Source organism: Roseateles sp. P5_E8 (assembly GCF_054177665.1).
In genome coordinates this window covers 1-54,832 of the sequence record NZ_JBGCUM010000032.1, presented here as the reverse complement: position 1 = coordinate 54,832, position 54,832 = coordinate 1, and the positions used below count along the sequence as shown (strand labels likewise).

Sequence of the window (54,832 nt, the reverse complement as noted above, 5' to 3'; positions counted from 1 at the left end):
CGTGCGGCCGGCCAGCGAGGTTTCCTCCGCCGTGGCCGTCAGCAGGTCGCCGAGCTTGGCGCTCTTGAGGATGTCGATGCCAAAGCCTGACGCCACCGTCAGCGCGTTGCGGGCGTTGCAGGCAAAGGCGAAGGCTGAGTCCGCCAGCGTCGCGATCAGCCCGCCGTGGCAGATGGCGAAGCCGTTCAGCATGTCGGCCCGCACCGCCATCGTGACGACGGCGCGGCCGGGCCCGACCTCGGCGATCTGCATGCCCAGCATCTTGGTTGCGGCATCGTCCGCGAGCATGACGTCGCGGACCTTTTCGGCAATGGCCTGTGCGTCCATCACCGGTCCTTGAACTCGGGCTTGCGCTTGTCCATGAAGGCCGCGACGCCTTCGAGATAGTCGTGCGCAAAGCCCAGTTGGCTTTGCAGCGCCGCCTCGCGCTTGAGTGCCGGCTCGTACTCCAGCTTCATCGCGTCATCCAGCGCGCGGCGCGTCTCGACGAGGGCGCGGGTCGGCATGCCGGCCAGCCTCTGCGCCAGCGCCATGGCGGCGTCCTGCAGCTCGGCATCGGGCACCAGGCGCGAGATCAGGCCCAGGCGCTCTGCCTCTGCGGCCTTGAGCTTGTCGCCCAACAGCGCCAGCTCCAGCGCCTTGGCGCGGCCCACCAGCCGCGGCAGCAGCCAGGTGCCGCCGCAGTCGGGAATGAGCCCGATGCGGGCGAACGCCTGGATGAAACTCGCGCTCTCCGCCGCCACCACCAGGTCACAGCTCAGCGCCAGGTTGGCGCCGGCGCCGGCCGCCACGCCGTTGACGGCAGCCACCACCGGCACCGGCAGGCTGCGCAGCCGCAGCGCCAGCGGGATGTAGTAGTGCTCCAGCATGTGGCCGATGTCCTTGGGCGCGGCATCCAGCTCGCGGCTGGGCGCCACATGCGGATCGGCCAGGTCCTGGCCGGCACTGAAGGCGCGGCCCGCGCCGGTGATCAGCACGCAGCGCGTCGCCGCGTCCTCGGCGGCAGCCTCCAGCGCCTGGCGCAACTGGACCAGCATGGTGGCCGTGAAGGCATTCAACGCCTCGGGGCGGTTCAAGCGCAGCAGGCGCACGGCGCCGTGCTGCTCGTTCTGGATCAAGACTTCGGACATTGGCGTTTCCCTACCGACCGGTCGGTTAATCGTAGAGGCCGATCCAATCCGGTTCAAGGGAACCAAGGGAATACCCTAGTTTTTGTCGATCTCGACAGCTTCGGCCAGCGCCGCCACCAGCCCCGCCCGAGGCGGCGCAAAGCCCGGCGCCGTGCAGGCCGCCGAGCCCGCAGCCAGCGCCCAGCGCAGGTGCTGTTCCACCGGCGCGCCGGCGTCGCGCATCAGGCTGTCCAGCAGACCGGCCATGGCCGCGTCGCCCGCACCCACGCTGTCCACCACGTCCACGTGCGGCGGCAGGCCGCTGCATTCCTCCACGCCGTGGTACAGCGTCGTGCCAGCTGGCATGCCCCCTTCAGCGCGCGTCAGCAGCAGCCAACTGCCGGGGTTCCAGGCCGCGATCTGGGCGAGTCCGGAGCGGTAGTCCGGCACCCGGAAAAGGCCGCGCAGGTCTTCGTCCGACACCTTGATCACATCGGCCAGCCGGCACATCTGCTCCAGCGTGTCGTCATAGCTCGCGTCCATCGGCGGCGAGCAGAAGTTGGGGGCATAGCTGATGAGCCGGCCCTCGCCCTTCAGCGCCTCGGCCAGCGCCAGCAGCCGCCCCGCCAGCGGCTCGCGCACCAGGCTCAGGCTGCCGAAATGCGCCCAGCGCAGCGAGCGCGACCAGCCGGCGGGCAGGCCCTCGGGGCGGAAATGCAGGTCGGCGCTGTCCTGGCCAATGAGGAAGTGGCGCGGCGGGTCCAGTTCATGCTGCACGGCCAGCAGCGGCGGGCGCGGCAACTGCTGGATGAAGCGCATGTCGAGGTGGGCCTCCTGGCTGGCCTGCCAGATCTCGGCGCCGAAGGGGTCGCGGCTGATGGCGCCGGCAAAGGCGCTCAACTGGCCCAGCGTCGACATCGCCACCGCCACGTTCCACGGCGAGCCGCCGCTGGCGCTGCGCCATCGGTCCGGCCCCGTGCGGACAAGATCCGTCAATGCCTCACCGAAGGAAATGAAATGCGGCAGGTCGGGGTGCAGGATCTGAGTCATTGCCGCCCATTCAAACCCGCCCGCGATGCCACCGCAAGCCCCTCGGGGTTCCGCCGGCTGACACAATTAGCCCCTATGCCCGCCCGCGTGATTCCCCTGCATGACGCCCGCTCGATGCGCGCGCCGCCGCCGCATGTCGCGCGGCCCGGCCAGCTGCTGGCCGATTCATTGGGCCGGCCGCTGCGCGACCTGCGCATCTCGGTGACGGACCGCTGCAATTTCCGCTGCAGCTACTGCATGCCCAAGCAGGTGTTCGACAAGCACCACGAATTCCTGCCCCATGCCGACCTCCTCAGTTTTGAGGAGATCACGCGGCTGGCGCGCACCTTCACGGGCCTGGGCGTCGAAAAGCTTCGCATCACCGGCGGCGAGCCAACGCTGCGCCGCGGGCTGGAATCGCTGATCGCCATGCTGGCCGAACTGCGCACGCCCGATGGCCGAGAGCTGGACCTGACGCTGACGACCAACGGCTCCACGCTGGTCAAGAAGGCCGCCTCGTTGAAGGCGGCGGGGCTCAAGCGCCTGACGGTCAGTCTGGACGGACTGGACGACGCTGTCTTCCAGCGCATGAACGACGTCGGCTTCCCCGTCGCCGACGTGCTGGCCGGTATCCGCGCCGCGCAAGACGCGGGCCTGGGGCCGATCAAGGTCAACATGGTCGTGCAGCGCGGCGTCAACGACGACCAGATCCTGCCGATGGCGCGCCACTTCAGGGAGAACTACGGTGGGGGCGTCGTGCTGCGCTTCATCGAATTCATGGACGTGGGCGCCACCAATGGCTGGCGCATGGACCAGGTCTTGCCTTCGGCCGAAGTGCAGCGCCGCATCGCCGCCGAGTGGGCGCTGGCGCCGCTGTCGCACAGCGCGCCGGGCGAGACGGCCGAGCGCTGGGCCTATGCCGACGGCAGCGGCGAGGTGGGCTTCATCTCCAGCGTGACCCAGGCCTTCTGCAGCGACTGCAACCGCGCCCGGCTGTCGACCGAGGGGCGGCTCTACACCTGCCTGTTCGCAACGCGCGGGCATGACTTGCGCGGGCTGCTGCGCGGGGTGGAGCCGGTCAGCGATGGCCAGCTGGCAAGCGCCATCGCCGGCGTGTGGACCGGGCGCGACGACCGCTACTCGCAGTTGCGTGGCACGGCTGCCGCCATCGCCGAACCGCGCGTCGAGATGCATTACATCGGTGGCTGAGTTTTACGCGCTCGTCCTCGCCGGCGGTCGCGGCACGCGCATGGGCGGCGTGGACAAGGGCTTGCAGCTGCTGGACGGCCGGCCGCTGGTGTCGCACGTCATAGCCCGCCTGGCACCGCAGGCCGGCAAGCTGCTCATTAGCGCCAACCGCAACCTCGATGCCTATGCCGCCTTCGGCCATCCCGCCCTCACCGACCCGCCCGGCCTCGAATTCGCCGGCCCGCTCGCCGGCATGCTGGCCGGCCTGGCCGCCATTCCCGACGACGCCTGGCTGCTGACCGCGCCGTGCGACTGCCCTCGCCTGCCGCCGGACCTGGCCGAACGACTGCTGGCACAGGCCGAGACGCACGGCCTGGCCTTCGCCCAGGCGGACCGCGAGCACCCGACGCATGCGCTGCTGCACGCGCGCCTGCGCGCACCGCTCGCCGCCCACCTGCAAGGCGGCGGCCGCGCGGTGCTGCGCTGGATGCTGGCCCAGCCCCACGGCGTCGCGCACTTCGACGACGAGGCCGCCTTTGCCAACCTCAACCACCTGTCGGACCTGGCCTGATGCACATCGCCATCCGCCCCATGCTGGAGCCCGACCTGCTCGCCTACAAGGCGCTGCGCGACGCCATGCTGACCGGCCACCCCGAGGCCTTCACGTCGGACGCCGAGACCGAGTGCCATCGCGACCTGGCCAGCTACCGCAGCCGCCTGGCCGGTGGCATGGGCGGCGCCACGCTGTTCACGCTGCTGGCCCTGGACGGCACGCGTGTCATTGGCGGGCTGACCTGCGAACGTGAGCCCCGCCGCAAGGTGAATCACATCGCCCATCTCGTCGGCATGATGGTGGCCGACACCCACCGCGGCCGGGGCACGGGCCGGGCGCTGCTGGGTGCCACCATCGCCCGCCTGCAGGCCACGGCCGGGCTGGCTCAGGTCACGCTCAGCGTCACCAGCAGCAACCGCGCCGCTGTGGGCCTGTACGAGAGCGTCGGCTTCACGCGCTACGGTCGCCTGCCGGACGCGATACGCCTGCCGGATGGCCGCAGGCTGGACAAGGACCTGATGCTGCTAAGGCTGTAGCAACTGGAACTGCACGATCAGCGCGTCCTGCACCGCCAGCAGCCCGCCCAGCACCGTGAAGGGCTGGATGCCGAAGTCGCTTTGCCGGATGACGAGCTCGCCGCGCGCGCGCCGCCCCGCCACCTCGGCCACGAACCACTGCCGCCGCGTGACGCCATGCAGCGTGATGTCGGCCTCCACCGCGCGCCGCCCGCCCTCACCCAACTGCTGCAGCGTGCGCACGACCACCTCGGGGTGGGCCGCAGCATCCAGCGCCTTCAGCAGGTTGGCGCGCGTGCCGGCGCGGGCCTCGTCGTCCACCGCGCTGGCAAAGGCCTCGCCCAGGCGGGCACGCAAGCCCGGCGGGTCAACGGCCAGCGAGTCCAGGCGAAAGCGCAATACCGGCCCGGCGGCGGGCCAGTCCACGCGCAGGTCGGCGGCGCGCAAGACATGGTTGTGGCCCAGCCTCGCGGCCGTGCCGCCGCGGTAGACGAGCACGCGCAACTCGTTGTCGCCATCGACCGACGGCGGTGTCACCGGGGCGACGTCGGCGCAGCCGGCCAGCGTGGCCAGGGCGATCAACAGCGGTCGGCGGCCTGTCGTTTGTGGGCTCAACTGGGGAATCTGCGGAGGTTTTGGGCACCAAAGCGCGACGTTCTCGCACCGGGCTGGACTAGCATAGCCACCATCTCCTCGTCGGAGCCCCAACATGGCCAGTCTGTTTCGCCCCGCCCTTGAACTGATGACGCAGTACGCGGCCTATCACCGCGACCGCCGCAACATCACGACCCACTTCATCGGCATCCCGCTCATCGTCTTCGCGATCAGCGCCCTGCTCGCCCGCGCCGAGTTCGATGTCGGCAACACGCCGATGAACGCTGCCATCGTGCTGTGGGCGCTGTCGGCACTTTGGTATCTGACGCGCGGCAACCTCGTGCTGGGTGCCGCCACGGCCGCCGTCAACGGTGTGCTGACCGCCCTGGCCATGATCGCGGCCCAAGGTTCATTCACGAGCTGGCTGGCCATCGGCGTGGGCAGCTTCGTCGTCGGCTGGGTGTTCCAGTTCGTCGGCCATTACTACGAAGGCAAGAAGCCCGCGTTTGTGGACGACCTCGTCGGCCTGCTCGTCGGCCCGATGTTCGTCGTCGGCGAGGCCATGTTCATGCTCGGCTGGGGCCGTCCGCTGCTTGCGGAAATCGAACGCCGCGTCGGCCCGACGCACCTGCGCGACCTGGCTCACCCGTAAGCGCGCAGCGCATGACCGGCGTTCTCGTCATGGGCGCCGGCTCCGTAGGCTGCTTCATCGGCGGCCTGACGCAACTGGCCGGCGTGCCCGTCCACTTTGTCGGCCGCCCGCGTGTGCTGGCCGGCCTGCGCAAGAACGGCCTGCGCCTGACGGACCAGGACGGCCTGGACCGCCGCATCCCGCCGCTGCAGCTGCGCCTGCATGAGGAAGCGCCCGCCGGCCTCAAGCCCGACCTGGTGCTGCTGTGCGTGAAGTCCGGCGCCACCGCCGAAGCGGCCACCGCTCTTGCCCTGACCTTGCCCGAGGGCAGCACGGTCATCAGCCTGCAGAACGGCATCGCCAACGCGGCCCAGGCCCGTGCCGTCGCGCCGCAGCTGCGCTGGCACGCGGGCATGGTCCCCTTCAACATTGCCGAGCTCAGCGCCGGCCACTACCACCGCGGCACCGCCGGCGCCCTGGCGGCCGAGGGTGGCGCGGCCGACGTCGCGCTGGCCGCCTGGCAGACCGCGCTGGCCCGCGTCGGCATGCCGCTGAAGCTGCACGCCGACCTGGCACCCGTGCAATGGGGCAAGCTGCTGCTGAACCTGAACAACCCCGTCAACGCCCTCTCCGGCCGGCCGCTGCGCGAAGAGTTGCTCGAGCGCGGCTACCGGCGCGTGCTGGCCGCGCTGCAGCAGGAGGCGCTGGATCTGCTGGACGCCGCGCAGCGCCCCGTCGCCCAGCTCACGCCGTTGCCACCACGCCGTCTGCTGATGATGCTGCGCCTGCCCACGCCGCTGTTCCGCCTTGCCGCCGCGCGCATGCTGCGCATCGACGCCCAGGCGCGCTCCAGCATGGCCGACGACCTGAGCGCAGGCCGCACGACGGAGATTGACGCGCTCTGCGGAGAGGTCGTACGCCTGGCTCAGAGCCTGCACCGCAGCGCGCCGCGGAATGCGCGCATGCAGGCCCTCGTCGAAGCCAGCCCCAAGCGCCGCCGGCCTTACTCGCCGGCCGAATTGCTGAGTGCGCTGGGCTTGTCCTGAATTGATCCATCTCCGTCTGCCAGCGCGTGGCGGGCGTTGCATGGTGGCGGAACACTGAGGGCCTCTTCAACGCACCAGAGGCCTCACCATGACCACCGCCCTCATCGTCATCGACGCTCAGCAGTCCTTCGCTCACCGGCCCTATTTCGAACCCGCCGAGGTGCCGGCCTACCTCGCCGCGCAGAACCGGCTCATCGAGGGCTTCGAGGCCGCCGGCCTGCCCATCGTGCGCGTCTTCCATGTGCAGCCCGACGCGACCGGCGCCGACCCCTTCAGCCTGGAGAGCGGCCTCGTCCGCCCGCTGGAAGGCCTGCGCGACTTCCAGGCCGCCGTCACCGTGAACAAGACCCGCCACAGCGCCCTCATCGGCAGCGGCCTGGACGTGTGGCTGACCCAGCAGGGCGTGCGCCGCCTCGTCATCAGCGGCATCCGCACCGAGCAATGCTGCGAGACGACGACGCGGCATGCGTCGGACCTGGGTTGGGACGTCATCTACGTGCCCGAGGCGACACTCACGTTCACGATGTTCCAACCCGACGGTTCGCCGCTGACGCCCGCCCAACTGCGTGCCCGCACGGCCACCGTGCTGGACGGGCGCTTCGCCCGCGTGCTGGATGCCGAAGCGGCGCTCGAGGCCGTGATGCAAGAGGAAACAGCCCTTGCCTAAACAGGTGGTCTTCGTCCTGCAGGACGACAGCCTCGTCCTCGACTGGGCTGGACCGGCCGAGGCGCTGCGGCTGGCCAGCCTGCAGATCGCCGAGCTGAAGCTGGCCGTCGCGCCCTTTGCACTGCGCTTTGCCGGTGTGCAGGCTGCGTCCACCGGCTCGGTCGGCATCCAGCTGCAGGCACTGGAGCCGCTGCCGGTGGCGCTGCCCGAAGGAAGCTGGATCGTCCTCATCGGCCGCACCTCGGCGGCGGAGGCCCGGCGGGCGCCGCAGCGGGAGCTGCTCGCCTGGCTGGCGCGCCTGGCCCCGGGGCGGCCGGGGCTGCGCCTCGTCACGGTGTGCTCGGGCGCACTGCTCGCGGCCCGCGCCGGCCTGCTCGACGGCCGCCGCGCCACGACCCACCATCAGCACTTGGACGACCTCGCCCGCCTGGCCCCAGGGGCGACGGTGATGCAGGACCGCGTCTTCGTGCAGGATGGCGAAGTCTTCACCAGCGCCGGCGTGACGGCCGGCATCGACCTGGCCCTGCACCTCGTCGCCGAGCATGCGGGCGAACTGGTTGCCGCTCGTGTGGCGGAGCAGATGGCCGTGGCGCTGAGGCGTGGCCCTGCCGACCCCGAGCTCTCGCCGCTGCTGGCGCACCGCCAGCACCTGAACACGAGGCTGCACCGCGTGCAGGACGCGCTGAGCCTGGCGCCCGCCGAGGACTGGCCGCTGGAGCGCATGGCCGCGCTCGCCGCCACGACGCCGAGAACCCTGAGCCGGCTGTTCGCCCAGCATGCCGGCACCAGCCCGCAGGCCTATCTGCGCGGCGTGCGCCTGGCCGTGGCGCGCAACACGCTGCAGGCCGGCGCCAGCGTGGCTGCGGCCAGCGACGCGGCCGGCTTCAACTCGGAGCTGCAATTGCGCCGCGCCTGGGCGGCGGCCGGCTGGCCGGGCACGCCCTCGGGCGCGCGGCAGCAGCAGGCCTAGGCTCCCGTCACGATACCCACCGGAAAACCGAAGCGACGTTCAGGTTGTGAATGTCGACGCTGCGGCGGGCGCTGGCGACAATCTGGGGCTCACCACGGACCGCCCGCCATGCTTGAACTGCTGACCGACCCGCAGACCTGGATCGCCCTCGCCACGCTGACCGCGCTGGAGCTGGTGCTGGGCATAGACAACATCATCTTCATCAGCATCCTGGTCGACAAGCTGCCCAAGGAACGGCAGGAGACCGCGCGGCGCCTGGGCCTGTTCATGGCCATGTTCATGCGCATCGGCCTGCTGATGATGCTGGCCTGGATCGTCGGCATGGTGGAGCCGCTGTTCACGCTGCCCGTCTTCGACAAGCCCATCTCGGGGCGCGACCTCATCCTCATCGGCGGTGGCCTGTTCCTGATCTGGAAGAGCACCGGCGAGATCCACGGCTCGCTGGAAGGCGAGGACGAGAGCCACGGCGCCGGCGGTGCGGCCAAGGCCGCCTTCGCGTCGGTCATCCTGCAGATCATGGTCATCGACCTGGTCTTCTCGCTGGACTCCATCATCACCGCCGTCGGCATGGTCGACGACGTGCGCATCATGATCGGCGCCGTCATCTGCTCGGTCGCGCTGATGATGCTGTTCGCCGGGCCCATCGGCCGCTTCGTGTCCAACCACCCCACCATCAAGATGCTGGCGCTGAGCTTCTTGGTCGTCGTCGGCGTGGTGCTCGTGGCCGAGGGCTTCGGCCACCATGTGCCCAAGGGCTACATCTACTTCGCCATGGCCTTCTCGCTGGGCGTCGAGATGATGAACATCAAGATGCGCAAGAAGGCCACCACCAAGGTCAAGCTGCGCCAGCGGATGCCAGGCGGCGACGACGAGTAATCAGGCTCGCCGCCTCGCATGAGCGCGGCGGCGAAGCGTGGGAACTGCCTCAGCGCTTGCCCGCGCCCACCAGCACCAGCACGCCGCCGACGATGCCGGCGATGCCCAGCCAGATGGGGATGTTGACGGACTTCGTCTCCTTGACGTTGATCTCCAGCGGGCCGATCTTGGCTGCGGTCTTTTCATCCGTGTACGAGAACCCGCCGTAAGCCAGCGCGAGCACGCCACCGACGATCAGGGCCAAGGCGATTGCACGCAAACCGTTCATACGAACCTCCAGACATTGTTGGGACCGGCGGTCATGCCGCCGTGGCTGGAGTACACCGCTGGCGCCCTACATCGCCTGTAGGACGCCACGAGGCGGGCACGTCGGTTGCCGGCGCTTGCGCGCGGCGGCATCAGGTCGCCCAGATGCGCGGATCGCTGCCCGGCAACGCCCACAGCCGCTCGCGCCACAGCGACCGCACCCGCCGCAGCGCCAGCGTGACGTCCTCGACCTCGTCGCCGATGACGCGCATCAGCAGCACGGCGCCACGCAGGCTGGCCAGATGGGTGATGCCACTGAGCGGCACGTCGGGCACCTCGGCCAGCAGCGCACGGCTGTCGGCCAGCAGTGCCTCGGCATCTGCCAACGGAACGGTCTGCGCATAGGCCAGCGTGCCCAGCACGCGGTGGCCCGCCAGGCCGCATGGCCCATCCAGCAAGGCCTTGTCGGCTGCATCCAGCCACCCGCGGTCCAGCCACTGGCCGGTGATCTCCAGGTGCTGCAGCAGCTTGCCGGCATCAAAGGGCTGGCTCGCCGCCGGCAGGCCCAGGCCCAGCACCTCGGTCGCGAACAGGCTGGCGCCGGGCGCCAGGCTGAGCCTGACCTCGTTGCGCGCAATGCAGCTGGGGTAGGCCAGCGTCTCCTGCGGCAACCATTCCAGCCGCGCGCCTTCACCCACGCGGGCATGCACGACCTGCGCCGCCTCGCCCGCGTTGGAGCGGTAGAAGCGCGTTGCGGCCGGCGTGGTAACAAGCAGATGCGCGCCGGCTTCGACATCGATCTGGATGTCGAGCCGATCGCCGCCCACCAGGCCGCCGGGCGGGTGCACGAGCACCGCGTGGGCGATGCGCGTGGATTCCGGGTAGAGCGTCTTCAGCAGCCGCAGCGGGCCGTCGTGGCGGGCATGCACTCGGGTCGCGCCCGAGCCGTCACGCGCGGCGTTCAGCGTCAGCCGCGCGGGCCAGCGGACGGGGTCAGTCAACCAGCAGACCCTTCTTCTCGATGAAGGCGACCACCTCGGCCAGGCCGTCACGGGTCTTGAGGTTGGTCATGACCCAGGGCTTCACCGGCCGCATGCGCGCGGTGTCGCTGCGCATCACGTCCAGGTCGGCGCCCACATGCGGCGCGAGGTCGGTCTTGTTGATGACGAAGAGGTCGCTCTTGGTGATGCCGGGGCCGCCCTTGCGCGGAATCTTCTCGCCGGCCGCCACGTCGATGACGTAGATGGTCAGGTCGCTCAGCTCGGGGCTGAAGGTGGCCGCGAGGTTGTCGCCGCCGCTCTCGACGAAGACGATGTCCGCGTCGGGGAACTTGTCCAGCATGCGGTCCACCGCTTCGAGGTTGATGGAGCAGTCCTCGCGGATGGCGGTGTGCGGGCAGCCGCCGGTCTCCACGCCCATGATGCGTTCGGGCGCCAGCGCGCCGGCCACGGTCAGCAGGCGCTGGTCTTCCTTGGTGTAGATGTCGTTGGTGACGACGACCAGGTCCCAGCGGTCACGCATGGTCTTGCAGAGCATCTCCACCAGCGTGGTCTTGCCCGAACCCACCGGGCCACCCACGCCCACGCGCAGCGGCGGCAGTTTCTTGGTGCGGTTGGGGATGGCGTGCAAAGGTGCTGAAGTCATGAGCGGAACAGTCTCGAATATTGGGTTTCGTGGCGGGCGCCGTGGATGCCGAGCAAGGGCGCAAAGGCCAAGGGTTCGGATTCGGCCAGCGCGGTCTCAACGGCTGGCGGAATGGCGTGCACGAGGCGTGCCAGCAGGCGCTGCCCGGCCGTCTGCCCCAGCGGCACGCTGCGCACGGCGGCCTGCATCAGGTTCTCGGCCCAGCCGAAGGCGATGGCCTGCAGCGCCGGCTGTAGCGCCGCGCCACGCGACGCGGCCACGGCGCCCATGACGACCGGCCAGGTCGGCGCGGGCTTGAGCGCTTGCAGCAGCGGCAGCACGGCGGCATCCGGGATCAGGCCCTGCATCCACACGACCAGGCTGCGACCCATCTGCTGGGCCTGCTGCAGGCTCTCGCTGGTCTCGCGCGTCTGCAGCGTCCAGGCGTTGAGTTCGGCCAGGCGCTCACCGTCGAGCGCCAGCGTGGCGGCATGCGCGGCGGCGGCCACTGGCAGCTCGGCGCGCGCCTGCACGAGTTCAAGCTGGTTCAGCAGCCAGTCGCCGGCGCTGGTCTCGTCGTGCACGATGCCGGCGTCGACGGCCGCCTCCAGGCCCTCTGAGTAGCTGAAGCCGCCGACCGGCAGCGCCGGCGAGGCCAACCAGAGCAGGTGCAGCAGCGAGGCCTCAGTGCTTGTGGTCATGGCCGTGGTCGTGACCGCAGCCCGGGCCGTGCACATGGCCTTCGTCGTGTGCCTTGACGGGAATGGTCAGCGGCTTGCGCACGGGCGCCGGCGCGGCGGCGTGCTCGTGATGGTCATGCCCGTGGTCATGATGGTGATGGCCGTGGCCGGCACCCTCGCCATAGGCCCCGCCCTCGGGCTCGAAGGCCGCCTGCGCCTCGGTGACGATCAGGTGCTGGCGGCGCAGCATGTCAGCCAGCACCGGGTCGGGCTCGAACTGCAGCAGGTCTGGCTGCAGCTCCAGCGGCACATGGCGGTTGCCGAGGTGGTAGGCGGCGCGCAGCAGATCGAAGGGCGAGCCGTGCTCGGCGCAGTGGCGCACCTGCAGCACGGGCTGGGGCGAGGCGATGACGCGCAGCAGCGAGCCGTCCTCGCCTACCAGCACGTCGCCGCCGCGCAGCGCCGTCCCGCGCGGCAACACGATGGCCACCTCGCGCCCCGTGCTGTCCGTGGCGCCGAAGCGGCTCTTGCTGCGGGTATCCCAGTCGAGTTCGAGCGCAGGCGCGCGCTTGAGCAGTACGGCGGCAAGGCCGCCGCCTTGGGGAAGACGTTTGGAATAGGTGTGCATGGTTCGATGAAAAATCAGGCCGGTCTGCATCGATTGTCGATGCAGCCGCCAAAAGGAGCAGCACACATGGGCATCGTTCAACTCGTTGAAGTTCCTGGGTCACCAGAAGGCTCGCTGGGGCTCGCGCTGCCAGAGGACGTGTTGGCGCGCCTTCGGCTGGCGGAGGGAGACACCGTCCTGCTCACCGAAACCCCGCACGGCATACGGCTCACACCCGCGCAGCCGAGCCCGGATGACACCCCGCTCCACAACACTCCTCAATGCTGACTCGCCCATGACCTCGCCCACGCTCGACACCCTCACCCTCTCCATCCAGGACCACATCGCCACCGTCCGCCTGAACCGGCCGGACAAGGCCAACGCGATGAACGCGACGATGTGGCAGGACATCCGCCGTGCGTTCGACTGGATCGACGGCCAGGCCGAGGTGCGCGTGGCGGTGCTGGAGGGCGAAGGCCGTCACTTCACCGCCGGCATCGACCTGGCCATGATGATGGGCATCGCTCCGCAGATCGCCGACCCCTGCGACGGCCGCACGCGCGAGAGCCTGCGCCTCGTCATCCTGGACATGCAGGACACCCTCACCAGCCTGGAGCGCTGCCGCAAGCCCGTGCTCGCGGCCATCCACGGCGCCTGCGTGGGCGGCGGCATCGACCTGATCTGCGCGGCCGACATGCGCTACTGCTCGGCCGACGCCTACTTCTCCATCAAGGAGATCGACATCGGCATGGTGGCCGACGTGGGCACGCTGCAGCGCCTGCCCAAGCTCATCGGCTCCCAAGGCCTGGTGCGCGAGCTGGCCTACACGGGCCGGCGCGTGGAGGCAGCCGAGGCGCGCGAGATCGGTCTGGTCAACCGCGTGTTCGACAGCCGCGAGGCGCTGGGCGCTGGTGTGCGCGAGATCGCCGCGAGCATTGCCGCCAAGTCGCCGCTGTCCATCCGCGGCACCAAGGAACAGCTGAACTACGCGCGCGACCACTCGGTGGCCGACGGCCTCAACTACATCGCGACCTGGAACGCAGCCATGCTGATGAGCGAGGACCTGACGAAGGCCATGATGGCCGGCAAAGGCACGCCAAGCTTCCGGGACTGAACGGCACCCCTGGCCTGACGTCGAAGGCCCTAGTCGATCAGATCAATCGCCCAGTCGAACGACGGATCACCCACATCGTTGTGCGCGATGTTGAAGTCCTTGCGCTGAATCAGCAGGTCCGCATAGGCCCGGCTCCTGTAGCGCGCCTCGAAGGCGAGCACGTCGTTGACGTTGCCGGGCGCGTTCGCGCTGGTCAGGATCAGGCGCACGGGCAGGCGGGGGCTGGCCGCAAAGCGGGCCTGCTCGTCCAGGATGTTCTTGGTTGTCAGCGCCCAGAAGGAGCCGTCGAACAGCAGGTAGTTCCTGAAGAAGGGCGTGCCCACGTCCTCGTTGCTCAGCAGGATGGAACCCAGCAGCCCGCCATAGGACGTGCCCGAGAAGCTGCGCACGCCCGTCGTGCGGTAGCCGGCCTCGATCAGCGGCGCCAGCTCCTCCTTCAGGAAGCGGCCATAGGCCGGCGCACCATTCACCGTGTAGTCGATGGCCCTGCGGTCGGGCGGCCCCTGCTCGATGTTCACCAGGATCATGGCCTTGCGGCGCTTGTCCAGCATCTGCGAGAACGCCGGAAAACTCCACTGCCCGTCCGTCGCATACATGACGGGGTAGCTCTTGCCCGAGGTCGCGTAGTTCTCCGGCAGGTAGACGTGATACGGGTAGGTGATGCCCGTGATCTTTGACGTGATGGACTTGTCGCGCTCGACCGTGCCGGCATAGACATACGCAGGCGCCGACGCGGCAGGCTGGGCGAGCTGCGGCGTCGTCTCGGTCGAGCCGCCGCCACCGCAGGCGCAAAGCAGGCAGGCAAGACTCAGCAGCGGCAGACGGCGCAACAGGCCTGACAGGCTTTGGGGCACGAGGTTCACGCGGGTTGTCTCCGGTCGAGGACTGCTCCCTGCTCAGGCGGCAAGGTCATCAGGCGCGAAGCATACGCAGAGCGTGGCCTAGTCAATCAGGTCGATCGCCCAATCGAAGGACGGATCGGCGATGCCGAAATGCGTCACGTCGAAGTTCTTGTGATGCACCTGCAAGCCCACATAGGGCCGGGCCTGGTAGCGGGCCGCCAATGTGGCCACGTCGCGCTCGTTGCCTTGCCTCATCGCGCCCGTCACGAACAGACGCACTGGCAGGCGGTGGCTGGCCGCAAAGCGGGCGTCCTCGTCCTTGAGGTTGCTGTCGGTCAGCATGAAGAACGAGCCGTCGAACAGCAGGTAGTTCCTGAACAACGGCGTCGTCGCGTCCTCAGTGCTCAGCATCAGCGCGCCCAACAGCCCACCCAGCGACGTGCCCGCGTACGAACGCACGTCGGTCGTGCGGTAGCTGCGCTCGATCAGCGGCGCCAGTTCCTCCTTCAGGAAGCGCGCATAGGCCGGCGCGCCCTTGGCGGTGTAGTCGGTGGCGCGGCGGTCCTCCCCGCCCTGCTCGATGCTGATCAGGATCATCGGCTTGCGGCGCTGGTCCAGCATCCGCGAGAACGCCGGGAAGGTCCATTGCCCGTCGGTCGTGTACATGACGTCGTAGCGCTTGCCCGAGGTGGCGTAGTGCTCCGGCAGATAGACGTGGTACGGGTAGATGATGCCCGTGATCTTTGACGTGATGGCCTTGCCGCGCTCCACCGTGCCGGCATAGGCATGGGCAGGCGCCGAGGCGCCCGAAGCCGCAGCTGCGGGGACTTCGACCGCGGCGCCGAAGCGACAGGCACCAAGCAGGCAGGCGAGGGTCAACAGCAGCGAAAGGCGTTTGAGCATGGGCTCCCTTGGGTTCCTTGGGGCGCTGCCCAGCTCAACTGGCGCAGGCACACGGTGTGTGGGCGGCGAGCTTAGGATCGAGCAGCGCCTCAGGCGAAGGTCATGCGCGACCGCCTCTGCGCGCTCGCAGCCCCACCGTCACCCGCAGGGCGGCCCGGCAGCGCTGAACGATCGCTAGCCGGCGCGCACCGCGCGAATGTCTGCGGCAACGGTCTGCAGGTCGTCGCCGAACTGATGCCCGCCGTGCGCCATCGTCACCGTGATCGCCTGCGGCAGCTTCGCGGCATGCAACGCCAGATGAGCGAACGGCACCGTCTCGTCATCGCGGCAGTGATAGATCAGCAACTGCGGGATGGCACCGAGCCTCTCGGCCAGGTCGTCCGGCAACACGAGTTCGTCGAAGGCCCAGCGCTCGCCGTCCCACGCCGGTGCGGCCAGCAGAACCAAAGCGTTGACGTCAATCGGCGGCGCCCGCTCCGCCAGGTAGCTCAGCAGCATGGCCCCGCCCAGGGAATGCCCCACCAGCGTCACCGTGCCGTGCAGCTTCGACAGCTCCGCACCGATCTGCCGCTTCCACGGCTCCATGCTCGGCTCGTCTTCACCACGCATCTGCGGGTAGTGCACCTCGTAACCCGCGCCCAGTTCGCGCCTCAGCGAAGCCGCCAACGGCGCATCGGCCGCATGCGCGCCCTCGCCGCCGCCCTGGATGAAGAGCACCTGTTTCTTCGTCGTCATGGCATCGCTCCTGCGGCTCTGCAACGCCGACTGGCACGCCGCAGCGGTAACGGGCAATGGCCGTGCCTGCGCGGGGTCCGTAGCCTCGACAACCGCGCGCGCCCTGCTCGTGCCGCTATTGAGCGCAATCGCCTTTAGCATCCGCCCATGCTCGCCGCCTCCCAAGCCCTCGCCTTCCTCGCGACCGCCCTCGTGCTGACCGCCACGCCCGGCCCCGACAACCTGATGGTGCTCGGCATGGGCATGTCACGCGGTCGTCGCGCGGGCATCGCCTTCGGCCTGGGCTGCGCTTTAGGCTGCCTGAGCCACACGCTGCTCGCCGTCGTCGGCATCAGCGCGCTGGTGGCCGCATCGCCGGTCGCCTTCACGGCGCTGAGATGGGCAGGCGGCGCCTACCTGCTGTGGATGGGCGTGCAGGCCTGGCGGCATGCAGGCGCCGTGCGTGTTGGCGGCGAGGCGACTAGCGAAACACCGCTGCGCCAGCTGTTCGTCAAGGGCCTGATCGCCAACGCCATCAACCCCAAGGTCGTGCTGTTCTTCCTGTCCTTCCTGCCGCAGTTCGTCGTCGCGTCGCAGGGTCAGGTGGAGTGGCAGCTCGGGCTGCTGGGCCTGCTGTTCACCGCGCAGGCCGCCGTGCTGTTCGGGCTGCTGGGCTACTTCTCCGGCAGCATCGGCGCCTGGCTGAACCGCCGGCCGAGCGTGGGCCAGTGGCTGGATCGGCTGGCGGGGACGGTGTTCATCGGGCTGGGCGTGAGGATGATTGCGGCACGGTAAGTGCCGTCTCACGACTGCCTCAGCCGGGCCGCCGGATCCGGAGCAACGCCAGCGCGCCCAGACCCATCAGCATCAGGGCCCACGTCATGGGCTCAGGCACGGCTGACAACACATCGCCGGCACGCACGACCACGGCGTAATTCTTGAGGCTGATATTGGTCGGCGGGTTGTTCTGAAACCCGTAGGTGGCACTGAAAGCCCACCCCACGCCCAGAGGGGTGCGTTCCGTTTCGCTCCAGTACCAGCCGTACTGCATGTTCACGAACGGCCCCGGATCGATCGTGAGGTTGGGATTCGACGGGTCGTAGTTGTTGCCGAGTTCCTTGTGCCACAGATAGCCCATCGGGCTGCCCGTGCACCCATAACCTACGCCCGGGAAGAAGGAATTCTGCGAGCAGGTGGCGTCGGGCACCTGGGTTGTGGGCAACGACCAGCCGCTGAAGCTGCCGACGGTCAACGTCGAGGCCCAGGTCTTGGCATCCTCCCAGGTCATCGTGCCGGCGTCCCACGCAGAGCTCGCGCCTGCGGCGTAGTTCCAGTTCCTCAGCCAGGTCAGGTTCAGGTTGGGGTCGTACTCGAAAACGGCGCTGGCGTCGCTGGCCGCCACCGCCGCGCCGTTGATGTCACGGCCCTGCAAAGGCAGTGGCGGTGCGGCATGCACCGCGCCTGCCACCAGCCAGCCACCAATCGCCAAAGCGGCGCCACGCATCTTGCTGATCTGCATCTTCAATCTCCCTTGGTTGCCCTGAATTCCAGCGGCAAATTTTGAGCCACCCGCTTGGCCAAGCGGCAGTACCTCAGTTCACGATGCCGCGCTGCCGCAGCAGCGCGATCTGCTCGCCCGTCAGCCCCAGTTCCGTCAACACGGCTTCCGAGTCCTGGCCCAGCGCCGGCGCATTGCGGCGGTGGCTGCCGGGCGTGGCGGACAGCTTGGGGCAGATGCCGGGGACGTCGAGGGCACGGCCATCGGGTAACTGCACCTGCTGCAGCATGCCGCGCGCGCGGTAGTGCGGGTCGGCGGCGATGTCGGCCACCGTGTAGATGCGCCCGGCCGGCACCTCGGCGCCCTCCAGCGCCTGCAGCACCTCGTCCACCGGCCGCTGCGCGGCCCAGGCGCCTATTGCCCCGTCGATCTCGGCCACGCGGGCCACGCGGCCGGCGTTGTCGGCGAGCGCCGGGTCGCGGCCGAGGTCGTCGCGGCCAATCAGCGTCATCAGCCGGCGGAAGATGCTGTCGCCGTTGCCGGCGATCAGCGCATAGCTGCCATCGGCGCAGCGATAGGCATTGGAGGGCGCGATGCCCGGCATGGCGCTGCCGGCCGGCTCGCGCACCACGCCAAAGGCGCTGTACTCGGGCAGCAGGCTTTCCATGCAGTTGAAGACGGCCTCGTACAGCGCCACGTCGATGACCTGGCCCTGGCCGGTGGTATGGCGGTGCTGCAGCGCCAGCAGGATACCGATGACACCGTGCAGCGCGGCCAGCGTGTCGCCGATGCTGACGCCCACACGCACCGGCACGCGGCCGGGCTCGGCGGTCAGGTGGCGCAGCCCGCCCATGGCCTCGGCCACGGCGGCGAAGCCCGGCCGGTTGCGGTAGGGGCCGGTCTGCCCGTAGCCGCTGACGCGCAGCATGATCAGCCGCGGGTTGGCGGCCAACAGCTCGTCGGGGCCCAGGCCCCAGCCCTCCATCGCACCGGGGCGGAAGTTCTCGATCAGCACGTCGGCCTCGGCGCTGAGCCGGCGCACGATGTCCTGCCCCTCGGGCGTGCGCAGGTCCAGCGCCAGCGAGCGCTTGTTGCGCGACTGCACCTGCCACCACACCGAGGTGCCGTCCAGCAGCAGCCGCCACTTGCGCAGCGGGTCGCCGGCGCCGGGCGGCTCGATCTTGATGACCTCGGCGCCAAAGTCCGCCAGCGTCTTGGCCGCGAACGGCCCGGCGATCAGCTGGCCCAGCTCGACGACCTTGAGGCCGGCCAGCGCGGCGGGGGTGGTGGGAGAAGTGAAGGCAGCGGCAGTCATGCCGGCGAGTGTCCGGCGGCTGGCTGGTAGGAGCGTGCGGATCTGGCGCGCACTGGCTTGGCTGGCGGCGAAGACCGCGCGCCCGGCCCTGGCTTCAGCATTTCTGCGGGCGCCTTGGTCGACCTTCGCTCCTGCTCCTTACAGCAACACCCCCATCCGAGTGGCTCCTGTGAAGCTAGGGAGTAATGGCTGCGGCCTGGCGGCGACAGCAGCACGCAGGGGTGTCGCCCTGCATGCCAATCAACAGGAGATCTCTCAAATGAACAACGCAAATCACGCCGTCCGCGCCCCCCACCGGACAGCCCTCGCGCCGCATCGGCTGGCCGCCCTCGGGGTGGCGCTTGCAGCCGCCCTCTCGCTGCCTCAACTGGCCGCCGCGCAAGCGCCGGCCTACCAGATCACATTCACGAACCTGACGAGCAATGCCGCGGCGACGGGTGCGGCGACGGCACAGACCGGCCAGCGGCTGTCGCCCCCGGTGTTCATCACGCACAGCGACGCCTACACGGCTTTCACTGTCGGCCAGGCCGCACCGGAGACGATCTGGCGCATTGCAGAAGGCGGCGACCGCAGCTTTCTGCTCAACGAAGTGAACGCCCTCGTCGGCACGAGCGTGCGCAGCGTCGCCGCGCCGCTGTCTGCGCCCCTGCCTCAACAGGACTCCGTGACGGTCATGGTGAATGCCGATGCGTCCCACCACCTGCTGTCGTTTGCCAGCATGCTGGGCTGGACGAATGACGGCTTCGTCGGCGTCAGCGGCCTGGACCTGTCCACCATCACCGGCACCGTCACGATCAACCTGTACGGCTACGACGCGGGCTCGGAGAAGAACAGCGAGGCCAATGGATTTCTCGGCGCACTCGGGCTGGGCAACGCGCGTGATCCCGAAGGCGGTTTGATCACCACCCACCTGGGCATCCGGGGCGACGCGAACGCGCCAGCGGCCTGGAACTGGCTGCCAGGCCCCGCTGCCAGCCTGACCATCACCGCTGTGCCCGAGCCGGGCAGTTGGGCCCTGCTGCTGGTGGGCGGGCTGCCGCTGCTGCACCTGCTGCGCAAGCGTGCAGGCGCAGGTACCGCGCACAAGGTCTGAGCGCAGCCTGCGCACCGTAGTGAGCCGCAGCGATTTAGGGCGGCCCAAATGTTGCGGTTCGCAGGCTCACCTAACCAACAGCGCTTGGCCGGCGGGCAAGGCGCGGATCTTCAGATTCGAGGACCGCCTGTGGCGCTACGCGACTCGATGGCGCTGTGGCCCGGTTCTGCCGCTGGTTCAGCCGCGCCGACGAAGCGCCAGTGCCAGCAGCCCGCCACTCAGCAGCAGCGCCGCCGAGGGCTCGGGCACCGGCGCATAGGGCACCGTCCAGTCCACGCCGCTCTGGCTGCTCAGCGAATAACTGATCGCACCGCCCGCCACGGTGACGCCGCTGATGCCCTGCCATGTCAGCGTGCTGGCGAAGTCGCTGGTCGCCTCGCTGAACCAGTTCGGCCCGGCGCCGGCCGTGCCCGCGGACGCACGCGAGAAGACACCCAGCTCAAACGGCGTGCCCAGCACGAACGTGACGCTGAAGTTGACGTTCTGGTCGATCACCTCGTGAAAGGGAAAGCCGCCCTGACCCTGACCCTGGGCGCGGAAGACCTGACCACCAACCGCCGCGTTGTTGAGCCAGACCTGGCTGCCGATCCGGGTATAGCTGTTGCCGATAGGCAGGCCATCGAGCACGCCGTCGAGATGGACGCTGAAGCTCACCACGGCGTTCTGGCCGATCTGGGCCGGGTTGGCCGGTATCAGCGTCCACGTGTCCGTCCACCCTGCGGTGCTTTCTGCGGCTGCGAAACCGGCGCTGGCATTGGCGCGGAAATGGGCATACATGCCCACCGCGCCGTAGGCGGCGCTGCCGGTGGAGTCGGCCTGCACGGACGGCGTCGCCTGGCTGTAGGCGCCACTGGCCGTCAACTGCTGCCCCGGCGTGGTGGTCGAGGCAGAGTTGCAGTTGGACAGGCCCGGCTGCCAGTCGAACAGGCCGCCTTCGATCGGAAAGGAGCCGCTGGCCATGCCGGCACAGCTCGACACGAGAGCGCCCGTGGACCCGAGATCCTGCTGGCTCATTTCGGCCGCGAAGGTGGGCAGGCTTGCCAGGGCGAGGGGCAGCACGGTGAGGCAGTTGCGCATGGCGGACTCCTTGTTTGGAGACCGAAGGCTAGGCTTCCGTTCAGGCGCCGTCAGTCCCTAAAGACGACTGATCCCTGCCGTGCTCGGATTACGTCTGTACGCCGCAGGTGTCGCATTCTGGGCAACCGATGGCTACACCGACAGCCCATCGGCTATCACGCCCATCACGCCCATCACGCCCTTGCCGTCCGTCTGATGGGCGACCACCGCCGCAAGACGCGAGCGGAGTACGCCTATCCCATCGGCCCGGCTGTCAATGTTGTGCGCCCCCGCCTACCCCAGAGCGCGCCAAGTGCTGACCTGTGCCACCAAGCAATCCACTACCGTTTGAGTTCCATTCGCCTTCAAGGAACCCAACATGAGCTTCTTCTCAAAAATCCTCGAGAAACTGGGCATCGAAAAACGCGAGGAGGCCGCTGCCCCGGCGCCGACCAGCGCGTCCACAGCTGCATCGCCGGCTCCCAGCGCGAGCCCCGTCACGCCCCAGCCAGCGGGCCTGATGCCCGATGGCACGCCAGCGCCGATCGGGATCGTTGACGTCGAAGCGCAGCTCGAACAACGCGCCGCCAACAACGCCCAGAAGCTCAACTGGCGAACCTCGATCGTTGACCTGCTGAAGCTCCTCGATATCGACTCCAGTTTGGAGGCTCGCAAGGAACTGGCCGTCGAATTGCGTTGCCCTGCTGAACTGATGCAGGACTCGGCCAAGATGAATGTCTGGCTGCACAAGATGGTGCTTGCCAAGATCGCCGTGAACGGCGGCAAGGTTCCCCAGTCGCTGCTCGACTGATCCTGCCCGGCCTTGCAGACGGCTTGAGCGAGCCGGTTTCACCAATCCTTGCTCAAGCCGGCGGCATTCTGTTGCCGTTCAAGACGCTGCACCGGCAGCCTGCCGGCCGAGACATTGCGGTTCGCAGGCTCACCCGCCGAGTGCAGGCGTGACCAAGGTGATGTGCGGTGGCACTCGTGTAGCCTCCTCGCATGCACCGCCGCCTCGCCCTGGTCACCGCAGCGCTCGTCGCCAGCGCCGCCCTCGCCACCTGCGCCGTCGTCAGCAGCCTGCACACCGGCCATCTCGACATCAAGCAGGCCGAGCTGCAAGCGCGCATCGCGCCGCGCTTCCCGACCCACCACTGCAAGCTGCTCATCGCCTGCCTGGACCTGTCCAACCCCGTCGTGGTGTTGACCGACGGCGACGACCGCATCGGCATCACGGCCGATGCCAAGGTGACGCTGGGCACGCGTGAACGCATCGGTCGGGTCGGCCTGTCGGCCCGGCCTCGCTACGTGCCGGCCGAGGGCCAGCTCTTCCTGGAAGACCTGCAAGTCACGACGCTGGAGCTCAGCGGCCTGCCCGCCGAGTACGCCGAGGTGGTGAAGCTCTACGCCCCGCAGCTCGCCAAGGACGCGCTGCAACGCCGTCCCGTCTACACGCTGGACACCAGCACCGCCAAGGGCGCGCTGGCCAGGCTGGCGGTGCGGGACGTGAAAGTGGTGGGGGGCAAGCTGCGGGTGAGCTTCAGCGAGGCTTCCAGCCGTTGAGCCGCGCAGCCGCGAAGTCCTCGCTCGCCCTTTGAGGCACGGCTGGCGCTGATGCGTTCGCCTTGAGGGACCCGCCGCGAGAAGCCTTGCTTTGATGAGCATGATGCGCGTGGCGAAGTCGGCGTCCTCGCGCGGCAAGGTCATCAGCAGGTGCACGTGGTCGGGCAGCACGCAGATTGCGTCCACGACGAACGGGCGTGACCTGCGTACGGTGCGGAAGCTGTCCCGCAGTGCGTCGATGTTCTCCGTCAGCAGGCGCCCGCTGCGGCCGGCCGCATTCAGCGTGAAGAAATAGCTGGCACCCGGCGTATCGGCTCTGCGGTAGCGCATGGGCTTTTTGTAGGTTGGGGTGAACGGGAGTCAACCCCAACGGGCTATGGTGGTCAAACGTTGGGGTTCGCAGGTTCACGCCAACCTGCCGGGCTTGGGGCACCATCCGCCGGATGAAAGTCTTCATCTCGCTGTTGCTTGCACTGCTGGCATTGCCCGTTGCGGCGCGGACCCCGCCCTATCGGGTCAAGCATGGCCTGTGGGAGCCGTCCGAGGCCGACATGGAGGGGCGCCTCAGGTGCCCTGGAGCGCCTCGGCCACGCCCCAGAACGCAGGCTTGGGCGTGTAGTCGTCGTTGAAGAGCAGCGGCCACACCTTGAACGGATAGACGTAGTTCATCCAGGTCTCGCCGTCCACCAGGCCCCAGAAGGTGATGCCGGCACGCTGGGCTTTTGGCACAGCGTCCAGGTAGGCCTTGACGATGGCCTTGCAGCGGGCCTTCTGCGCCTGAGCGATCTCGTCGGTCAGGGTGGGTACGCCGTAGATGTTGTCGAAGACATCCATCTCAGAGATGCGCACCTTGTAGCCCCGGTCCGCCACGGCCTTGAAGGACTGCTGGATGCGCTCGTTGCTCGGATCGCCCTGGGTCGCGGAGACGGCAGTGCCGAGGCCGGTGTGCATCTGGAACCCGACGCCGTCGACGGGGATGCCGCGCGCCTTGAAATCGTCCAGCATGGCGAGCATGGTGTCGAGCTTCTTGCCGCCGCCTTCGATGGAGAAGTCGTTGTAGTACAGGTCAACGCCGGGGGCTGCGGCGCGGGCGGCGATGAAGGCGTTCTCGATGTACTTCTTGCCTACCTTCTGCAAGAAGATGCTGTTGCGAAAGCCCGAGGCGGCACTCTCGTCCAGGGCTTCGTTGACGACGTCCCAGCTCTGGGTGCGCGTGCCGAAGTGGCGGCAGATCTGCGTGACGTGATCGTCCAGCATGGCCGCCCAATCGCCGCTGTAGGCCTTCATCCAATCGGGGATTTCAGAGTCCCAGTGCCAGATCAGCGTGTGGCCGTGCAGGCGCATGCCGTGGGCTTCCGCATAACTGGCAAGCTGGTCGGCGTCGGCGAAGAAGAACTCCTTCTCGCCGGGGTGCAGGTAGCGCATCTTCATGATCACGCCCGCCACGAGGCTGTTGAAGTGCTTGTTGATGGTGGGCAGTTGCTCGGGCAGCGTGAAGATGCTGCGGGCCTCCTTCGCGGCACTGACTTCCACGCCAATGGGGAACTCGGCCAGATCCTTCAGCGCGGGCACCACGGCAGGCGGGGGAGTGGGCGTCGGAACCGGCGCGGGTACAGGTGGCGGTGGGGGCTGCGTTTGCACGGGCGGCGCCGGAGCAGGCGTAGGCACGCTGCCGCCCCCTCCACAGCCCGTCAAAGCCAACGCCAGGGTGCCCTGCACCACGCTACGTCTGTCCATTCCGTTCTCCTGCGCCCCGGCATGACAACGCTGTCAATGCCAACATAGAAAAAGCTGCATGTGAAGGCAGCCGTCGTCGTGAGAGCGCCGTTGTAGCGGTTGGCGCGTTAGGCGGATAGGGTGGAATCCCGGCGTTTGCAGGACTTTCCCCCTCAGCCCTCCGCGCCCGGGTCCAGTCAGGAAAATCTCAGCGCGGCGATCGGCTGCGCGGCGGGCAGCGCGGCGGTGAGCGCGGCGGGCAACTGGCTTTGCGGCAAATTGCTTACTCGCTGCCTAGGCATCGCAGAACGCGAGGAAGCCGCCGCCCCGGCGCCGACCAGCGCGTCCACAGCCGCATCGCCGGCTCCCAGCGCGAGCGCCGTCGCGCCTCAGCCAGCGGGCCTGATGCCCGATGGCACGCCAGCGCCGATCGGAATCAAGAGGCTGCACCGGCAGGCAACCGGCCGAGACATTGAGGTTTGCAGGCTCACCCGCCGCGTGCGGCGTTACCAAGGTGATGTGCGGTGGCACTCGTGTAGCCTCGTCGCATGCACCGCCGCCTCGCCCTGGTCACCGCAGCGCTCATCGCCAGCGCTGCCCTCGCCACCTGCGCCGTTGTCAGCAGCCTGCACACCGGCCATCTCGACATCGAGCAGGCCGAGCTGCAAGCACGCATCGCGCCGCGCTTCCCGACCCACCACTGCAAGCTGCTCATCGCCTGCCTGGACCTGTCCAACCCCGTCGTGGTGTTGACCGACGGCGACGACCGCATTGGCATCACGGCCGATGCCAAGGTGACGCTGGGCACGCGTGAACGCGTCGGTCGAGTCGGCCTGTCGGCCCGGCCGCGCTACGTGCCGGTCGAGGGCCAGCTCTTCCTTGAAGACCTGCAAGTCACGACGCTGGAGCTCAGCGGCCTGCCCGCCGAGTACGCCGAGGTGGTGAAGCTCTACGCCCCGCAGTTCGCCAAGGACGCGCTGCAACGCCGTCCCGTCTACACGGTGGACACCAGCACCGCCAAGGGCGCGCTGGCCAAGCTGGCGGTGCGGGGCGTGAAAGTGGTGGGGGGAAGCTGCGGGTGAGCTTCAGCGAGGCTTCCAGCCGTTGAGCCGCGCAGCCGCGAAGCCCTCGCTCGCCCTTTGAGGCACGGCTGGCGCTGATGCGTTCGCCTAGAGGGACCCGCCGCGAGAAGCCTTGCTTGATGAGCATGATGCGCGTGGCGAAGTCGGCGTCCTCGCGCGGCAAGGTCATCAGCAGGTGCAGGTGGTCGGGCAGCACGCAAATGGCGTCCAGTTCGAACGGGCGTGACCTGCGCACCGTGCGGAAGCTGTCGCGCAACGCGTCGATGTGATCCGTCCGCAGGCGGCCGACGCGGTCAGCCGCATTCAGCGTGAAGAAGTATGTGGCGCCCGGCGTGTCGGCGCGGCGGTAGCGCATGGGGCTTTTCGTAGGTTGGGGTGAGTAGAGCGAACCCCAACCTACGGGCTGCGTCACCCCATCCTCCGAGCCTGAAACTGCCCCGTTTTCTCTTGTTTACTCGTCAATGTGTTGGAGATGAAGGCTTACGCGGCCGCGGTCGTTAAGCCCGTAGATTATGTAGGTATGCCCCGCCATCACGCGGAACGTAGCTTCTGGATACGCGCTCCAGGTTCCCTGCATACAATCGGCACGCACCGAATATATTCCCGGAAGCAATACAACTGAATTCAAAGATGTGCCTTTTGCATCAAGCACCTTAACCTTTTCCGAATTCCACACCTGCATAAACCAGCAAGGAAGCCGGTAGCTTTCACTCTCATATTTCGGAATGTTACGTTCCGCCGTTGCATAGATTTTCCCAGTTTCCCGAGCAGACAAGCCCCCTGCTTCCTTCTGCACCATGTGGGTGGTACACCCTTCGAGCAGCATCAGAAACGCAGCAAAAGATCCATATAGAAAATACTTATTCATCCCTTCCCTTTCGATAACCATTTTTATCTTTGTTCAACCTACCGAGCTGACTCTTCCGTCCGCGGTCACGGCTTAGAGCGCGACCGATGCTCTTTGTAGAAGTCGGCGCATTCCTGGAGGTCGCTCGCGAGGCGAGCACGGGCGTCTCTTGATTCCTCCGTTCCCGCCGCGCTCAAAGAAAACGCGGCGGCATAAGCCGTCATACCCCGCCGCTGAGCTCGCCGCATTCCCGAAATCGCTTCGTCCTCGCCAACATACGACAACGCGGCCTGAGTGAAGCCGCCAACGATAGAGAAGCGGGACTCGTACTCTTGATGCTTGTTCTTGCGCAGTTCGATGTCGACAGCGAACTTACCCGCACACCCCAGGAGGCGATCGACGATTGGCCGATCTTCGTCGGAGACGGTCCGAGCCTCCACCTGCACACCGCGCTCACTGTTTGGCGCGTACGGCACTTCCTCATCAATGCGGAGACTGCCTTTGGACAAGCCTGGGGCGAGATTGCGCCAACTCAGCTTGGCTCCCTCGTGCATTGGGATCACGCTAAGCGATGCAGCGTAGTCGACGCGCAATGAAGAGAAGTTGATCTGGTACAGCCGGTTCGCATCAGCGTCTAACCGCAGTTGCCCGGAACCAAACTGAGTTCTTGAGCCATACCTCAGCTTCAGCCGGTGAGGCCCTGGCAACACATGCACGACCGACGCGCAATCACCATCGCGCTCCAGCGAAACGCCATCGATCTCGCAGATAGTCGCGGACTCATTGTTGGGACGGCCATCCATCGTAAACAGGATGGCCACCTCGCTGCGTTCTCGCGTAGGCCCCTCGTAGGCCAGCACACGACGCAGGGACTCCAGAGGGAAATCGGCCGCGCTACTAATTGTGGAAGCGGCGGAAATGGCACAAAGCACCCATGCACGAGGGAGGCAGCGCTTCAACACTTGTTTCTAGAACTTGTTGCGATTACCGGATGCTAGAGGCGGTTCTCTATGAGCAATGCGTGAGCGCCGTACGACTTCTACCTAAAACAGGAAATACCTCTGCGCCATCGGCAACTCCTTCGCCGGCTCGCAGGTCAGCAGCACGCCGTCCGCCCTCACCTCATACGTCTGCGCGTCGATCTCCATGACCGGCAGGTAGTTGTTGAGCAGCATGTCGGCCTTCTTGACCGAGCGGCAGCCCTTCACCGGCACCAGCGTCTTGGCCAGACCAAGCTTCTCGACATTGCCCTGGCCGGCCTGGCTGACGAAGGTGAGCGAGCCCTGCTGGAGCGCCGCGCCGAACGAGCCGAACATCGGCCGGTAGTGCACCGGCTGCGGCGTCGGGATGGAGGCATTCGCGTCGCCCATCGCGGCGGCGGCGATGAAGCCGCCTTTCAGGATCAGTGACGGCTTCACGCCGAAGAAGGCGGGCTTCCACAGCACGAGGTCAGCCCACTTGCCGACTTCGATGCTGCCCACCTCGTGGCTGATGCCGTGGGCCAGCGCGGGGTTGATGGCGAGCTTGGCGAGGTAGCGCTTCACGCGGGCGTTGTCGTTGCCGGCGCCGTCGCCAGGCAAGGCGCCGCGCTGCACCTTCATCTTGTGCGCGGTCTGCCAGCAACGCAGGCTCACCTCGCCCACGCGGCCCATGGCCTGCGAGTCGGACGAGAACATGCTGATGGCCCCGAGGTCGTGCAGGATGTCTTCGGCAGCGATGGTCTCGCGGCGGATGCGGCTTTCGGCAAAGGCCAGGTCTTCGGCGATGCCCGCGTCCAGGTGATGGCAGACCATCAGCATGTCGAGGTGCTCGTCCAGCGTGTTGACGGTGAACGGGCGCGTCGGGTTGGTGGAGCTGGGCAGCACGTTGGCCTCGCCCACCACACGCATGATGTCCGGCGCATGGCCGCCGCCCGCGCCTTCGGTGTGGAAGCTGTGGATGGTGCGGCCCTTGAAGGCGGCAATCGTGTCTTCGACAAAGCCCGATTCGTTGAGCGTGTCGGTGTGGATGGCGACCTGTGTGTCGGTCAGCTCGGCCACGTTCAGGCAGTTGTCGATGGCCGCGGGCGTGGTGCCCCAGTCCTCGTGCAGCTTCAGGCCGATGGCGCCGGCGTCGATCTGCTGCATCAGCGCCTCGGGGCGGCTGGCGTTGCCCTTGCCCATGAAGCCCAGGTTCATCGGGAAGGCCTCGGCGGCCTTCAGCATCGTCGCGATGTGGTGCGGGCCGGGCGTGCAAGTGGTGGCCAGCGTGCCGGTGGCGGGGCCGGTGCCGCCACCGATCATGGTGGTGACGCCGCTCATCAGCGCCTCTTCGATCTGCTGCGGGCAGATGAAGTGGATGTGGGTGTCGATGGCGCCGGGCGTGACGATGAAGCCCTCGCCCGCAATGATTTCGGTGCCGGGGCCGATGACGATGTCCACGCCGGGCTGCACGTCGGGGTTGCCGGCCTTGCCGATGGCCGCGATGCGGCAGCCGCGCAGGCCGATGTCGGCCTTTACGATGCCCCAGTGGTCGAGGATGACGACGTTGGTGATGACGGTGTCGACTGCGTCACCCGGACCCGGCCCGTTGATGCGCTGGGACTGGCCCATGCCGTCGCGCACGGTCTTGCCGCCGCCGAACTTGACCTCTTCCCCGTAGCCGCCGGCACGCAGCGTCAGGTCTTGCTCGATCTCGATGATGAGGGCGGTGTCGGCCAGGCGCAGCTTGTCGCCGACGGTGGGGCCGAGCATCTCGGCGTAGGCGCGTCGGGAGATTTTCATAGCTTGCCTTGGACGAGGCCGCGGAAGCCGTAGACCGTGCGGTCGCCGGCCAGGTCGACCAGCTCGACGGTGCGCGACTGCCCCGGCTCGAAGCGCACGGCCGTGCCGCTGCAAATGTTGAGCCGCATGCCGCGCGCGGCCTCGCGGTCGAAGCCGAGGGCCGCATTGGTCTCGGCGAAGTGGTAATGGGAGCCGACCTGGATGGGCCGCTCGCCGGTGTTGGACACCTTGAGCGTCAGCGTGCGGCGGCCGGGGTTCAGCTCGTGTTCACCGTCAGCGGTGATCAGCTCGCCGGGGATCATCACTTGCGCCCTTTGGTGAACCACCAGACGGCGACGCCGGCGGCGGCCACCAGCGCCATCAGGCCCGTGCCTTCCCAACCGTGCAAGTGAGCGGACGGCGCGCCATGGCCGTCGTGGGCAAACGCCGGAGCGGCGATCAGGAGCAGTGCAAGTGCGCGCATGGTTCTGGCTTCAGGCAATGGGTTGGTGGACCGTGACGAGCTTGGTGCCGTCCGGAAAGGTCGCTTCGACCTGGATCTCGGGAATCATCTCGGCGATGCCGTCCATGACGTCGTCCCGCGTCAGGATCTCGCGGCCTTCGCTCATCAGCTGGGCGACGGTCTTGCCGTCGCGCGCGCCTTCGAGGATGGCTGCGCTGATGAAGGCGACGGCTTCGGGGTAGTTGAGCTTGAGGCCTCGGGCCTTGCGGCGTTCGGCAAGCAATGCCGCAGTGAACAGCAGCAGCTTGTCTTTCTCTCGGGGTGTGAGTTCCATTCGCTTTTGCTCGTTGTTCAGCTCGGTTTGACTATGGCTTGCAAGGCGGGTGCCAGTCGATCAGCACCTGCCCGGGGTCGGGCTTGCGGGCCGGGCCGGCGGGTTTGCGGGCCGGGGTGCCCAGTGCGATCCAGCCGACCAGCGTTTCGCCGGGTTCGCAGAAGGCGGCGGCGATGGCCGGGGTTCGGACCTTGGCGCCGCTGAGCATCTTGCCGCCGAAGCCCAGCAGATGGGCCGCCATCAGGAAGTTGCTCACCGCGCCGCCCACGGCCGCCCACTGCTCGTGGGCCGGCACCAGCGGATGGCCCAGGTCAATGCGGGCGACGACGGCGACGGTGACCGGTGGCTTGAGCGCCCGCTCTGCGTCCAGCGCCGCGCCCTCCTCGCCCTTGCCGGCCATGCGAGCGGCATCGGCGAACAGGTCGGCCATGCCTTGCTTGGCACTGCCGCGCACCAGCTTGAAGCGGTAGGGCACCAGTTCGGCGTGGTCGGGCGCACGCAGGGCGGCCTGCACCATCAGGGCGAGCTGTGCGTCGTCGGGCCCGGGCTCGACGAGGTGCTTGGGGCCGACCGAATAGCGCCCCAGCAGCGCGTCCAGGGCGGCTGGCGTCGTCATCGCCGGGGTCAGCTGTTCTTGGAAATCGAGATCGTCGGGAACTTGGCCGAGTAATCCTTGCTCTGCGCCGCGACCTTGGCGGCCACCTTGCGGGCCAGGGCCTTGTAGAGCACGGCCACGTCGCCGTCGGGCTCGGCCGCCACCGTCGGCGTGCCGGAGTCGGCCTGGGCGCGGATGCTCATGGCCAGGGGCAGCGAGGCCAGCAGCTCGGTGCCGTACTGGGCCGCCATCTTCTGGCCGCCATCGGCGCCGAAGATGTGCTCGGCGTGGCCGCAGTTGGAGCAGATGTGCACGGCCATGTTCTCGACGATGCCGAGGATGGGGATGCCCACCTTCTCGAACATCTTCAGGCCCTTCTTGGCGTCGATGAGGGCGATGTCCTGCGGCGTGGTGACGATGACGGCGCCGGTGACGGGCACGCGCTGCGAGAGGGTCAGCTGGATGTCGCCGGTGCCGGGCGGCAGGTCGATGACGAGGTAGTCCAGGTCTTGCCAGTTCGTCTGGCGCAGCAGCTGCTCCAGCGCCTGCGTGGCCATGGGGCCGCGCCAGATCATGGCCTGGTCGTCGTCGACGAGGAAGCCGATGGAGTTGAGCTGCAGGCCGTGGGCGACATGCGGCTCCATGGTCTTGCCGTCATGCGAATCGGGTCTGCCGCTGGCGCCCAGCATCAGCGGCTGGCTGGGGCCGTAGATGTCGGCGTCCAGCACACCCACGCGGGCGCCTTCGGCATGCAGGGCCAGGGCCAGGTTGGCAGCGGTGGTGCTCTTGCCGACGCCGCCCTTGCCGGAGGCGACGGCGATGATGTTCTTCACACCCGGCAGCAATTGCACGCCGCGCTGCACGGCATGGGCGACGACGTTGGTCGTAAGGGCCACGCTGACGGTGCCGACGCCGGGCAACGCCTGGGCGGCGGCCACCAGGGCTGCGGTAAGCGCTGCGTGCTGGCTGGCGGCGGGGTAGGCCAGCTCGACGGCGATGGCCACGTCACTGCCGGAGACCTTGACCGACTTGATGGCCTTGGCCTCACCCAGCGTGCGGCCGCCGTCGGGGCCTGCCACGGCTTGCAGCAGGGGTTGAAGCGCGGCTTCGGAGATGGCGGTCATGGCAGGAAACAGTTCACGAGAAAGCAGGGCCAGCAGTCTAGCCTTGGGGCTTTTGCATCCAGTGCGCAGGGTTGTGCGTAGAGTGCCCTGATCCAGTCCCGACGCCGGAGATTCGTGCATGCGCCGTACCACCCTGATGCTCACCGCCGCCCTGCTCGGCGCCCCCGCTCTGGCGCAATCCAGCGGCGGCGGCAAGCTGCTGCTGACCGGCGGCGTGTCCAGCATCGACGGCGCGGCCGGCGGTGGCCTGACACCCTGGGCCGTGACCGGCAGCTACGCCACCGAGGGCGAGGTGGGCGCCACGGCCTTCGTCACGCGCGCCAAGACCGGCAACTACGGGCTGTGGACCTATGGCGCGGCGCTGGCCGTGCATGACCGCTTCGAGGTCAGCATCGCCCGGCAGGACTTCGACACCCAGAGCAACCTGGCGCCGCTCGGCCTGGACGGCCTGCACCTGAAGCAGGACATCTTCGGCGCCAAGCTGCGCATTGCCGGCGACGCGGTGCTGGACAGCGACACGCTGATGCCGCAGATCGCCATCGGCCTGGAGCACAAGAAGGCGCACGTTGGCGCGCTGGGCCCCACGCTGTTCGGTCCGCTGGGGGCGAAGTCATCTGGCACCGATTTCTATGTCAGCGCCACCAAGCTCTTCCTGGCCGAGGGCGTGCTCGTCAACCTGACGCTGCGCGCCACCAAGGCCAACCAGAACGGCCTGCTGGGCTTTGGCGGTGCGCAGGGCGGCGGCACCAAGGTGCAGCCCGAGTTCTCCATCGCCAAGCTGCTGACCAAGAACCTGGCCATCGGCGTGGAGTTCCGCGCCAAGCCGGACAACCTGCACGAGTCGGTGCTGGGCTCGGGCGCGCTGAAGGAGGACGACTGGAAGGACATCTTCATCGCCTGGGCGCCCAGCAAGCAGGTGTCCATCACGGCCGCCTGGGTGGACCTCGGCCGCATCGCGCCGGCCGTGCAGCCCAAGCGCCAGACGGGTGCCTACCTGTCGGCGCAGTTCGCCTTCTAGGAGAAAAGCCATGCGTTCCATCGCCCTTGCCTGTCTTCTCCTCACCGGTGCTGCTTTGGCGCAGGCGCAGGCCAACGACGGCGTCTACCAGGCCTGGGGCGGCAAGGCCGGCATCCGCGCGGTGATGGACGATTTCGTGCCCCGCCTGTTTGCCGACCCGCGCACGGCGCCCTTCTTCAGGAACGCCAACCGCGAGAACCTGACGACCCAGCTCACCGAGCAGCTCTGCCAGGAGGCCGGCGGGCCCTGCGTCTACAAGGGCGTGCCCATGAAGCTGGCCCACCAGGAGCTGGAGATTGGCCGGCGTGACTTCAACGCACTGGTTGAGATCCTGCAGCAGGCCATGGACGCCAAGGCCATCCCGTTCGCCGCGCAGAACGGCATGCTGGCGCGGCTGGCGCCCATGCACCGCGAAATCGTCACGCCGGTGAGCGAATTGCAGCAGCGCCCGTAAAGAACCTTTTCGTTTACAGACCGGCCACGAGCCGATCAGAAGTGCGTGGCAAGCTGGCGACCATGCAACTTCTTCGCCTTCGCCTGACGACCGCCGCCGCGCTGGTGGCCTGCGGCAGCCTCTCCCCCGCCGCTTTCGCCCAGACCAACCCCACCCCGCCCGACAGCGCCGCCTCGGCTCCGCAACGCCCGGCCGCCAGGCCCGCCGCCGATGCCAAGTCCGCCGAGCAGCTCAAGCGCGTCGAGATCAGCGGCACGGTCAGCGACGACTCCATGCGCCGCGCCTCAACGGCCAGCAAGATCGTCATCACCCGCGAGGAGATCGAGAAGTTCGGTGACTCGACCGTGGGCGAAGTGCTCAAGCGCCTGCCCGGCGTGACCACCGGCGGCCGCCCGGGCCGCGGCGGCGATGTGCGCATGCGCGGCATGGGCGGTGGCTTCACGCAGATCCTCGTCAACGGCGAGCGCATGCCGCCCGGCTTCTCGCTGGACCAGCTGCCGCCCGAACAGGTCGAGCGCATCGAGGTGTTGCGCGCCCCCACCGCCGAGTACGGCGCGCGCGCCATCGCCGGCACCATCAACGTCGTGCTGCGCGAGGCGCTGAAGAAGAAGCTCAACGAGTTCCGCGCCGGTGTGCAGCTGGAGCGCGGCAAGGTCAGCCCCGGCATCAGCTGGAGCCGCAACGACAGCTTCGGCGAAGGCCACACCTACACCTTCGGCCTGAATGCGCTGCGCGGCGAGCGCGCGGACGACGTCATCAGCGACACGCTGCGCGTCAACCGCGCCACGGGTGCCGAGCAGCTGCAGGTCACGCGCGGCCGCAACGAGGACACGCGCCAGAGCCTGAACCTGAATGGTCGCGTGCAGTTCAAGCTGGGCGCCCAAGACAGCCTGAGCATCCAGCCCTTCATCGTCGTGAACAAGTCGGACAGCCACTCCGACATCTCGCGCACGACCACGCCGACGCCGGTGCCGCCGCTGCCCGGTGATTTCGACCGCGTGCAGACCGACGGCGACAACCGCTTCACGATGGCGCGCCTGAACGTGCAGTGGCAGACGCGTCCGGACGCCAACACGCGCGTCGAACTGCGCGGCGGCGTGGGCGGCGCCAGTGGCGGCAGCCACAGCCTGCGCCAGGAGACGCTGCTGGGCGCCCCCTCGCGGCTACAGCAAGACACCACCGACACACGCGACCGCAACTGGAGCCTGACGGGCAAGTACTCGCGCAGCCTGGAGAACGAACACAACCTCGTGATCGGCGCCGAGGGCGAGGGCAACACCCGGGACGCGAGCCGCATCACGCTGGTCAACGGCGCGCCGCAACCAGGCCTGGGCGATTTCGGCGACAACATGGACGCCTCCACCACACGCTTTGCGGCCTATGCGCAGGACGAGTGGACGGTCGGCAAGCAGTGGGACTTTTACGCCGGCCTGCGCTGGGAAGGCATCAAGACCGAGAGCAGCGCCGCCAACTATGCGGTCAGCAACAGCTCCAGCGTGTTCACGCCGCTGGCGCACGCCCGCTACAAGCTGGACCCGGGCGGCAAGGAAGCCATCCGCATGAGCCTGACGCGCAGCTACCGCAGCCCGCAGCTGCAGGACCTGATCGCGCGGCCCAGCATCAACAGCAACGTGCCGCACGACATCACGACGCCCGACCGCGCCGGCAACCCCGATCTGAAGCCCGAACTGGCCACCGGCCTGGAGATCGGCTACGAGAAGTACCTGACCAAGGGCGGCCTGCTCAGCGCCAACTTCTTCGCGCGCAGCATCAACAACCTGATGCGCAACGTGACGGCGCTGGAGACGGTGTCCTGGAGCGCCACGCCGCGCTGGGTTGCGCGGCCACGCAACCTCGGCAAGGCCAGCACGATGGGGCTGGAGCTGGAGGCCAAGTTCCGGCTGGACGAGTATTTCGAGGAGGCGCTGCCCATCAACGTGCGCAGCAATCTGAGCTTCTTCACGTCCAAGGTGGACGGCCTGCCAGGCCCCAACAACCGCATCGAGGGCCAGCCCAAGGCGACGGCCAACCTGGGGTTCGACTACCGGCTGCGTTCCGTGCCGTTGTCGGTTGGCGCCTCATTGAACTGGACCCCTTCGTCCACCATCCAGCAGACCTCACTCACCGAGGTGACCACCAACCGCAAGCTGGTGAGCGACGCCTTCGTGATGTGGAGCGTCACACCGGAGCAGTCGCTGCGCCTGTCGGCCAGCAACCTGACGCCGCTGGACTACTACACGGGCAGCATCAGCACGACGGACGCGCAGATCGTCTCGACGCGTAGCGGCGGGCCGAGTTATACGCAGTGGCAGGTTAGGTGGGAGATGAAGATTTGAGGGCGGGGCCGCGGCCACGCCTTTGGTAGTTGGTTGCCTTTGCGCTTGTCCTTTCGACCCGTTGCATCGCGCCGGGAGTCCGCCCCGGCGGGCGGGTAACTTTTCTCTGCGGCGCCAGAGAAAAGTCACCAAAAGAGAGGCGCTGAATCCGCACTCCAGCGGGCTGACGGGCTTGGCCGTGGATCGCGCCCAGACGCGAACCGCTGCGCTCTCGCTGCTGTCCTTGTGACGAGCACCATCCATCGCCCCTTCACGCCGCCTAACGCCGGCTGCACGCCGGGCTCACCAGGGGATACCGCGTCGCTGGGGCGACGCCAGTGGAGGTAAGCGCGGTGTCGCGTCGCCCGAGCGACGCTGCATTTGGATTTCTCGTGAGCCCGGCGTGCAGCCGCGCGTTAGGCGGGCTGAAGCGGCAATGAGTGGTGCTCGTGACAAGGACAGCAGCGAGAGCGCAGCGGCTCGCGTCTTCCCACTCAACCGGCGGCTGTTGCACGGCGCAGCTCGTGCATGTGGTGCTCGTGTGCGGTTCAGGGCCTCTTCTTTGGTGACTTTCTTCTGGCCCCGCAGAAGAAAGTTACCCGGCCGCCGGGACGGACTCCCGGCAATGCAGCGAGCAGACACGCTCTCCGCAAGAGCAAACAACTAACGACTTAGCCAGGCGAACTCGCCGTCACCCACGGCCCCGTCAACCCATCCAACTCACAGTCCCACAACGCCTGCGCGTCCATTGCATCGACGACGCCCTCGCCATAGACCTTCAATGCCAGGCTGCGCAACATGATGACCATGCCCCGCACAAACGCCGCGCGCCCCGCCTCACCGGCCACACCCAGCAGCACCGAGGCGTCCAGCTTCACGTAATCCAGCCCCGCCTGATACAGCCGCTCCACCTGCGCCAGGCCGGCACCGGCATGCTCAAGACCCAGCTTCACGCCCAGCGGTCGCAGCTGCAGCCCCAGCTCCAGCAGCCGCTCGAAATGCTCTGTCGCGGCCGCCTCGGCCAAATCCAGCAACAAGGAACGCGCCGCCTGCGGCCACTGGCCCAGCAGCTCGCGCAACTGCGGCAGGAAGCTGGCATCGGCCAGCGACGCCGGCGCCACGTTGATGCAACGCGCCTGGCCGTCCGCCGCGATGGCCTTGAGCGCCAGGCCCACGGCGAAGAGGTCCACTGCCGCCGTCATGCGCGCCCGCGCGGCGAACGGCAGCCAGGATGCGGCGGGCAGGTAGCCGGCATCCAGCTGCAGTTGCAGCGGGCATTCCAGATGCACCAGGCGGCCGGCACGGTCCCGCACGGGGAACTCGACGAGGCGGCCGCGCTGGGCCGTCACCGCCTCCTGCAACTGCGACCGCCACAGACCCTCGCCCTGCTCGCGACCCACGCCCGGGTCAGCCACGATCTCGACGACGAAGCCGCCGCGCGACTCGCTCAGGTGCTCGGCCCGCGCCAGCGCGGCATCGGCCTCGCCGAGCCAGACCGGGCTGGGCCGCTCGCGCGGCAGCTCGATGGCGCCCAGCGCCACCTGCACGCCAGGGCCGAAGGCCGGCAGGCTGGCGCGCAGCGCGTCGGACAAGGCATGCGCCGTCTCGGCCGCCACGCCCGGTGCGGGCAGCCACAGCGCGAAGTCGCCGCCATTGAGCCGGCCAACGCGGCAGCCCGACACCGACTCGGGATACGCCTGCAAGGCCGTGACGACCGTCAGCAGCACATCGTCCACCGCGCCACGCCCCAGGCGGGCGTTAAGCCCGGCGAGGTCGCGCAGGCGCACGAGCACCAGGCCGGCCACCGCCGGGCCGTCGTCGCGCTGCAGAGCGGCATCCAGTTCGGCGAGGAAATGCTTGCGCGTGGACACGCCGGTCAGCGGGTCGTGGTGAACCTGCTCGCGCAGCACGAGGAGCTGGCCGGCCTGGGCTTCGAACAGGTCGCGCACGCGCTGCACCATGGCGTTCATCGCCCGCGTCAGCCGCTGCAGCTCGGGCACGCGCGGCTCGGCGACCTGGCCGTAGCTGCCGGCCAGCACGCCCTCGGCCTGGGCCACGGCCGCGTCCAGCGGGCGGCGGATGCGGCGCAGGCCCGCCCAGGCCAGCACGGCCGCCGCAATGCCCACCACCAGCAACCAGGCCAGCAGCCGGCGCGAGGCCAGCCAGAGCGCGTCATGCGCGTAGCTTGATTGGCTCTTCAATTCGACGGCACCGATGGCGTTCCAGCCGTTCGACAGCTGCGCCACGCCGGCCGGCGCCTCGATGGGCACGAGGCCGCGGAACCACGCCGGCGACTGACCTGGCCTGGCGCCACCGGCGCGCTCGAACAGCGTCTCGCCCTTGAGGCCACGCCAGCGCACGAACTCGTAGGCACCGGTGTCGTACTGGGCCGAGATGAGCAGCTTGATGAGTTCGCCGTCGCCGCCCTGCTGCGACAGCGCCAGGCCCAGGGACTGCGCGTTGTCGGCGTTCTTCAGCTGCAGCTGCGTCTGCATCAGCTGCCGCAGCGACAAGGTCGACAGCCCGACCGCGCCCACCAGCGCCGCCAGCACCACGCCCAGCACCAGCCAGGCGATCTGCCGCATCAACGACATGTCTCACTCCCCATTACAGAAACCCCTCTGCTCTGACCTTGGCGACGAGTTCGCGCCACAGCGACAAGCGCGCCAGCGGGTCGCCCGCCGTGACCTGACCGACGCCCTGCCACAGGCCCTCGGTGTTGAAGCTGAACACCGGCGTCAGGTCGGCGCGCTGCGAGGCCGGCAGCACCTCGGGGCGCAGGTTGTCCAGGATCAACGGCTCGGCGCCCGGCTGGGCATAGTAGGCCAGCACCATGTGGGCCAGCGACTGCCCCTGCATGCGCGCCCGCACGTAGACCAGGCGCAGCTTGGCGGTTGGCACGCCGGCGCCGGCCAGGCTGAAGTACTTGGCGATGGCGTAGTCCTCGCAGTCGCCGGCACGCTTGTCCAGGCTCTCCAGCGGCGAGGCCCAGTAGTCGGGCAGGCCCCAGGTGACGGCGTCGTCCTTGAAGGCCAGCCGGCGGTTGAAGAAGTCGTTGACGTCCTTGAGCCGCTGCAGCTCGTCCTGCGTGCCGCTGCGCTCGATCTGCTGCACCAGGGCCTGTGCTTGCTCCAGCACGCGCGGCCCACGCTCGGCGGCGGCCTCCAGCACCCGCGCCGCGTCGTAGGCGGCGGCCGCCAGCAAGGGCACCACCATCAACGCGGCCAGCCACCACCGGCGAGGCCGGGTTGGAGGGGCGCAACAGGCGGGCGAAGTCGGCAAGATTGACGGCGGGCAGGGATTGAATTCACTGTACCCGTGCGAAGTGCCGCTCCGGCGCCACTAAGATTTTTGGATCATGCAGAACCCGGCACCTTCCCACGCCAACGCCAATCCCGGCGCCCGCGCGCAGCAGATCCGCGACGACCTCGACCAGTCGCGACGCCGCGGCCCCTTGCAGCACATCCAGATCCCGCCCTGCCCCGAACTGCTGGCCCAGCTCCAGCAGGCCATGGCCACGCCCGAACCCGACCTCAACCTGGTCGCGCGCATCGCCTCCAGCGACGTGGCCATGGCCGCCACGCTGCTGCGCACAGCCAACAGCCCGCGGTTCAAGCCGGTGGGCCTGCCCTGCACCACCGTCGGCCAGGCCATGACGCGCATCGGCCTGCGCGAGAGCGTGGCCGTGATGACGGGCTTCCTGGTGCAGCACGCCATTCCCGTCAACACGCCGCAGCTCGCCCGCTTCTGGGAGCGCAGTGCCAAGCGCGCCATCGCCATGGCCACCATCGCGCAGGAACTGCCTGCCCTGTCGCCCGACCTGGCGCACAGCTTCGGTCTGTTCCTGCATGTCGGCGTACCGGTGCTGCTGCAGAGCGTGCGCGGCTATGCGGCGACCATGGTGGAGGCCGGCGCGCGCATCGACCGGCCCTACATCTCGACAGAAAACGCCAACCACCGCACCGACCATGCCGTCGTCGGCGCCCTCGTCATCCGCGTCTGGAACCTGCCGGCGCCGCTGATGGCCGCCATCCGCCTGCACCATGACTTCACCGCGCTGGGCCATGCCGGCATCGAGCCCGAGATCCACACGCTGATTGCCGCCGGCCTCATCGCCGAGCACCTGATGCGCCGCCACGAAGGCCTGCCGGAGGACGCCGACTGGGCAGGCCACCAGCAGGCTGCGATGGACTGGTTGCACATCGATTGGGAAGAGCTGGGCCACTGGGAAGAGGCCGTCAACGCGCAGTTCGATGCGGTTTAAGTTTCCGAGGTTGCGCGTCGTCATCCTCGCCGTCATGGTGGCGGCAACGACGGTCACGCTGGGCTGGTGGATCTTCGGCCCCGCCGGTGTCGCCGTGGAGCTGACGCAGCGCAGCTGGCGCATGGAGATCGTCATCGAGCGGCTGCGCAGCGAGGCCAGCTCGGACTGGTGCGACGACCTGCCCGCCGACGCCCGCGACGTGACGCGGCGCGTGATGGCCGATCCCAAGGGCAAACGCGCCGAGCCGGGCGAGCACTGCCGCTACAACCAGCTCGTCTGGCGTCGCCACTGGATCGCCAAGACCGAGGGCGGCCCCGCAGACCGCCCCGACTGGCCGCGCCCGCCGCTGCGCGTGGCCCCGCCCGGCGAGCCCGGCAGCGAACGCCTGGGCAAGCGCGAGGCCTATTTCGAGATCGAGCTGCGCGACAGCAGCAACCACGCCTGGGTCTGCCGCGTCACTCAGCAGCGCTGGCAGCAGCTGCGCGTGGGCCAGCGGTTTCGCGTGCCGGTGGACCGCTTCGGCACGGCTCCTAGAGCGCCGCTACCATCGCACGCCGGCCAGGGCACGCAGGCCCCGGACCGGCATCAGAGGAGGACCCAAAATGACATTCCCGCTGCGCGCCACGCTGACCGTTTTCGTTTCTGTTTCACTCGCCCTGGCCATGGGCACCGCCCTGGCAGCCGACCTGCCGCCCGCGCCCGTCGTGGTGCAGAAGCAGGCCCTCAGCGCCCAGGGCGCGGACCTCAAGGTCACGCTGTCCGTCGACAAGCTGAAGGTCTCCATCCTGCCGGGCGACGACATCGGCGGCAGTGCGCTGGGCTGGTTCTGCGGCAACCGCCAGCCGCTGGTGGCCAACGAGAACTTCATCAAGGCGGCCGGGGTCTATCTGGCCAGCATCACGACGCAGGAGCTCAAGCGGCTGGGCTACCCGCTGGCGGGCATGGGCAAGGCGAATGCGTTCGACGTGGATGTCACCGCGGCGCCGGACTTCCGCATCGGCGGCATCCTGACCGAGCTCAAGCAGGAAGTCTGCTCCGAGCCCGGCAAGGCCGAGGGCTGGGTGCGCTACAAGATCGACTGGGCGCTGTTCTCCGAGAAGAAGCAGAAGGTCGTCTACCAGGCCAGCACCGAAGGCCTGGGCGCCAGCAAGGAGAAGGTTCCCGACCTGCACAAGCGGGCCATCGTCTCGTCGCTGGCCAACTTCCTGGCGTCGCCGTCGGTGCTCGAAGCGCTCAAGGCCAATGATGCCGAGCCGGTCGCTTCTGCCACTCCTGCCGCCACTCCAGCATCCGGCGCCGAGGCCGTCGCGGCCGCCGCAGCTCCTGGCACGGTGGCCCTCAAGGGCGCCGTGGTCGCGGGCGGTGGCGCGCTGAAGAACCAGGCCCAGCTGCGCAACGCCGTCGTCACGCTGGAAACGGCGGCCGGCTCGGGCAGCGGCTTCTTCATCAACAAGGACGGCCACCTGCTGACCAACGCCCATGTCGTCAAGGGCTCCAAGTACGCGCGCATCAAGCTGCAGAACGGCGACAAGGCGGTGGCCGAAGTCATCAAGGTCAACGAGCAGACCGATGTGGCGCTGCTGAAGACGGCGCTCACCGACGGCGATGCACTGGCCCTGCGCAGCGGCCCCGCACTGGAGGTGGGCTCGGACGTCTACGCCATCGGCTCGCCGCTGGGCGTGCTGAACAACTCGATGACGCGCGGCGTGCTCAGCGCCGACCGCGTGCTGCAGGGCCGGCGCGTGCTGCAAAGCGACGCGGCGGTGACCTTCGGCAGCAGCGGCGGCCCGCTGCTGGACAGCGACGGCCGCGTCGTCGCCATCACGCAAGGCGGTGTCGAGAAGGGCTTCAACTTCTTCATCCCCATCGAGGTGGCGTTGAAGGCGCTGCAGATCAGCGTCGCGCCCTGAACACTCCCATCGTCTCGACGAGCCCCGCATAAAACTTTTGGGCCGAGCGCCGGGCCTGCCATGGGCCAGAGGCCCACGGCCTTACGTAGGCACAAGCAGTCCGCAGGGACTGCTTGTGTCCGACTCCAGTTCGCCAAGCCGGCCCGTCTGGCGATGTGCTCGCGGCTCGATGCCGCGAGCATCGCCGTCCCCGCGGGGGACCGACCAGGCACGCCTGCGTTCAGCAAGGCGTGATTGGGCGAGGGGCAGTTTCACTTCAGTGCGCCAGCTGCCACACGCCCACGATGACGTGGCCCCAGAGCGTCACGTTGAAGCACAGCAGCGTGAACACGCGCAGGAAAGTCCAGAACTTGCGCGCGCGCTGGAAGGCCTCGTCCTCGCCGGTGAAGAAATAGATGCCCATGTAGAGCACCGAGGGAAGCAGGCTGGCGGCCATCACGAACGCCATGAACCAGTAGAAAAAGGTCATGCCGCATTGTGGCAATGCGCGGCCCCTGCGAGATTGGACGTTAGCCCGGGGGCACCACCTGGATACGCGGGCACGGCAGCCACGCTGGTCCAGGACGAGCAGCAGGCGCTGGCCGATGACGGGGTGGCTGACGATCTGGCGCGGTTGCTCGGCCAGCGCTATGGCTCAGTGTGGCTCGGCGAGCGCCGACAGCATGGCCTGCCACAGCGGCAGGTAGGCGGGATTGCTGATGCCCTCGCCATGCGCCGCGCGTCCCCGCACCGGCTGGTCCAGCGCATGCACCTGGAGCTTGGGAATGCCCAGCGTGGCGTAGATCCGCGCCATCGCATCTGCCTGCGGTTCCTGCACGTGGTAGGTGGCATGCCAGCGCTCGGGCGGCGTCACGGCGGGCTGGCGATACCAGCGGGCCACATCGCCGCTGCCATCCTTGTCCCAGCCGCCGGAGAACATCAGCACGCCGGCCACGGCGCGCGTCTTGGCGAGATAGGCCGCCATGCCGCCACCCTGGGACTGGCCGGCCAGCACGATGCGGCTCCAGCGCGGCTCGTTGCCATCGAGGTAGGCGGCCCACTGGCCGGCCGGGTCTTGCTCGGCCAGATGCCTGAGCAATTGCGTGAGGCGGGGGACGATGGCGTCGTGGGGCTTGTCGGCGATGGGTGCCGACGTGGCGTCGCCCCACACGCGCTGCTGGCGGAAGGCCGCCGCGCAGCCGGGATGGGCTCGCAGGCGTGGACCGATGCAGACCTGGGACACGGCGACATCGTCCAGATAGGACAGGCCGACCAGCCGGAAGCCGCCGTCCCTCACCGCCTTGAACAGCGCCTTGGGTCCGGTCTCCGGGTGGCCATTGGTGCCCGGCAGCCAGACGAGCAGCGGCTCGGCCACCGCCGGGTCATAGACCACCCAGTGCGGCGCCTCGTCGGCCGCCAGCCGTGCATCGGTGGCCTGGGGCGCCACGCGCAGCGCGCGCTCCTGGGCCTGCGCGGCGAATGCCAACAGCAGCGCCACCAGACCCAGGAAGCAGCGCATCGCCGCTTACTTCTTGCGCACCGGCGGGATGTCCGTGCAGGAGCCGTGCGCCACTTCGGCGGCCATGCCGAGCGATTCGCCAAGCGTCGGGTGCGGGTGGATGGTCTTGCCGATGTCCACCGCGTCCGCGCCCATCTCGATGGCCAGCGCGATCTCGCCGATCATGTCGCCGGCATGGGTGCCGACGATGCCGCCGCCGATGATGCGGTGGCTCTCTTCGTCGAAGAGCAGCTTGGTGAAGCCTTCGTCGCGACCGTTGGCAATCGCACGGCCAGAGGCCGTCCACGGGAACAGGCCCTTGGTGACCTTGATGCCCTTGGCCTTGGCCTCGTCCTCGGTGATGCCCACCCAGGCCACCTCGGGGTCGGTGTAGGCCACGCTGGGGATCACGCGGGCGTCGAACTGGCTCTTCTTGAGCTTCTCGTCGCCCAGCAGTTCACCGGCGATGACTTCAGCGGCGACATGGCCTTCGTGCACCGCCTTGTGGGCCAGCATGGGCTGGCCGACGATGTCGCCGATGGCGAAGACGCTGGGCACGTTGGTGCGCATCTGCACGTCGACTGGGATGAAGCCGCGGTCGGTCACGACGACGCCGGCGTTCTCAGCAGCGATCTTCTTGCCGTTGGGCGTGCGGCCCACGGCTTGCAGAACCAGGTCGTAGCGCTGCGGTTCCTTCGGCGCGCCCTCGCCTTCGAAGGTGACCCAGATGCCGTCGGGCCTGGCTTCGGCGCCGACCGTCTTCGTGTTCAACATGATGTTGTCGAAGCGGTGCGCGTTGAACTTCTGCCAGACCTTGACGAGGTCGCGGTCGGCACCGGTCATGAGCGTGGGCAGCATCTCGACGACGTCCAGGCGCGAGCCCAGCGTGGAGTACACCGTGCCCATTTCCAGGCCGATGATGCCGCCGCCGACGATGAGCATCTTCTCGGCTTCGACGTCCATCTCCAGCGCGCCGGTCGAGTCGACGATGCGTGGGTCGTTGGGCAGGAAGGGCAGGCGCACGGCCTGCGAACCGGCCGCGATGACGAGGCGCTTGAAGGCGATGGTCTGCGACGTGCCGGTCTTGGCCTGGCCGACGGCGCCTTCGGTCGCTTCGACCTTGAGGTTCTGCGCGTCCAGCAACGAGCCGACGCCACGCAGGACCGTCACCTTGCGCATCTTGGCCATGGCCGCGAGGCCGCCCGTCAGCTTGCCGGTGACCTTGTTCTTGTGCGCGCGCAGCTTGGTGATGTCAACCTCGGGCTCGCCGAAGGCCACGCCGAGGTCGGCCATGTGGCTGACCTCGTCCATGACGGCCGCGACGTGCAGCAGCGCCTTGGACGGGATGCAGCCCACATTCAGGCAGACGCCGCCGAGCGTCGCGTAACGCTCGACGATGGCGACCTTGAGGCCCAGATCGGCGGCGCGGAAGGCGGCCGAATATCCACCGGGGCCGCCACCGAGGACGACGAGGTCGAAGGCCTGGTCGGCGCCGCCGGAGTAGGTCGCGGCGACCGGGGCGGGCGCAGCAGCCACGGGTGCCGGTGCAGGCGCCGCAGCAGCAGGAGCCGGCGCGGGAGCCGCGGCTTCAGCCGACTCCAGCGTCAGCACGACCGAGCCCTTCTTGACCTTGTCACCGACCTTGACGCGCAGCTCCTTCACCACGCCGGCAGCGGAAGACGGAATCTCCATCGACGCCTTGTCGCTCTCGACGGTGATGAGGCTCTGCTCGACCTTGACGGTGTCGCCGGCCTTCACCAGCACCTCGATGACGCCGACTTCGTCGAAGTCGCCAATGTCCGGAACTTGAACTTCAATGATTGCCATGAGTTCAGCTCCCGATCACAGCGCGATCCGACGGAAGTCGGACAGCAGCGAAGCGAAGTAGACATTGAAGCGCGCAGCCGCAGCGCCGTCGATGACGCGGTGGTCCCAGCTCAGCGACAGCGGCAGGATCAGGCGCGGCTGGAAGGCCTTGCCGTCCCACACGGGCTCGATCGAGCTCTTGCAGACGCCCATGATGGACACCTCAGGCGCATTGATGATGGGCGTGAAGTACTTGCCGCCGATGCCGCCCAGGGACGAGATCGAGAAGCAGCCACCGCTCATGTCGGCCGGTCCCAGCTTGCCGTCGCGGGCCTTCTTGGCCAGCTCGCCCATTTCCTGGGTGATCTGGAAGATGCCCTTCTTGTCGGCGTCCTTGATGACCGGGACGACGAGGCCGTTGGGCGTGTCCGCCGCGAAGCCGATGTGGAAGTAGTTCTTCAGCACCAGCGTGTCGCCGTCCAGCGAGCTGTTGAACTCGGGGAACTTCTTCAGCGCCGCGACGGCCGCCTTGATCATGAAGGCGAGCATCGTCACCTTGATGCCGGCCTTCTCGTTTTCCTTGTTCAGCTGGACGCGGAAGGCTTCGAGCTCGGTGATGTCGGCGTCGTCATGGTTGGTGACGTGCGGGATGACCACCCAGTTGCGATGCAGGTTGGCGCCCGAGATCTTCTTGATGCGGGACAGCTCCTTGCGCTCGACGGAGCCGAACTTCTCGAAGTCCACCTTGGGCCAGGCCAGCACGGACAGGCCACCACCGGCGCCGCCAGCAGCGGCTGCAGGCGCGACGGCCTTCTGCGCGGCGGTCTGCACCGAACCGCTCATGACGGCCTTGACGAAGCCCTGCACGTCGCTCTCGACGATGCGGCCCTTGGCGCCAGTGCCCTTCACTTCGTCCAGCGGCACGCCCAGCTCGCGGGCGAGCTTGCGAATGGTGGGCGAAGCGTGGGGCAGCTTGCCCGTGGGGGCCACGGGCTGGTGCGGCGGCAGCGCGGCCGTCGGCACCGTCTTGGCTTCAGCCGGCGCAGCGGCAGGCGCCGCAGCGGTCGGCGCGGGCGCGGCCACAAGTGCTGCGGCGGGCGCAGCAACGCCACCGGTCGCGGCCACGCGGGCCAGGGCCGAGCCCTTCTTGACCTTGTCGCCCACCTTGACGAGCAGCTCCTCAACGACGCCGGCATGCGACGACGGGATCTCCATCGAGGCCTTGTCGCTCTCGACGGTGATGAGGCTCTGCTCGACCTTGACGGTGTCGCCGACCTTCACGAGCAACTCGATGACGGCCACTTCGTCGAAGTCGCCGATGTCCGGCACTTCGATGGTGACGGGCCCACTGCTTTGCGCAGGGGCCGCCGGTGCGGGCGCGGGTGCAGCCGGAGCCGGCGCGGGGGCCGCAGCGGCAGGCACCGGAGCTGCTGCCGCCGGCGCCGGCGCAGCAGCGCCCTCGCCTTCGACGATCACCACGACGCTGCCCTGCTTGACCTTGTCGCCCACGGCGATCTTGATCTCCTTGACAACGCCGGCCTGCGACGACGGAATCTCCATCGACGCCTTGTCGCTTTCGACGGTGATCAGGCTTTGCTCGACCTTGACGGTGTCGCCCACCTTGACCAACACCTCGATGACGCCGACTTCGTCGAAATCGCCAATGTCGGGAACCTTGACTTCAACCAATGCCATGTCTTGTCTCCCGGGCTTTACGCGTACAGCGGGTTGATCTTGTTGGCGTCGATGCCGTACTTGGCAATCGCCTCGGCCACCTTGGCGACCGGCACCGCGCCGTCATCGGCCAGCGCCTTCAGCGCGGCGACGACGATGTAGTGGCGGTTCACCTCGAAGTGGGCACGCAGCTTGGAGCGGAAGTCACTGCGGCCGAAGCCGTCGGTACCCAGCACCTTGTACGAACGGCCGCGCGGGATGAAGGCGCGGATCTGCTCGGCGTAGTTCTTCATGTAGTCGGTGGACGCGATGACCGGGCCCTTGGTCTGGCCCAGCTGCTGCGTCACGAAGGGCACGCAGGCCAGTTCGGTCGGGTGCAGCAGGTTCCAGCGCTCGGCGTTCTGGCCGTCGCGGGCCAGCTCGTTGAAGCTCGGGCAGCTCCACACGTTGGCGCCGATGCCCCAGTCTTCTTCCAGCAGCTTCTTGGCGGCCTGGCTTTCGCGCAGGATGGTGCCGGAGCCCAGCAGGTTGACGGCCAGCGGCTGGGCCGCGTCGGCTTCTTCCAGCAGGTACATGCCCTTGAGGATGTGCTCCTCGGTGCCGGCCTTGAGGCCAGGCATCGGGTAGTTCTCGTTCAGCAGGGTGATGTAGTAGTAGACGTTTTCCTGGTCTTCCACCATGCGCTTCAGGCCGCGATGCATGATGACCGCCACTTCGTGCGCGAAGGTCGGGTCATAGGACACGCAGTTAGGAATCGTGCCGGCCAGGATGTGGCTGTGACCGTCTTCGTGTTGCAGGCCTTCGCCGTTCAGCGTGGTGCGGCCGGACGTGCCGCCCAGCAGAAAGCCTCTAGCCTGCATGTCGCCGGCGGCCCAGGCCAGGTCGCCGATGCGCTGGAAGCCGAACATCGAGTAGTAGACATAGAACGGGATCATCACGCGGTTGTTCGTCGAGTACGACGTCGCCGCAGCGATCCAGCTGGCCATGCCGCCGGCTTCGTTGATGCCTTCCTGCAGCACCTGGCCGGCCTTGTCCTCGCGGTAGTACATGACCTGGTCGCGGTCGACCGGGGTGTACTGCTGGCCCGCAGGGTTGTAGATGCCGATCTGCCGGAACAGGCCTTCCATGCCGAAGGTGCGGGCTTCGTCGACGAGGATGGGCACCGTGCGCGGTCCCAGTTCCTTGTCACGCAGCAGCGTCGTCAGGAAGCGCACATAGGCCTGGGTCGTCGAGATCTCGCGGCCTTCGGCCGTCGGGTCCAGCACGGCCTGGAAAGTGGCCAGGTCGGGCACTGCCAGCTTCTCGTCGGTCTTGGCGCGGCGCTTGGGCAGGTAGCCGCCCAGTGCGTTGCGGCGCTCGTGCAGGTACTTCAGTTCCTGCGAGCCTTCCGGCGGCTGGTAGAACGGGATCTTGGGCAGGTCTTCATCCGACACCGGGATGTTGAAGCGGTCGCGCATCGCGCGGATGTCGTCGTCCTGCAGCTTCTTGGTCTGGTGGGCGGTGTTCTTGCCTTCACCGATCTTGCCCATGCCGAAGCCCTTGACGGTCTTCACGAGCAGCACGGTCGGCTGGCCGACGGTGTTGACGGCCTTGTGATACGCCGCGTAAACCTTCTGCGGGTCGTGACCACCGCGTTGCAGGCGCCAGATGTCCTCGTCGCTCATCTTGGAGACGAGCTCCAGCAGCTTGGGATGCTTGCCGAAGAAGTTCTTGCGCACGAAGGCGCCGTCGTTGGCCTTCATGGCCTGGTAGTCACCGTCGACGGTGTCCATCATGACCTTGCGCAGCAGCTCGTCCTTGTCGCGCGCCAGCAGCGGGTCCCAGTAGCCGCCCCAGATCAGCTTGATGACGTTCCAGCCCGCACCGCGGAACTCGCCTTCAAGTTCTTGAATGATCTTGCCGTTGCCGCGCACCGGGCCGTCCAGGCGCTGCAGGTTGCAGTTGACGACGAAGATCAGGTTGTCCAGCTTCTCGCGCGCGGCCAGGCCGATGGCGCCCAGCGATTCCGGCTCGTCCATCTCGCCGTCGCCCAGGAACACCCAGACCTTGCGCTTGCTCGTGTCGGCAATGCCGCGGGCGTGCAGGTACTTCAGGAAGCGCGCCTGGTAGATGGCCATCAAGGGGCCGAGGCCCATCGAGACGGTCGGGAACTGCCAGAAGTTGGGCATCAGCTTCGGATGCGGATAGCTGGACAGGCCCTTGCCGTCGACTTCCTGGCGGAAGTTGATCAGCTGCTCTTCGGTGATGCGGCCTTCCATGAAGGCGCGGGCGTAGATGCCGGGAGCGCTGTGGCCCTGGATATAGAGCAGGTCGCCGCCGTGCACGCCGTCGTCGGCATGCCAGAAGTGATTGAAACCGCAGCCCAGCATCGTCGCCAGCGAGGCAAACGATGAAATGTGGCCGCCCAGGTCACCCCCATCCTCGGGGTTGTGCTTGTTGGCGCGAACCACCATCGCCATGGCGTTCCAGCGCATATAGGCGCGCAGGCGCTCTTCGATCTCGATGTTGCCGGGGAAGCGTTCTTCCTGGTCGGTCGGGATGGTGTTGACGTAGGCCGTGTTGGCTGAGAACGGCACTTCGATGCCCGCCTGGCGGGCGTGATCGATCAGGGTCTCGAGCAGGAAGTGGGCGCGGTCGCCGCCCTCCTCACCGATGACGGACGAGAGGGCATCCAGCCACTCACGGGTTTCCGTCGGATCTTTGTCATTCGCGGCGGCGCCGAGAAATTCTTGCGGCTGGGCGGACATGGCCGGTCTCCTTCAAGTGCTGCCTCTGGCGGGCAGCGGGGTGTTCTGACAAGGGCAAGCAGGCACGGGGACCGCGAGCGGGCGGAGTGTCTCACAAGTCCCCACCACTTCCCAAATGGCGCGAGACGATTTCTTATTATGAAATTACCATGACCGCCGCCGCCCCGGATAATTTGGCGATGGCCCTAGACCCGCACGCTCCCGAGACCCGCACACGCCGACAGCGCCTGCTGGCCCCTTGGCGCCGCCTGGTCGCCACCTGGTGGTTCCGGCAATCGCCCTCGCGCCAGGACCGGCTGGCCACGCTGGGCCCGCTGATCTCGGTGCTGCTCTTCCTGGCGGCCATCATTTCGGCCTTCTGGTACCTGCGCAACGAGGAAATCGAGCGCGAGACCGAGTCCGTCAAGCGCGACACCGAGATCGCCCAGCAGCAGATCCGCCTGCGACTGATCGAGAACCAGGAGCAGCTGGTGCGCATTGCGCGGGAGGTCGTCACCCGGCAGATCGACGCGCATGAGTTCTCCGCCCAGGCCCAGGCCTTTGCGCGCGATCGGCCCGAGCTGACCCATGTGACCTGGCTGAGCAACCGGCGCGAGCGCCGCAGCAGCGTGGGCGCGGCGGGCTTCCAGGCCGACGGCCTGATGTCGGCAGAAGGCAGCGACCCATCGATGCCCATGCCCAACCAGTCCAACGCGGCCGCGATCGCCTTCGAGGCAGCCAAGGACCGCCGCCAGCCCGTCTACTCGCCGCCGTTCACCGACGGCAACGGCGTCACCGTCTTCCAGTTGCACATCCCGCTGATCGACCGCGGCGGCTTCGTCGGCGTGCTGATCGCCGAGTACACGGTCGAGGCTCTGGTGCGCTATTACGTGCCGAGCGAGGTCTCCACGCGCCACAGCATCGCCGTGCTGGATGCGCGCGACCAGGTCGTCAGCAGCACCGTCACGCCCATGCCCGGCCAGGGCCTGCGCCGCGCTGCGCTGCTGCACGATGTGCCGCTCGCGCCCGCGCTCAACGGCCTGGTGCTGCGCGGCCAGGGCTGGCGCACGTCCATCGGCCTGATCAACAACGCCCTCTTCTGGCTGGTGCTGGCGCTCGCCGGCATGACGGTGTGGATGCTGCTGGGCACCTGGCGGCACATGCGCCGGCGCACGCAGATCCAGAACGCGCTGACGCTGGAGACCAACTTCCGCCGCGCCATGGAAAACTCCATGCTGACCGGCATGCGCGCCATGGACATGGACACGCGCATCACTTATGTGAACCCGGCCTTCTGCGCGATGACCGGCTTCTCGGAAGCCGACCTCGTCGGCCGCACGCCGCCCTATCCCTTCTGGCCCAACGACCGGCGCGAGGAGAACGCGCGCCTCTTGCAGCAGGAGCTGCAGGGCCGCAGCCCATCGGGCGGCGTGGAGGTGAAGATCCAGCGCAAAGACGGTTCGTCCTTCGACGCCCGCGTCTACGTCTCGCCGCTGGTGGACACCAAGGGCAAGCAGACCGGCTGGATGACCTCGATGACCAACATCACCGAGGCCAAGCGCGTGCGCGACCAGCTCTCCGCCTCGCACGAGCGCTTCACCACCGTGCTGGAGGGGCTGGACGCCGCCGTGTCCGTGCTGTCGGTGACACCGCCCGAGCTGCTGTTCGCCAACCGCAGCTACCGCCTCTGGTTCGGCGCCGACCCCGCCGGCCACGCGCTGCTGGCCGGCGGCCAACTGGTCGGCACCACCAGCCGCCACGGCGGCCTGAACGACGGCACGGACGAGGTGGACGACTACTCCGGCCTGCCTTCCGAGGCCCTGACCGACATGGGCTCGGACCCGCGCGAGGTCTACGTCGAATCGCTGGCCATGTGGTTCGACGTGCGCGCCCGCTACCTGCAATGGACCGACGGCCGCTTGGCGCAGATGCTGATCGCCACGGACATCACAATGCGCCGCGCCGCCGAGGCCCAGGCCGCCCTGCAGGCCGACAAGGCCCAGGTGACGAGCCGGCTGATGACCATGGGCGAGATGGCCTCCAGCGTCGCCCACGAGCTGAACCAGCCGCTGACCGCCATCACCAACTACTGCAACGGCATGGTCAGCCGCGTGCGCGCCGACAGCATCGACAAGGAAGCGCTGATGGCCGCGCTGACCAAGACGGCCAAGCAGGCCGAGCGGGCCGGCCAGATCATTCACCGCATCCGCAACTTCGTGAAGCGCAGCGAGCCGCAGCGCCAGCCGGCCTTTGCGCCCGACATCGTCGAGGACGCCGTGGAGCTCGCCGGCATCGAACTGCGCCGCCGCAACGTCGCCATCCACACCTATGTCGCGCAGCGGCTGCCGCAGATGATGGTCGACCCCATCCTCATCGAGCAGGTGTTGATGAACCTGCTGAAGAACGCGGCCGAAGCCATCGACAACGCCTCCTTGCCCACCTCGCGCCGCCATATCGAGCTGCGCGTGGTGCCCAAGCACAGCGCCGAGCTGGGCGGGCAGATCGAGTTCTCGGTGACCGACATGGGCCCGGGCCTGCCAGATGAGGTGCTGGCCCGCATGTACGAGGCCTTCTTCTCGACCAAGGCCGACGGCCTGGGCATCGGCTTAGGGTTATGCCGGTCTATCGTCGAGTCCCACCAGGGCCGGATAAAAGCCGAGAACCTCTACAATGGCTCCCTGGTCGTCGGGTGCCGATTCGCGTTCACGATACCCGTCACCATCACACCCGAACACCTGCGTCAGGACCCCAACCCGGGTGCCGCCAGCAGCGCTCAGAGAACCGAACCCACCACACCATGAGCTTGATCCCCAAGAAGGGCAACGTCTACGTTGTCGACGATGACGAGGCAGTTCGCGACTCGCTGCAATGGCTGCTTGAAGGCAAGGACTACCGGGTCAAATGCTTTGACTCGGCTGAATCCTTCCTGACGCGCTACGACCCTCGCGAAGTCGCCTGCCTCATCGCCGACATTCGCATGGACGGCATGACGGGCCTGGAACTCCAGGACCGCCTCATCGAGCGCAAGAGCCCGCTGCCCATCGTCTTCATCACCGGCCACGGCGACGTGCCGATGGCCGTGCAGACGATGAAGAAGGGCGCGATGGACTTCATCGAGAAGCCGTTCAAGGAAGAAGAGCTGCTGGCCCTGGTGGAGCGCATGCTCGACCAGGCCCGCGAAGCCTTCTCCAGCCACCAGGAAGCCGCCAGCCGCGACGCCCTGCTGGCCCGGCTCACGACCCGCGAAGCGCAAGTGCTGGAGCGCATCGTCGCGGGCCGCCTGAACAAGCAGATCGCCGACGACCTCGGCATCAGCATCAAGACGGTCGAGGCCCACCGCGCCAACATCATGGAAAAGCTCAACGCCAACACGGTGGCGGACCTGCTCAAGATTGCCTTGGGCGCGACCGCCAAGGCTTGAACTCCAACTGATTCCCAAAGGCCGCTGCATCCCAGCGGCCTTTTGCATTCCAGAAAGCAACACTGACATGACCGCCCAATTGATCGACGGCCTCGCCCTTTCCAAGTCCATCCGCGCGGAAGTCGCAACCCGCGCCGCCGCGCTGACGGCTCAAGGCCAACAGCCCGGCCTGGCCGTCGTCATCGTCGGCGACGACCCGGCCAGCCATGTCTACGTGCGCAACAAGGTCAAGGCCTGCGCCGACGCCGGCCTGCATTCGGTGCTGGAGAAGTACGAAGCCAATTTGAGCGAGGCCGATCTGCTGGCCCGCATCGATGCACTCAACCGTGACCCCAGCATCCACGGCATCCTGGTGCAGATGCCCCTGCCCAAGCACATCGATCCGCACAAGGTCATCGAGGCCATCGCGACGGCCAAGGACGTGGACGGCTACTCGACACTGAGCGCCGGCGAGCTGATGACGCAACTGCCCGGTTTCCGCCCCTGCACGCCCTATGGCTGCATGAAGCTGATTGAAAGCACCGGCTTCGACCTGCGCGGCAAGCACGCCGTCGTCATCGGTCGCAGCAACACCGTCGGCAAGCCCATGGCCCTGCTGCTGCTGCAAGCCAACGCCACCGTCACCGTCTGCCACAGCGGCACAACGGACATCGGCCACCACACGCGCCAGGCCGACGTCGTCGTCGCCGCGGTCGGCCGCCGCAACATGCTGACCGCCAACATGGTCAAGCCCGGCGCCGTCGTCATCGACGTGGGCATCAACCGCAATGACGAGGGCAAGCTGTGCGGCGATGTGGACTTCGACGGCGTCCGGCAAGTCGCCGGCTGGATCACCCCTGTGCCGGGCGGGGTGGGCCCGATGACCATTGCCATGCTGCTGGTCAATACGCTTGAATCCGCGGAGCGAAGCCTCAAGTCGAACTGATATGACCAATCCCCTGCTCTCCACCGCCGCCCTGCCCGACTTCGCGGCCATCCAGCCGGAGCACGTCCAGCCCGCCATCACCGAACTGCTGGCCGCCGCGCAAGCCGCGCTCGATGAAGCGACCAAGCCCGAGACGCCCGCCGACTACGACGCGCTCTCGCGCATCCTGGACACGGCGACGGAGCGCATGGGCACGGCCTGGCATGCCGTCGGCCACCTCAACGCCGTGGCTGACACGCCCGCGCTTCGCGAGGCCTACAACGCGGTGCTGCCGGCCGTCACCGAGTTCAGCACGGCCATGGGCGCCAACGAGGCGCTGTTCGCCAAGTACAAGGCTGTCGTGGCCACGCAGGGCGCGTCCTTGAGCGCGCCGCGCCAGCAGTTGCTGAAGCACGCCATCCGCGACTTCGTGCTGTCCGGCGCCGAGCTGCAGGGCGAGGCCCGCGAGCGGTACGCCGCCATCCAGGAGCGCAGCGCCGAGCTGCAGCAGCAGTTCAGCGAGCATGTGCTGGACGCGACCGACGGCTGGAGCTACATCGCCACGGCCGATGAGCTGGCCGGCGTGCCGCAGGACGTGCTGGATGCAACCAAGCTGGACGACGGCGGCAGTCAGTCGCAACACCGGATCACGCTGCACTTCCCGGTCTACCTGCCGGTCATGCAGTACGCCGAGAACCGCGCGCTGCGCGAGATGCTCTACCGCGCCTACGTGACGCGTGCCAGTGAGACGGGCAAGCCCGAGTGGGACAACACCGCCGCCATGCGCGAGATCGTCGCGCTGCGCCAGGAGGAAGCGCAGCTGCTCGGCTACGCCAGCTTCGCCGAGGTGTCGCTGGCGCCCAAGATGGCGTCCACGCCGGCCGAGGTGACGACCTTCCTGAGCGACCTCGCCAAACGCGCCCGCCCCTTCGCCGAGAAGGACCTGGCCGAGCTGCGCGAATTCGCCAAGGGCCAGCCGCTGGAAAGCTGGGACGTCTCGTTCTGGAGCGAGAAGCTGAAGGAAGCCCGCTACGCCTTCAGCGACCAGACCGTGAAGCTCTACTTCACCGCGCCCAAGGTCGTCGGCGGGCTGTTCTCCATCATCGAGCGGCTGTTCGACGTGTCCATCTCGGAGGCCAAGGCCTCGGTCTGGCACGAGACCGTCAAGTTCTACGAGATGCGCCGCGGCGGCCAGCTCATCGCCCAGTTCTATCTCGACCTCTACGCCCGCAATGGCAAGCGCCCCGGCGCCTGGATGGACGAGGTGCGCAGCCGCTGGCTCAAGCCCACGGGTGAACAGCAGACGCCCGTCGCGCTTCTGACCTGCAACTTCGCGCCTCCGGTCGGCGACAAACCGGCGCTGCTGACGCACGACGACGTCATCACCCTCTTCCACGAGTTCGGCCACGGCCTGCATCACATGCTGACGCAGGTGAACGACCTGGGCGTGTCGGGCATTTCCGGCGTCGAGTGGGACGCCGTCGAGCTGCCCAGCCAGTTCATGGAGAACTTCTGCTGGGAGTGGGACG

The 54,832-nt window shown here is 68.0% G+C and carries 55 protein-coding genes and 2 pseudogenes (1 of these 57 cut by a window edge); 24 read left to right on the top strand and 33 right to left on the bottom strand.

Annotated features, from left to right (window positions below; translation table 11 throughout):
* From paaI to ACXRVZ_RS18070, 3 genes are all read right to left on the bottom strand, one after another.
* Positions 1–327: the 5' portion of a hydroxyphenylacetyl-CoA thioesterase PaaI gene (gene paaI / locus ACXRVZ_RS18080; protein ID WP_457423351.1), read on the bottom strand. Its footprint begins 99 nt before the window's first position; only the first 327 of its 426 coding nucleotides appear in the window; its start codon is at positions 325–327; the stop codon falls past the left edge of the window.
* Complete coding sequence (locus ACXRVZ_RS18075) at positions 327–1,130, bottom strand: enoyl-CoA hydratase-related protein (protein ID WP_457423350.1); 804 nt, start codon at positions 1,128–1,130, stop codon at positions 327–329. The genes paaI and ACXRVZ_RS18075 overlap by 1 nt, the downstream gene beginning before the upstream one ends.
* A gap of 75 nt (positions 1,131–1,205) precedes the next feature.
* On the bottom strand, positions 1,206–2,159 hold the full coding sequence (locus ACXRVZ_RS18070) for a carbohydrate kinase family protein (protein ID WP_457423348.1): 954 nt from the start codon (positions 2,157–2,159) through the stop codon (positions 1,206–1,208).
* A gap of 75 nt (positions 2,160–2,234) precedes the next feature.
* On the opposite strand from ACXRVZ_RS18070, the gene moaA reads away from it, so the two are divergent.
* Genes moaA through ACXRVZ_RS18055 form a run of 3 tightly spaced genes read left to right on the top strand, consistent with a single transcriptional unit; the run spans position 2,235 to position 4,415 of the window.
* Positions 2,235–3,347 carry a GTP 3',8-cyclase MoaA gene (gene moaA, locus ACXRVZ_RS18065; RefSeq protein ID WP_457423346.1) on the top strand — a complete coding sequence of 371 codons (1,113 nt, stop codon included), beginning with the start codon at positions 2,235–2,237 and terminating at the stop codon, positions 3,345–3,347.
* A complete protein-coding gene (mobA, locus tag ACXRVZ_RS18060; protein ID WP_457423344.1) occupies positions 3,340–3,897 on the top strand; it encodes a molybdenum cofactor guanylyltransferase MobA in 558 nt (185 codons plus the stop codon). The genes moaA and mobA overlap by 8 nt, the downstream gene beginning before the upstream one ends.
* Positions 3,897–4,415, top strand: a complete 519-nt coding sequence (locus tag ACXRVZ_RS18055; protein WP_457423342.1) for an N-acetyltransferase family protein — start codon at positions 3,897–3,899, stop codon at positions 4,413–4,415. The genes mobA and ACXRVZ_RS18055 overlap by 1 nt, the downstream gene beginning before the upstream one ends.
* On the opposite strand, the gene ACXRVZ_RS18050 is transcribed toward ACXRVZ_RS18055, so the two are convergent.
* Complete coding sequence (locus tag ACXRVZ_RS18050) at positions 4,404–5,009, bottom strand: YceI family protein (protein WP_458232663.1); 606 nt, start codon at positions 5,007–5,009, stop codon at positions 4,404–4,406. The two genes, ACXRVZ_RS18055 and ACXRVZ_RS18050, sit on opposite strands and share 12 nt — an antisense overlap.
* 94 nt (positions 5,010–5,103) lie before the next feature.
* Between ACXRVZ_RS18050 and ACXRVZ_RS18045 the strand changes: the two genes are divergently transcribed.
* From ACXRVZ_RS18045 to ACXRVZ_RS18025, 5 genes are all read left to right on the top strand, one after another.
* On the top strand, positions 5,104–5,640 hold the full coding sequence (locus tag ACXRVZ_RS18045; RefSeq protein ID WP_457423338.1) for an Mpo1 family 2-hydroxy fatty acid dioxygenase: 537 nt from the start codon (positions 5,104–5,106) through the stop codon (positions 5,638–5,640).
* Positions 5,641–5,651: 11 nt separating this feature from the next.
* Positions 5,652–6,665: a 2-dehydropantoate 2-reductase gene (locus ACXRVZ_RS18040; protein ID WP_458232662.1), complete on the top strand. Its 1,014-nt coding sequence runs from the start codon at positions 5,652–5,654 to the stop codon at positions 6,663–6,665.
* A gap of 88 nt (positions 6,666–6,753) precedes the next feature.
* Positions 6,754–7,332 (top strand): cysteine hydrolase family protein, encoded by a 579-nt coding sequence (locus ACXRVZ_RS18035; protein ID WP_457423334.1) that lies wholly within the window; start codon positions 6,754–6,756, stop codon positions 7,330–7,332.
* Positions 7,325–8,302 (top strand): GlxA family transcriptional regulator, encoded by a 978-nt coding sequence (locus ACXRVZ_RS18030; RefSeq protein ID WP_457423332.1) that lies wholly within the window; start codon positions 7,325–7,327, stop codon positions 8,300–8,302. Before ACXRVZ_RS18035 ends, ACXRVZ_RS18030 begins: the two co-directional genes overlap by 8 nt.
* A 108-nt stretch (positions 8,303–8,410) precedes the next feature.
* Entirely contained in the window at positions 8,411–9,178 is a 768-nt protein-coding gene (locus ACXRVZ_RS18025) for a TerC family protein (protein WP_458232661.1), read from the top strand.
* A gap of 49 nt (positions 9,179–9,227) precedes the next feature.
* On the opposite strand, the gene ACXRVZ_RS18020 is transcribed toward ACXRVZ_RS18025, so the two are convergent.
* From ACXRVZ_RS18020 to ureE, 5 genes are all read right to left on the bottom strand, one after another.
* A complete protein-coding gene (locus tag ACXRVZ_RS18020; protein WP_458232660.1) occupies positions 9,228–9,422 on the bottom strand; it encodes a hypothetical protein in 195 nt (64 codons plus the stop codon).
* 154 nt (positions 9,423–9,576) lie between these two features.
* On the bottom strand, positions 9,577–10,425 hold the full coding sequence (locus ACXRVZ_RS18015; protein ID WP_457423326.1) for an urease accessory protein UreD: 849 nt from the start codon (positions 10,423–10,425) through the stop codon (positions 9,577–9,579).
* Positions 10,418–11,068, bottom strand: coding sequence for an urease accessory protein UreG (gene ureG / locus ACXRVZ_RS18010; protein ID WP_457423324.1), 651 nt, complete (start codon positions 11,066–11,068; stop codon positions 10,418–10,420). Before ureG ends, ACXRVZ_RS18015 begins: the two co-directional genes overlap by 8 nt.
* Positions 11,065–11,748 carry an urease accessory protein UreF gene (locus tag ACXRVZ_RS18005; protein WP_457423322.1) on the bottom strand — a complete coding sequence of 228 codons (684 nt, stop codon included), beginning with the start codon at positions 11,746–11,748 and terminating at the stop codon, positions 11,065–11,067. The genes ureG and ACXRVZ_RS18005 overlap by 4 nt, the downstream gene beginning before the upstream one ends.
* Positions 11,732–12,355, bottom strand: a complete 624-nt coding sequence (ureE, locus tag ACXRVZ_RS18000) for an urease accessory protein UreE (protein ID WP_457423320.1) — start codon at positions 12,353–12,355, stop codon at positions 11,732–11,734. Before ureE ends, ACXRVZ_RS18005 begins: the two co-directional genes overlap by 17 nt.
* A 6-nt stretch (positions 12,356–12,361) precedes the next feature.
* Between ureE and ACXRVZ_RS17995 the strand changes: the two genes are divergently transcribed.
* Positions 12,362–12,622 carry a hypothetical protein gene (locus ACXRVZ_RS17995; protein ID WP_457423318.1) on the top strand — a complete coding sequence of 87 codons (261 nt, stop codon included), beginning with the start codon at positions 12,362–12,364 and terminating at the stop codon, positions 12,620–12,622.
* Positions 12,623–12,629: 7 nt separating this feature from the next.
* Positions 12,630–13,448 carry a crotonase/enoyl-CoA hydratase family protein gene (locus ACXRVZ_RS17990; protein WP_458232659.1) on the top strand — a complete coding sequence of 273 codons (819 nt, stop codon included), beginning with the start codon at positions 12,630–12,632 and terminating at the stop codon, positions 13,446–13,448.
* Positions 13,449–13,477: 29 nt separating this feature from the next.
* On the opposite strand, the gene ACXRVZ_RS17985 is transcribed toward ACXRVZ_RS17990, so the two are convergent.
* The 3 genes from ACXRVZ_RS17985 to ACXRVZ_RS17975 form a co-directional block, all read right to left on the bottom strand.
* Positions 13,478–14,311: an alpha/beta hydrolase gene (locus ACXRVZ_RS17985; protein ID WP_457423314.1), complete on the bottom strand. Its 834-nt coding sequence runs from the start codon at positions 14,309–14,311 to the stop codon at positions 13,478–13,480.
* A gap of 78 nt (positions 14,312–14,389) precedes the next feature.
* Positions 14,390–15,193, bottom strand: a complete 804-nt coding sequence (locus tag ACXRVZ_RS17980) for an alpha/beta hydrolase (RefSeq protein ID WP_457423312.1) — start codon at positions 15,191–15,193, stop codon at positions 14,390–14,392.
* 174 nt (positions 15,194–15,367) lie between these two features.
* Positions 15,368–15,928, bottom strand: coding sequence for an alpha/beta fold hydrolase (locus tag ACXRVZ_RS17975; protein ID WP_457423310.1), 561 nt, complete (start codon positions 15,926–15,928; stop codon positions 15,368–15,370).
* Between the two features lie 147 nt (positions 15,929–16,075).
* On the opposite strand from ACXRVZ_RS17975, the gene ACXRVZ_RS17970 reads away from it, so the two are divergent.
* Entirely contained in the window at positions 16,076–16,702 is a 627-nt protein-coding gene (locus tag ACXRVZ_RS17970) for a LysE family translocator (protein WP_457423308.1), read from the top strand.
* 19 nt (positions 16,703–16,721) lie between these two features.
* On the opposite strand, the gene ACXRVZ_RS17965 is transcribed toward ACXRVZ_RS17970, so the two are convergent.
* Positions 16,722–17,426 (bottom strand): PEP-CTERM sorting domain-containing protein, encoded by a 705-nt coding sequence (locus ACXRVZ_RS17965; protein WP_457423306.1) that lies wholly within the window; start codon positions 17,424–17,426, stop codon positions 16,722–16,724.
* A gap of 73 nt (positions 17,427–17,499) precedes the next feature.
* Positions 17,500–18,720, bottom strand: coding sequence for a CaiB/BaiF CoA transferase family protein (locus tag ACXRVZ_RS17960; protein ID WP_457423304.1), 1,221 nt, complete (start codon positions 18,718–18,720; stop codon positions 17,500–17,502).
* A gap of 259 nt (positions 18,721–18,979) precedes the next feature.
* Between ACXRVZ_RS17960 and ACXRVZ_RS17955 the strand changes: the two genes are divergently transcribed.
* The gene (locus ACXRVZ_RS17955; RefSeq protein ID WP_457423303.1) at positions 18,980–19,813 is read left to right on the top strand and encodes a spondin domain-containing protein; all 834 of its coding nucleotides are present in this window, start codon (positions 18,980–18,982) and stop codon (positions 19,811–19,813) included.
* A 177-nt stretch (positions 19,814–19,990) separates the two neighbouring features.
* On the opposite strand, the gene ACXRVZ_RS17950 is transcribed toward ACXRVZ_RS17955, so the two are convergent.
* Complete coding sequence (locus ACXRVZ_RS17950; protein WP_457423301.1) at positions 19,991–20,890, bottom strand: PEP-CTERM sorting domain-containing protein; 900 nt, start codon at positions 20,888–20,890, stop codon at positions 19,991–19,993.
* 358 nt (positions 20,891–21,248) lie between these two features.
* Here ACXRVZ_RS17950 and ACXRVZ_RS17945 point away from each other — a divergent pair, with 358 nt between their 5' ends.
* Both ACXRVZ_RS17945 and ACXRVZ_RS17940 read left to right on the top strand, forming a co-directional pair.
* Complete coding sequence (locus ACXRVZ_RS17945) at positions 21,249–21,680, top strand: DUF3597 domain-containing protein (RefSeq protein WP_457423299.1); 432 nt, start codon at positions 21,249–21,251, stop codon at positions 21,678–21,680.
* Positions 21,681–21,871: 191 nt separating this feature from the next.
* Positions 21,872–22,432, top strand: coding sequence for a DUF1439 domain-containing protein (locus ACXRVZ_RS17940; RefSeq protein ID WP_458232658.1), 561 nt, complete (start codon positions 21,872–21,874; stop codon positions 22,430–22,432).
* Between the two features lie 78 nt (positions 22,433–22,510).
* Here ACXRVZ_RS17940 and ACXRVZ_RS17935 read toward each other — a convergent pair.
* A pseudogene (locus ACXRVZ_RS17935) lies at positions 22,511–22,762 on the bottom strand (REP-associated tyrosine transposase); the annotation flags it as partial.
* 234 nt (positions 22,763–22,996) lie between these two features.
* On the bottom strand, positions 22,997–24,004 hold the full coding sequence (locus ACXRVZ_RS17930; protein WP_458232657.1) for an endo-1,4-beta-xylanase: 1,008 nt from the start codon (positions 24,002–24,004) through the stop codon (positions 22,997–22,999).
* Positions 24,005–24,696: 692 nt separating this feature from the next.
* On the opposite strand from ACXRVZ_RS17930, the gene ACXRVZ_RS17925 reads away from it, so the two are divergent.
* Entirely contained in the window at positions 24,697–25,230 is a 534-nt protein-coding gene (locus ACXRVZ_RS17925) for a DUF1439 domain-containing protein (RefSeq protein ID WP_458232656.1), read from the top strand.
* A gap of 103 nt (positions 25,231–25,333) precedes the next feature.
* Here ACXRVZ_RS17925 and ACXRVZ_RS17920 read toward each other — a convergent pair.
* The 9 genes and pseudogenes from ACXRVZ_RS17920 to apbC all read right to left on the bottom strand — a co-directional run.
* Positions 25,334–25,585 (bottom strand): annotated as a pseudogene (locus ACXRVZ_RS17920) (REP-associated tyrosine transposase); the annotation flags it as partial.
* Positions 25,586–25,681: 96 nt separating this feature from the next.
* Positions 25,682–26,098, bottom strand: a complete 417-nt coding sequence (locus ACXRVZ_RS17915; RefSeq protein ID WP_457427826.1) for a hypothetical protein — start codon at positions 26,096–26,098, stop codon at positions 25,682–25,684.
* Between the two features lie 65 nt (positions 26,099–26,163).
* Positions 26,164–27,036: a hypothetical protein gene (locus ACXRVZ_RS17910; RefSeq protein ID WP_457427828.1), complete on the bottom strand. Its 873-nt coding sequence runs from the start codon at positions 27,034–27,036 to the stop codon at positions 26,164–26,166.
* An 84-nt stretch (positions 27,037–27,120) separates the two neighbouring features.
* Positions 27,121–28,839 carry an urease subunit alpha gene (gene ureC / locus ACXRVZ_RS17905; protein WP_458232655.1) on the bottom strand — a complete coding sequence of 573 codons (1,719 nt, stop codon included), beginning with the start codon at positions 28,837–28,839 and terminating at the stop codon, positions 27,121–27,123.
* Positions 28,836–29,141: an urease subunit beta gene (locus ACXRVZ_RS17900; RefSeq protein ID WP_457427832.1), complete on the bottom strand. Its 306-nt coding sequence runs from the start codon at positions 29,139–29,141 to the stop codon at positions 28,836–28,838. The genes ureC and ACXRVZ_RS17900 overlap by 4 nt, the downstream gene beginning before the upstream one ends.
* Positions 29,141–29,302 (bottom strand): hypothetical protein, encoded by a 162-nt coding sequence (locus tag ACXRVZ_RS17895; RefSeq protein WP_457427834.1) that lies wholly within the window; start codon positions 29,300–29,302, stop codon positions 29,141–29,143. Before ACXRVZ_RS17895 ends, ACXRVZ_RS17900 begins: the two co-directional genes overlap by 1 nt.
* A 10-nt stretch (positions 29,303–29,312) precedes the next feature.
* Complete coding sequence (locus tag ACXRVZ_RS17890; RefSeq protein ID WP_457427836.1) at positions 29,313–29,615, bottom strand: urease subunit gamma; 303 nt, start codon at positions 29,613–29,615, stop codon at positions 29,313–29,315.
* Between the two features lie 31 nt (positions 29,616–29,646).
* Positions 29,647–30,231, bottom strand: coding sequence for a nitroreductase family protein (locus tag ACXRVZ_RS17885; RefSeq protein ID WP_457427838.1), 585 nt, complete (start codon positions 30,229–30,231; stop codon positions 29,647–29,649).
* Positions 30,232–30,239: 8 nt separating this feature from the next.
* Positions 30,240–31,334, bottom strand: coding sequence for an iron-sulfur cluster carrier protein ApbC (apbC, locus tag ACXRVZ_RS17880; RefSeq protein ID WP_458232654.1), 1,095 nt, complete (start codon positions 31,332–31,334; stop codon positions 30,240–30,242).
* A gap of 118 nt (positions 31,335–31,452) precedes the next feature.
* Here apbC and ACXRVZ_RS17875 point away from each other — a divergent pair, with 118 nt between their 5' ends.
* The 3 genes from ACXRVZ_RS17875 (at position 31,453) to ACXRVZ_RS17865 (ending at position 35,142) form a co-directional block, all read left to right on the top strand.
* Positions 31,453–32,352 carry a DUF3034 family protein gene (locus tag ACXRVZ_RS17875; RefSeq protein WP_457427841.1) on the top strand — a complete coding sequence of 300 codons (900 nt, stop codon included), beginning with the start codon at positions 31,453–31,455 and terminating at the stop codon, positions 32,350–32,352.
* Positions 32,353–32,362: 10 nt separating this feature from the next.
* A complete protein-coding gene (locus tag ACXRVZ_RS17870) occupies positions 32,363–32,806 on the top strand; it encodes a group I truncated hemoglobin (RefSeq protein ID WP_457427843.1) in 444 nt (147 codons plus the stop codon).
* A gap of 62 nt (positions 32,807–32,868) precedes the next feature.
* The gene (locus tag ACXRVZ_RS17865; RefSeq protein ID WP_457427845.1) at positions 32,869–35,142 is read left to right on the top strand and encodes a TonB-dependent receptor plug domain-containing protein; all 2,274 of its coding nucleotides are present in this window, start codon (positions 32,869–32,871) and stop codon (positions 35,140–35,142) included.
* A 650-nt stretch (positions 35,143–35,792) separates the two neighbouring features.
* Here ACXRVZ_RS17865 and ACXRVZ_RS17860 read toward each other — a convergent pair.
* Both ACXRVZ_RS17860 and ACXRVZ_RS17855 read right to left on the bottom strand, forming a co-directional pair.
* Positions 35,793–37,715 (bottom strand): bifunctional diguanylate cyclase/phosphodiesterase, encoded by a 1,923-nt coding sequence (locus ACXRVZ_RS17860; protein ID WP_458232653.1) that lies wholly within the window; start codon positions 37,713–37,715, stop codon positions 35,793–35,795.
* 13 nt (positions 37,716–37,728) lie between these two features.
* Positions 37,729–38,337: a transglutaminase-like cysteine peptidase gene (locus ACXRVZ_RS17855; protein ID WP_457427849.1), complete on the bottom strand. Its 609-nt coding sequence runs from the start codon at positions 38,335–38,337 to the stop codon at positions 37,729–37,731.
* Positions 38,338–38,479: 142 nt separating this feature from the next.
* On the opposite strand from ACXRVZ_RS17855, the gene ACXRVZ_RS17850 reads away from it, so the two are divergent.
* Both ACXRVZ_RS17850 and ACXRVZ_RS17845 read left to right on the top strand, forming a co-directional pair.
* Positions 38,480–39,385, top strand: coding sequence for an HDOD domain-containing protein (locus ACXRVZ_RS17850; protein ID WP_457427852.1), 906 nt, complete (start codon positions 38,480–38,482; stop codon positions 39,383–39,385).
* Between the two features lie 602 nt (positions 39,386–39,987).
* Positions 39,988–41,295, top strand: coding sequence for a S1C family serine protease (locus tag ACXRVZ_RS17845; protein ID WP_457427856.1), 1,308 nt, complete (start codon positions 39,988–39,990; stop codon positions 41,293–41,295).
* 256 nt (positions 41,296–41,551) lie between these two features.
* Here the strand turns inward: ACXRVZ_RS17845 and ACXRVZ_RS17840 are convergent, their stop codons facing one another.
* From ACXRVZ_RS17840 to aceE, 5 genes are all read right to left on the bottom strand, one after another.
* Positions 41,552–41,764 carry a hypothetical protein gene (locus tag ACXRVZ_RS17840; protein ID WP_457427603.1) on the bottom strand — a complete coding sequence of 71 codons (213 nt, stop codon included), beginning with the start codon at positions 41,762–41,764 and terminating at the stop codon, positions 41,552–41,554.
* Between the two features lie 165 nt (positions 41,765–41,929).
* On the bottom strand, positions 41,930–42,793 hold the full coding sequence (locus ACXRVZ_RS17835; RefSeq protein WP_457427601.1) for a BPSS1187 family protein: 864 nt from the start codon (positions 42,791–42,793) through the stop codon (positions 41,930–41,932).
* 6 nt (positions 42,794–42,799) lie between these two features.
* Positions 42,800–44,599 carry a dihydrolipoyl dehydrogenase gene (gene lpdA, locus ACXRVZ_RS17830; RefSeq protein ID WP_457427599.1) on the bottom strand — a complete coding sequence of 600 codons (1,800 nt, stop codon included), beginning with the start codon at positions 44,597–44,599 and terminating at the stop codon, positions 42,800–42,802.
* 15 nt (positions 44,600–44,614) lie between these two features.
* Complete coding sequence (aceF, locus tag ACXRVZ_RS17825; protein ID WP_457427597.1) at positions 44,615–46,273, bottom strand: dihydrolipoyllysine-residue acetyltransferase; 1,659 nt, start codon at positions 46,271–46,273, stop codon at positions 44,615–44,617.
* Between the two features lie 17 nt (positions 46,274–46,290).
* The gene (gene aceE / locus ACXRVZ_RS17820; RefSeq protein ID WP_458232652.1) at positions 46,291–48,999 is read right to left on the bottom strand and encodes a pyruvate dehydrogenase (acetyl-transferring), homodimeric type; all 2,709 of its coding nucleotides are present in this window, start codon (positions 48,997–48,999) and stop codon (positions 46,291–46,293) included.
* A 149-nt stretch (positions 49,000–49,148) separates the two neighbouring features.
* On the opposite strand from aceE, the gene ACXRVZ_RS17815 reads away from it, so the two are divergent.
* From ACXRVZ_RS17815 to ACXRVZ_RS17800, 4 genes are all read left to right on the top strand, one after another.
* Positions 49,149–51,779 (top strand): PAS domain S-box protein, encoded by a 2,631-nt coding sequence (locus ACXRVZ_RS17815; protein WP_458232651.1) that lies wholly within the window; start codon positions 49,149–49,151, stop codon positions 51,777–51,779.
* Complete coding sequence (locus tag ACXRVZ_RS17810; RefSeq protein ID WP_348011669.1) at positions 51,776–52,399, top strand: response regulator transcription factor; 624 nt, start codon at positions 51,776–51,778, stop codon at positions 52,397–52,399. Before ACXRVZ_RS17815 ends, ACXRVZ_RS17810 begins: the two co-directional genes overlap by 4 nt.
* 67 nt (positions 52,400–52,466) lie before the next feature.
* Entirely contained in the window at positions 52,467–53,324 is an 858-nt protein-coding gene (folD, locus tag ACXRVZ_RS17805; protein ID WP_458232650.1) for a bifunctional methylenetetrahydrofolate dehydrogenase/methenyltetrahydrofolate cyclohydrolase FolD, read from the top strand.
* A gap of 1 nt (position 53,325) precedes the next feature.
* Positions 53,326–54,832 (top strand): M3 family metallopeptidase (locus tag ACXRVZ_RS17800; protein ID WP_458232649.1); only part of this gene is annotated, 1,507 nt, incomplete at its 3' end.

Coding starts and splice junctions, on each gene's coding strand:
- ureC (WP_458232655.1), bottom strand. CDS start 28,839: ATGAAAATCTCCCGACGCGCCTACGCCGAGATGCTCGGCCCCACCGTC.
- ACXRVZ_RS17980 (WP_457423312.1), bottom strand. CDS start 15,193: ATGCTCAAACGCCTTTCGCTGCTGTTGACCCTCGCCTGCCTGCTTGGT.
- aceF (WP_457427597.1), bottom strand. CDS start 46,273: ATGGCATTGGTTGAAGTCAAGGTTCCCGACATTGGCGATTTCGACGAA.
- ACXRVZ_RS18035 (WP_457423334.1), top strand. CDS start 6,754: ATGACCACCGCCCTCATCGTCATCGACGCTCAGCAGTCCTTCGCTCAC.
- folD (WP_458232650.1), top strand. CDS start 52,467: ATGACCGCCCAATTGATCGACGGCCTCGCCCTTTCCAAGTCCATCCGC.
- ACXRVZ_RS17840 (WP_457427603.1), bottom strand. CDS start 41,764: ATGACCTTTTTCTACTGGTTCATGGCGTTCGTGATGGCCGCCAGCCTG.
- ACXRVZ_RS17965 (WP_457423306.1), bottom strand. CDS start 17,426: ATGCAGATCAGCAAGATGCGTGGCGCCGCTTTGGCGATTGGTGGCTGG.
- ACXRVZ_RS17975 (WP_457423310.1), bottom strand. CDS start 15,928: ATGACGACGAAGAAACAGGTGCTCTTCATCCAGGGCGGCGGCGAGGGC.
- ACXRVZ_RS18070 (WP_457423348.1), bottom strand. CDS start 2,159: ATGACTCAGATCCTGCACCCCGACCTGCCGCATTTCATTTCCTTCGGT.
- ACXRVZ_RS17900 (WP_457427832.1), bottom strand. CDS start 29,141: ATGATCCCCGGCGAGCTGATCACCGCTGACGGTGAACACGAGCTGAAC.
- ACXRVZ_RS18045 (WP_457423338.1), top strand. CDS start 5,104: ATGGCCAGTCTGTTTCGCCCCGCCCTTGAACTGATGACGCAGTACGCG.
- ACXRVZ_RS17865 (WP_457427845.1), top strand. CDS start 32,869: ATGCAACTTCTTCGCCTTCGCCTGACGACCGCCGCCGCGCTGGTGGCC.
- ureG (WP_457423324.1), bottom strand. CDS start 11,068: ATGACTTCAGCACCTTTGCACGCCATCCCCAACCGCACCAAGAAACTG.
- ACXRVZ_RS17995 (WP_457423318.1), top strand. CDS start 12,362: ATGAAAAATCAGGCCGGTCTGCATCGATTGTCGATGCAGCCGCCAAAA.
- ACXRVZ_RS17870 (WP_457427843.1), top strand. CDS start 32,363: ATGCGTTCCATCGCCCTTGCCTGTCTTCTCCTCACCGGTGCTGCTTTG.
- ACXRVZ_RS18040 (WP_458232662.1), top strand. CDS start 5,652: ATGACCGGCGTTCTCGTCATGGGCGCCGGCTCCGTAGGCTGCTTCATC.
- ACXRVZ_RS17810 (WP_348011669.1), top strand. CDS start 51,776: ATGAGCTTGATCCCCAAGAAGGGCAACGTCTACGTTGTCGACGATGAC.
- ACXRVZ_RS17950 (WP_457423301.1), bottom strand. CDS start 20,890: ATGCGCAACTGCCTCACCGTGCTGCCCCTCGCCCTGGCAAGCCTGCCC.
- ACXRVZ_RS17890 (WP_457427836.1), bottom strand. CDS start 29,615: ATGGAACTCACACCCCGAGAGAAAGACAAGCTGCTGCTGTTCACTGCG.
- ACXRVZ_RS18075 (WP_457423350.1), bottom strand. CDS start 1,130: ATGTCCGAAGTCTTGATCCAGAACGAGCAGCACGGCGCCGTGCGCCTG.
- ACXRVZ_RS17895 (WP_457427834.1), bottom strand. CDS start 29,302: ATGCGCGCACTTGCACTGCTCCTGATCGCCGCTCCGGCGTTTGCCCAC.
- ACXRVZ_RS17860 (WP_458232653.1), bottom strand. CDS start 37,715: ATGTCGTTGATGCGGCAGATCGCCTGGCTGGTGCTGGGCGTGGTGCTG.
- ACXRVZ_RS17845 (WP_457427856.1), top strand. CDS start 39,988: ATGACATTCCCGCTGCGCGCCACGCTGACCGTTTTCGTTTCTGTTTCA.
- ACXRVZ_RS17925 (WP_458232656.1), top strand. CDS start 24,697: ATGCACCGCCGCCTCGCCCTGGTCACCGCAGCGCTCATCGCCAGCGCT.
- ACXRVZ_RS17970 (WP_457423308.1), top strand. CDS start 16,076: ATGCTCGCCGCCTCCCAAGCCCTCGCCTTCCTCGCGACCGCCCTCGTG.
- ACXRVZ_RS17940 (WP_458232658.1), top strand. CDS start 21,872: ATGCACCGCCGCCTCGCCCTGGTCACCGCAGCGCTCGTCGCCAGCGCC.
- ACXRVZ_RS17915 (WP_457427826.1), bottom strand. CDS start 26,098: ATGAATAAGTATTTTCTATATGGATCTTTTGCTGCGTTTCTGATGCTG.
- ACXRVZ_RS17885 (WP_457427838.1), bottom strand. CDS start 30,231: ATGACGACGCCAGCCGCCCTGGACGCGCTGCTGGGGCGCTATTCGGTC.
- ACXRVZ_RS17850 (WP_457427852.1), top strand. CDS start 38,480: ATGCAGAACCCGGCACCTTCCCACGCCAACGCCAATCCCGGCGCCCGC.
- ACXRVZ_RS18025 (WP_458232661.1), top strand. CDS start 8,411: ATGCTTGAACTGCTGACCGACCCGCAGACCTGGATCGCCCTCGCCACG.
- ACXRVZ_RS18055 (WP_457423342.1), top strand. CDS start 3,897: ATGCACATCGCCATCCGCCCCATGCTGGAGCCCGACCTGCTCGCCTAC.
- ACXRVZ_RS18005 (WP_457423322.1), bottom strand. CDS start 11,748: ATGACCACAAGCACTGAGGCCTCGCTGCTGCACCTGCTCTGGTTGGCC.
- lpdA (WP_457427599.1), bottom strand. CDS start 44,599: ATGGCAATCATTGAAGTTCAAGTTCCGGACATTGGCGACTTCGACGAA.
- aceE (WP_458232652.1), bottom strand. CDS start 48,999: ATGTCCGCCCAGCCGCAAGAATTTCTCGGCGCCGCCGCGAATGACAAA.
- ACXRVZ_RS17815 (WP_458232651.1), top strand. CDS start 49,149: ATGACCGCCGCCGCCCCGGATAATTTGGCGATGGCCCTAGACCCGCAC.
- moaA (WP_457423346.1), top strand. CDS start 2,235: ATGCCCGCCCGCGTGATTCCCCTGCATGACGCCCGCTCGATGCGCGCG.
- ACXRVZ_RS17855 (WP_457427849.1), bottom strand. CDS start 38,337: ATGGTGGTGCCCTTGCTGGCGGCCGCCGCCTACGACGCGGCGCGGGTG.
- ACXRVZ_RS17875 (WP_457427841.1), top strand. CDS start 31,453: ATGCGCCGTACCACCCTGATGCTCACCGCCGCCCTGCTCGGCGCCCCC.
- ureE (WP_457423320.1), bottom strand. CDS start 12,355: ATGCACACCTATTCCAAACGTCTTCCCCAAGGCGGCGGCCTTGCCGCC.
- ACXRVZ_RS17960 (WP_457423304.1), bottom strand. CDS start 18,720: ATGACTGCCGCTGCCTTCACTTCTCCCACCACCCCCGCCGCGCTGGCC.
- ACXRVZ_RS17835 (WP_457427601.1), bottom strand. CDS start 42,793: ATGCGCTGCTTCCTGGGTCTGGTGGCGCTGCTGTTGGCATTCGCCGCG.
- ACXRVZ_RS17945 (WP_457423299.1), top strand. CDS start 21,249: ATGAGCTTCTTCTCAAAAATCCTCGAGAAACTGGGCATCGAAAAACGC.
- apbC (WP_458232654.1), bottom strand. CDS start 31,334: ATGACCGCCATCTCCGAAGCCGCGCTTCAACCCCTGCTGCAAGCCGTG.
- ACXRVZ_RS17990 (WP_458232659.1), top strand. CDS start 12,630: ATGACCTCGCCCACGCTCGACACCCTCACCCTCTCCATCCAGGACCAC.
- ACXRVZ_RS17955 (WP_457423303.1), top strand. CDS start 18,980: ATGAACAACGCAAATCACGCCGTCCGCGCCCCCCACCGGACAGCCCTC.